General features: G+C 73.4%; 51 protein-coding genes and 1 pseudogene. 23 read left to right on the plus strand and 29 right to left on the minus strand.

Annotated elements, in window-relative coordinates:
* Positions 1-114: 114 nt before the first annotated feature.
* The 9 genes from ACFWP3_RS25630 to ACFWP3_RS25670 all read right to left on the minus strand — a co-directional run bounded on the left by ACFWP3_RS25630 (position 115) and on the right by ACFWP3_RS25670 (position 7,156).
* Positions 115-501: a hypothetical protein gene (locus ACFWP3_RS25630; RefSeq protein ID WP_384225342.1), complete on the minus strand. Its 387-nt coding sequence runs from the start codon at positions 499-501 to the stop codon at positions 115-117.
* Between the two features lie 321 nt (positions 502-822).
* The gene (locus tag ACFWP3_RS25635) at positions 823-1,740 is read right to left on the minus strand and encodes a MurR/RpiR family transcriptional regulator (protein ID WP_384225234.1); all 918 of its coding nucleotides are present in this window, start codon (positions 1,738-1,740) and stop codon (positions 823-825) included.
* Between the two features lie 141 nt (positions 1,741-1,881).
* Positions 1,882-2,223 (minus strand): TcmI family type II polyketide cyclase, encoded by a 342-nt coding sequence (locus ACFWP3_RS25640; RefSeq protein ID WP_384225237.1) that lies wholly within the window; start codon positions 2,221-2,223, stop codon positions 1,882-1,884.
* A 21-nt stretch (positions 2,224-2,244) separates the two neighbouring features.
* Positions 2,245-2,724: an SRPBCC family protein gene (locus ACFWP3_RS25645; protein ID WP_384225239.1), complete on the minus strand. Its 480-nt coding sequence runs from the start codon at positions 2,722-2,724 to the stop codon at positions 2,245-2,247.
* Position 2,725: 1 nt separating this feature from the next.
* The gene (locus ACFWP3_RS25650) at positions 2,726-2,980 is read right to left on the minus strand and encodes a phosphopantetheine-binding protein (protein ID WP_362595779.1); all 255 of its coding nucleotides are present in this window, start codon (positions 2,978-2,980) and stop codon (positions 2,726-2,728) included.
* Positions 2,981-3,056: 76 nt separating this feature from the next.
* Positions 3,057-4,292: a beta-ketoacyl synthase N-terminal-like domain-containing protein gene (locus tag ACFWP3_RS25655; protein WP_384225242.1), complete on the minus strand. Its 1,236-nt coding sequence runs from the start codon at positions 4,290-4,292 to the stop codon at positions 3,057-3,059.
* Entirely contained in the window at positions 4,289-5,560 is a 1,272-nt protein-coding gene (locus tag ACFWP3_RS25660; protein ID WP_384225243.1) for a beta-ketoacyl-[acyl-carrier-protein] synthase family protein, read from the minus strand. The genes ACFWP3_RS25655 and ACFWP3_RS25660 overlap by 4 nt, the downstream gene beginning before the upstream one ends.
* Complete coding sequence (locus ACFWP3_RS25665; RefSeq protein ID WP_069918768.1) at positions 5,557-6,000, minus strand: cupin domain-containing protein; 444 nt, start codon at positions 5,998-6,000, stop codon at positions 5,557-5,559. The genes ACFWP3_RS25660 and ACFWP3_RS25665 overlap by 4 nt, the downstream gene beginning before the upstream one ends.
* 58 nt (positions 6,001-6,058) lie before the next feature.
* Positions 6,059-7,156, minus strand: a complete 1,098-nt coding sequence (locus tag ACFWP3_RS25670) for a SchA/CurD-like domain-containing protein (protein ID WP_384225246.1) — start codon at positions 7,154-7,156, stop codon at positions 6,059-6,061.
* A 275-nt stretch (positions 7,157-7,431) separates the two neighbouring features.
* Between ACFWP3_RS25670 and ACFWP3_RS25675 the strand changes: the two genes are divergently transcribed.
* A complete protein-coding gene (locus ACFWP3_RS25675; protein ID WP_384225248.1) occupies positions 7,432-9,066 on the plus strand; it encodes an FAD-dependent oxidoreductase in 1,635 nt (544 codons plus the stop codon).
* A 50-nt stretch (positions 9,067-9,116) separates the two neighbouring features.
* Here ACFWP3_RS25675 and ACFWP3_RS25680 read toward each other — a convergent pair whose 3' ends face one another.
* Positions 9,117-9,356 carry an acyl-CoA carboxylase epsilon subunit gene (locus tag ACFWP3_RS25680; RefSeq protein ID WP_384225250.1) on the minus strand — a complete coding sequence of 80 codons (240 nt, stop codon included), beginning with the start codon at positions 9,354-9,356 and terminating at the stop codon, positions 9,117-9,119.
* A gap of 305 nt (positions 9,357-9,661) precedes the next feature.
* Between ACFWP3_RS25680 and ACFWP3_RS25685 the strand changes: the two genes are divergently transcribed.
* The 4 genes from ACFWP3_RS25685 (at position 9,662) to ACFWP3_RS25700 (ending at position 14,364) form a co-directional block, all read left to right on the plus strand.
* Entirely contained in the window at positions 9,662-9,895 is a 234-nt protein-coding gene (locus tag ACFWP3_RS25685; RefSeq protein WP_384225253.1) for a hypothetical protein, read from the plus strand.
* A gap of 372 nt (positions 9,896-10,267) precedes the next feature.
* Positions 10,268-11,665 carry a glycoside hydrolase family 16 protein gene (locus ACFWP3_RS25690; RefSeq protein WP_384225255.1) on the plus strand — a complete coding sequence of 466 codons (1,398 nt, stop codon included), beginning with the start codon at positions 10,268-10,270 and terminating at the stop codon, positions 11,663-11,665.
* Positions 11,666-11,689: 24 nt separating this feature from the next.
* Entirely contained in the window at positions 11,690-13,201 is a 1,512-nt protein-coding gene (locus tag ACFWP3_RS25695) for a glycoside hydrolase family 64 protein (protein WP_384225256.1), read from the plus strand.
* A 110-nt stretch (positions 13,202-13,311) separates the two neighbouring features.
* Positions 13,312-14,364, plus strand: a complete 1,053-nt coding sequence (locus tag ACFWP3_RS25700) for a LacI family DNA-binding transcriptional regulator (RefSeq protein ID WP_384225259.1) — start codon at positions 13,312-13,314, stop codon at positions 14,362-14,364.
* A gap of 112 nt (positions 14,365-14,476) precedes the next feature.
* On the opposite strand, the gene ACFWP3_RS25705 is transcribed toward ACFWP3_RS25700, so the two are convergent.
* On the minus strand, positions 14,477-15,145 hold the full coding sequence (locus ACFWP3_RS25705) for a DUF4360 domain-containing protein (protein WP_384225261.1): 669 nt from the start codon (positions 15,143-15,145) through the stop codon (positions 14,477-14,479).
* Between the two features lie 202 nt (positions 15,146-15,347).
* Between ACFWP3_RS25705 and ACFWP3_RS25710 the strand changes: the two genes are divergently transcribed.
* Both ACFWP3_RS25710 and ACFWP3_RS25715 read left to right on the plus strand, forming a co-directional pair.
* Positions 15,348-17,216: a galactose oxidase-like domain-containing protein gene (locus ACFWP3_RS25710; RefSeq protein WP_384225263.1), complete on the plus strand. Its 1,869-nt coding sequence runs from the start codon at positions 15,348-15,350 to the stop codon at positions 17,214-17,216.
* A gap of 177 nt (positions 17,217-17,393) precedes the next feature.
* Positions 17,394-17,911 (plus strand): annotated as a pseudogene (locus tag ACFWP3_RS25715) (DMT family transporter); the annotation flags it as partial.
* On the opposite strand, the gene ACFWP3_RS25720 reads toward ACFWP3_RS25715, so the two are convergent.
* Genes ACFWP3_RS25720 through ACFWP3_RS25730 form a run of 3 tightly spaced genes read right to left on the minus strand, consistent with a single transcriptional unit; the run spans position 17,859 to position 19,304 of the window.
* Positions 17,859-18,467, minus strand: a complete 609-nt coding sequence (locus tag ACFWP3_RS25720) for a HutD family protein (RefSeq protein WP_384225265.1) — start codon at positions 18,465-18,467, stop codon at positions 17,859-17,861. The pseudogene ACFWP3_RS25715 and the gene ACFWP3_RS25720 overlap by 53 nt on opposite strands.
* The gene (locus tag ACFWP3_RS25725) at positions 18,464-18,835 is read right to left on the minus strand and encodes a DUF4180 domain-containing protein (protein ID WP_384225267.1); all 372 of its coding nucleotides are present in this window, start codon (positions 18,833-18,835) and stop codon (positions 18,464-18,466) included. The genes ACFWP3_RS25720 and ACFWP3_RS25725 overlap by 4 nt, the downstream gene beginning before the upstream one ends.
* 16 nt (positions 18,836-18,851) lie before the next feature.
* A complete protein-coding gene (locus ACFWP3_RS25730; protein ID WP_384225270.1) occupies positions 18,852-19,304 on the minus strand; it encodes a MarR family winged helix-turn-helix transcriptional regulator in 453 nt (150 codons plus the stop codon).
* Between the two features lie 145 nt (positions 19,305-19,449).
* Here ACFWP3_RS25730 and ACFWP3_RS25735 point away from each other — a divergent pair, with 145 nt between their 5' ends.
* The 3 genes from ACFWP3_RS25735 to ACFWP3_RS25745 all read left to right on the plus strand — a co-directional run bounded on the left by ACFWP3_RS25735 (position 19,450) and on the right by ACFWP3_RS25745 (position 21,859).
* On the plus strand, positions 19,450-20,973 hold the full coding sequence (locus ACFWP3_RS25735; RefSeq protein ID WP_384225272.1) for an MFS transporter: 1,524 nt from the start codon (positions 19,450-19,452) through the stop codon (positions 20,971-20,973).
* A gap of 51 nt (positions 20,974-21,024) precedes the next feature.
* The gene (locus ACFWP3_RS25740) at positions 21,025-21,534 is read left to right on the plus strand and encodes a DUF664 domain-containing protein (protein ID WP_384225275.1); all 510 of its coding nucleotides are present in this window, start codon (positions 21,025-21,027) and stop codon (positions 21,532-21,534) included.
* 118 nt (positions 21,535-21,652) lie between these two features.
* Positions 21,653-21,859: a cold-shock protein gene (locus ACFWP3_RS25745; RefSeq protein ID WP_384225277.1), complete on the plus strand. Its 207-nt coding sequence runs from the start codon at positions 21,653-21,655 to the stop codon at positions 21,857-21,859.
* Positions 21,860-21,901: 42 nt separating this feature from the next.
* Here the strand turns inward: ACFWP3_RS25745 and ACFWP3_RS25750 are convergent, their stop codons facing one another.
* Positions 21,902-22,912: an NADPH-dependent F420 reductase gene (locus tag ACFWP3_RS25750; protein WP_384225280.1), complete on the minus strand. Its 1,011-nt coding sequence runs from the start codon at positions 22,910-22,912 to the stop codon at positions 21,902-21,904.
* Positions 22,798-24,159, minus strand: coding sequence for an FAD-dependent oxidoreductase (locus ACFWP3_RS25755; protein ID WP_384225282.1), 1,362 nt, complete (start codon positions 24,157-24,159; stop codon positions 22,798-22,800). Before ACFWP3_RS25755 ends, ACFWP3_RS25750 begins: the two co-directional genes overlap by 115 nt.
* A gap of 242 nt (positions 24,160-24,401) precedes the next feature.
* On the opposite strand from ACFWP3_RS25755, the gene ACFWP3_RS25760 reads away from it, so the two are divergent.
* The 3 genes from ACFWP3_RS25760 (at position 24,402) to ACFWP3_RS25770 (ending at position 26,248) form a co-directional block, all read left to right on the plus strand.
* Positions 24,402-24,593 carry a DUF5302 domain-containing protein gene (locus ACFWP3_RS25760; RefSeq protein ID WP_362306128.1) on the plus strand — a complete coding sequence of 64 codons (192 nt, stop codon included), beginning with the start codon at positions 24,402-24,404 and terminating at the stop codon, positions 24,591-24,593.
* Between the two features lie 173 nt (positions 24,594-24,766).
* Entirely contained in the window at positions 24,767-25,180 is a 414-nt protein-coding gene (locus ACFWP3_RS25765) for a rodlin (protein ID WP_384225285.1), read from the plus strand.
* Positions 25,181-25,327: 147 nt separating this feature from the next.
* Positions 25,328-26,248: a glycoside hydrolase family 19 protein gene (locus ACFWP3_RS25770; protein WP_384225287.1), complete on the plus strand. Its 921-nt coding sequence runs from the start codon at positions 25,328-25,330 to the stop codon at positions 26,246-26,248.
* A 61-nt stretch (positions 26,249-26,309) separates the two neighbouring features.
* Here the strand turns inward: ACFWP3_RS25770 and ACFWP3_RS25775 are convergent, their stop codons facing one another.
* The 3 genes from ACFWP3_RS25775 to ACFWP3_RS25785 all read right to left on the minus strand — a co-directional run bounded on the left by ACFWP3_RS25775 (position 26,310) and on the right by ACFWP3_RS25785 (position 32,249).
* Positions 26,310-29,090 (minus strand): AAA family ATPase, encoded by a 2,781-nt coding sequence (locus ACFWP3_RS25775; RefSeq protein ID WP_384225290.1) that lies wholly within the window; start codon positions 29,088-29,090, stop codon positions 26,310-26,312.
* A 225-nt stretch (positions 29,091-29,315) separates the two neighbouring features.
* Entirely contained in the window at positions 29,316-31,070 is a 1,755-nt protein-coding gene (locus ACFWP3_RS25780; protein WP_384225345.1) for a S8 family serine peptidase, read from the minus strand.
* A gap of 396 nt (positions 31,071-31,466) precedes the next feature.
* Positions 31,467-32,249 (minus strand): DUF1838 family protein, encoded by a 783-nt coding sequence (locus tag ACFWP3_RS25785; protein ID WP_384225292.1) that lies wholly within the window; start codon positions 32,247-32,249, stop codon positions 31,467-31,469.
* Positions 32,250-32,376: 127 nt separating this feature from the next.
* On the opposite strand from ACFWP3_RS25785, the gene ACFWP3_RS25790 reads away from it, so the two are divergent.
* From ACFWP3_RS25790 to ACFWP3_RS25820, 7 genes are all read left to right on the plus strand, one after another.
* Positions 32,377-33,375, plus strand: a complete 999-nt coding sequence (locus ACFWP3_RS25790; RefSeq protein WP_384225294.1) for a DUF1996 domain-containing protein — start codon at positions 32,377-32,379, stop codon at positions 33,373-33,375.
* Between the two features lie 107 nt (positions 33,376-33,482).
* Positions 33,483-34,094 carry a sigma-70 family RNA polymerase sigma factor gene (locus ACFWP3_RS25795; protein WP_384225297.1) on the plus strand — a complete coding sequence of 204 codons (612 nt, stop codon included), beginning with the start codon at positions 33,483-33,485 and terminating at the stop codon, positions 34,092-34,094.
* Positions 34,091-34,813 carry an anti-sigma factor family protein gene (locus ACFWP3_RS25800; RefSeq protein WP_384225299.1) on the plus strand — a complete coding sequence of 241 codons (723 nt, stop codon included), beginning with the start codon at positions 34,091-34,093 and terminating at the stop codon, positions 34,811-34,813. The genes ACFWP3_RS25795 and ACFWP3_RS25800 overlap by 4 nt, the downstream gene beginning before the upstream one ends.
* A 236-nt stretch (positions 34,814-35,049) precedes the next feature.
* A complete protein-coding gene (locus ACFWP3_RS25805; RefSeq protein WP_384225301.1) occupies positions 35,050-35,955 on the plus strand; it encodes a RimK family alpha-L-glutamate ligase in 906 nt (301 codons plus the stop codon).
* Positions 35,952-36,779, plus strand: coding sequence for a RimK family alpha-L-glutamate ligase (locus ACFWP3_RS25810; protein WP_384225304.1), 828 nt, complete (start codon positions 35,952-35,954; stop codon positions 36,777-36,779). The genes ACFWP3_RS25805 and ACFWP3_RS25810 overlap by 4 nt, the downstream gene beginning before the upstream one ends.
* Before the next feature lie 27 nt (positions 36,780-36,806).
* Complete coding sequence (locus ACFWP3_RS25815; protein WP_384225306.1) at positions 36,807-37,667, plus strand: DMT family transporter; 861 nt, start codon at positions 36,807-36,809, stop codon at positions 37,665-37,667.
* 30 nt (positions 37,668-37,697) lie between these two features.
* Positions 37,698-38,747, plus strand: a complete 1,050-nt coding sequence (locus ACFWP3_RS25820) for a zinc-dependent alcohol dehydrogenase family protein (RefSeq protein WP_384225308.1) — start codon at positions 37,698-37,700, stop codon at positions 38,745-38,747.
* Here ACFWP3_RS25820 and ACFWP3_RS25825 read toward each other — a convergent pair.
* Positions 38,744-39,427 (minus strand): response regulator, encoded by a 684-nt coding sequence (locus ACFWP3_RS25825; RefSeq protein WP_384225311.1) that lies wholly within the window; start codon positions 39,425-39,427, stop codon positions 38,744-38,746. The genes ACFWP3_RS25820 and ACFWP3_RS25825 overlap by 4 nt on opposite strands.
* On the minus strand, positions 39,424-40,617 hold the full coding sequence (locus ACFWP3_RS25830) for a sensor histidine kinase (RefSeq protein ID WP_384225313.1): 1,194 nt from the start codon (positions 40,615-40,617) through the stop codon (positions 39,424-39,426). Before ACFWP3_RS25830 ends, ACFWP3_RS25825 begins: the two co-directional genes overlap by 4 nt.
* 272 nt (positions 40,618-40,889) lie before the next feature.
* Here ACFWP3_RS25830 and ACFWP3_RS25835 point away from each other — a divergent pair, with 272 nt between their 5' ends.
* Positions 40,890-43,109 carry an MMPL family transporter gene (locus ACFWP3_RS25835; protein WP_384225316.1) on the plus strand — a complete coding sequence of 740 codons (2,220 nt, stop codon included), beginning with the start codon at positions 40,890-40,892 and terminating at the stop codon, positions 43,107-43,109.
* A 42-nt stretch (positions 43,110-43,151) separates the two neighbouring features.
* Here ACFWP3_RS25835 and ACFWP3_RS25840 read toward each other — a convergent pair whose 3' ends face one another.
* The 8 genes from ACFWP3_RS25840 to ACFWP3_RS25875 all read right to left on the minus strand — a co-directional run bounded on the left by ACFWP3_RS25840 (position 43,152) and on the right by ACFWP3_RS25875 (position 52,905).
* Positions 43,152-43,976 carry a PaaX family transcriptional regulator C-terminal domain-containing protein gene (locus ACFWP3_RS25840; protein WP_384225319.1) on the minus strand — a complete coding sequence of 275 codons (825 nt, stop codon included), beginning with the start codon at positions 43,974-43,976 and terminating at the stop codon, positions 43,152-43,154.
* Between the two features lie 59 nt (positions 43,977-44,035).
* The gene (locus tag ACFWP3_RS25845; protein WP_384225347.1) at positions 44,036-44,761 is read right to left on the minus strand and encodes an Asp/Glu racemase; all 726 of its coding nucleotides are present in this window, start codon (positions 44,759-44,761) and stop codon (positions 44,036-44,038) included.
* Positions 44,762-44,842: 81 nt separating this feature from the next.
* Complete coding sequence (locus ACFWP3_RS25850) at positions 44,843-45,751, minus strand: fumarylacetoacetate hydrolase family protein (protein ID WP_384225322.1); 909 nt, start codon at positions 45,749-45,751, stop codon at positions 44,843-44,845.
* A 16-nt stretch (positions 45,752-45,767) separates the two neighbouring features.
* Positions 45,768-46,883, minus strand: a complete 1,116-nt coding sequence (locus tag ACFWP3_RS25855; RefSeq protein ID WP_384225325.1) for a cupin domain-containing protein — start codon at positions 46,881-46,883, stop codon at positions 45,768-45,770.
* Entirely contained in the window at positions 46,880-47,881 is a 1,002-nt protein-coding gene (locus ACFWP3_RS25860) for a carbon-nitrogen hydrolase family protein (RefSeq protein WP_384225327.1), read from the minus strand. The genes ACFWP3_RS25855 and ACFWP3_RS25860 overlap by 4 nt, the downstream gene beginning before the upstream one ends.
* Positions 47,882-47,892: 11 nt before the next feature.
* The gene (locus ACFWP3_RS25865; RefSeq protein ID WP_384225330.1) at positions 47,893-50,196 is read right to left on the minus strand and encodes an FAD-dependent monooxygenase; all 2,304 of its coding nucleotides are present in this window, start codon (positions 50,194-50,196) and stop codon (positions 47,893-47,895) included.
* Positions 50,178-52,349 carry an AMP-binding protein gene (locus ACFWP3_RS25870; RefSeq protein ID WP_384225332.1) on the minus strand — a complete coding sequence of 724 codons (2,172 nt, stop codon included), beginning with the start codon at positions 52,347-52,349 and terminating at the stop codon, positions 50,178-50,180. The genes ACFWP3_RS25865 and ACFWP3_RS25870 overlap by 19 nt, the downstream gene beginning before the upstream one ends.
* A gap of 127 nt (positions 52,350-52,476) precedes the next feature.
* Positions 52,477-52,905, minus strand: a complete 429-nt coding sequence (locus ACFWP3_RS25875) for an ATP-binding protein (protein ID WP_384225335.1) — start codon at positions 52,903-52,905, stop codon at positions 52,477-52,479.
* A 224-nt stretch (positions 52,906-53,129) separates the two neighbouring features.
* Between ACFWP3_RS25875 and ACFWP3_RS25880 the strand changes: the two genes are divergently transcribed.
* A complete protein-coding gene (locus ACFWP3_RS25880; RefSeq protein WP_384225337.1) occupies positions 53,130-54,137 on the plus strand; it encodes an alpha/beta hydrolase fold domain-containing protein in 1,008 nt (335 codons plus the stop codon).
* Complete coding sequence (locus tag ACFWP3_RS25885) at positions 54,127-54,879, plus strand: phosphatase PAP2 family protein (RefSeq protein WP_384225339.1); 753 nt, start codon at positions 54,127-54,129, stop codon at positions 54,877-54,879. The genes ACFWP3_RS25880 and ACFWP3_RS25885 overlap by 11 nt, the downstream gene beginning before the upstream one ends.
* Positions 54,880-55,456 lie beyond the last annotated feature (577 nt).

Below are 55,456 nucleotides of genomic sequence, written 5' to 3' on the forward strand. Positions count from 1 at the left end.
GCGATTGGTGGGGGGGGTGTGTCTTTTTTAAACCCCCCGGGGGGGCCGGCCCCCCCCCCCGGGGCCGGGCCCGGGGGGGCCCCGGCCCCGGGGGCCCCCCCCCGCCCCCGGCACTCAGCGCCTGCGCTGTGCGGGGGTGCCCACCAGGAGCGCGTCGGAGACCAGGCGCGCGCCGCGGGACAGGCGGCCCAGCTGTTCGAGCTCGACGGCGTACATCCTGATCGTGTTCTCGATGACCGCCTCGCCGACGCCCAGCACGGGCAGCTCGGCCCTGCTCGTCTGGAGGGCCACCCGCACCGCGCGCATCTCGTGCTGGAGCTGGAGCTGGACGTGCCGGGCCAGCAGGGCGTGGTGGCGGGTCAGGGTCAGGTAGCTGCCGTAGCGGGCGGGGAGGAGGTCCCGCAGCCAGCGCGTGGCCGAGCGTTCCCAGTCGTGGGTACCGGGTGCCTTGACCTGCAGGGGCCAGTCCGGGCTACGCGTGATGGTGGCCGTCAGGGGCATTCTCGTCACTTCCGAGGGGTGTCGAACTCTGATCGAGACGTTGCTGAGGGGCGGCCTCGGCCCAGGGGTTGACCGAGGCCGCCATGGGCGCTCTGCGGGATCCGAAGGCCTGGACTCGACGCGTGCCACGACGTGAGGAGGTCGTCGTGCCGCGCGTGCGTTCAGGAGGGGGTCCTCCTCCTTGGCATCTGGTGGATCCGGAGCGCCGCCGTCAGTAAACATATATACCGTCGAGTAGGCAAGGGTATGAAAAATTTCATGCATCTCGAGGGTTGAATATCCCCTGGTCAGAATTGGGGTGAAATCAGACCTGACCAGGCCTTACAGGAAGAATCCGTGCTGGTCGGCCACGTGCTCGTAATCCTCCAGGCGCGCCTGGGTGCGCTCGGGATCGGCGTCCGCCATCGCCTGGAGCAGGGCCGCGGAGAGCATCCCGGGGGCCGCGTACGAGTCGAACACCAGCCGCGAGCCGGTTCCGGCCTTCAGCGTCACGTCCGCCTCGTCCACCAGCGGTCCGAGCGTCGGATCGGTGATCAGGACGACGCGCAGCCCGGTGCTGCGTGCGGCCCGGACCGCGGCCAGGGTCTCCCTGGCGTGCCGCGGCATGGCGAAGGCCAGCACCCAGGTCCCGCCGGCCGCCTTGGACTGCAGCAGCGCGTCGTAGGCCACGCTGCCGCCGCGGGTCACCAGCCGCACGTCGGGGTGGATGCGCCGGGCCGCGTAGGCGAAGTACTCGGCGAGGGACACCGAGATCCGCAGTCCGAGCACGGTCAGCGGCACCGAACCGGCCAGGGCGCGGCCGATGTCCAGCACCTGGTTGGTGTCGGCGAGCAGCCGGCGCACGTTCTCGAGGTTCTCGATCTCGGCGTCCACGGCGGCCTGCAGCTCGTTGCGGCGGATCTCCTCGCGGGTGTCGGGCGAACCGGCGACGGCGCTCAGCGCGATGGGCTGGAGCACGTCGCGCAGGGCGGGGTAGCCGCTGAAGCCGAGGGAGGAGGCGAAGCGGGTCACGGAGGGCTGGCTGACGCCGACCCGCTCCGCGAGCTCGGTGATCGACAGGAAGGCGGCCTCGGTGAGGTGGTCGATCAGGTACTGGGCGATCCGGCGCTGGCCCGGGGAGAGGCGCCGGCCGTCGAAGAGCGCGAGCAGCCGGTCGGCCGGGGGGCGGAATTCCTCCGACGACTGCCCGCTCGGCTTGATCGCCGCCGCCTGAGCGCGTGCCTGCTGCCCCGATGACACCGGAAGGGCCTCCTTGACTCTGTCACTCACGCTCAAACATAGCTCACGCCCCGTGGCCGACGAAGATCGGTCCAAGGCGCGGGCACCGCACGCGGCGGGACCCGCACACGCCGTGTGCGGGTCCCGTCCGGGCCGCTCGGGTCACTTCGCGGCGGCCTTCTCCCAGCGGTAGAACTCGTGGGCCATCGCGTCCTTCGGACTGCGCCACGTGGCGGGGTTGTGCGGGCTGATGTAGGCGGTGAGGCTCTCGCTGAGCTGCCGGAACTCCGGGTGCTCGGTGACCTGGGCGATGGCGGGGCCCGGTGGCCGGTCCGCCTCGATCAGGTGCATGTACACATCACCGAACTGGAACAGGCTGCGGCGCGTGACTCCGACCAGGTGCGGCAGTTCACCCGCGTCCGATCCGGCGAACAACTCGGCGATGTCGGGGGCCGATCCGGGCGCCATGCGGGCGACGATGAGTGCGCGGTGCGACTGGTTCATCCGGGGTACTCACCCTTCGTTTCAGAGGCGGCTGACGGCGGGAGCGCGGTTCTCGCGTTCGCGCTGCTCGATCTTGTCCCGGATGAGCGCCATCTGGATCGGGGAGTTGCGGTTGATGTTGTCGGTCATCCACGCGTCGTCGACCGGCGCGTCCGGCTTCATCGCGAAGTCCTGGGTCCACTTCATCCGCGTGCCGCCCGGCACCGCGAAGTACTGCCAGTGGATGTCCATGTGCGCGAAGGGGCCGGTCTCCACGCGCCGGGCCCGGACCGTGAGGCCCTCGCGGTCCACGGTCCGCTCCGAGACCCAGCTCCACACCTTGCCGTTCTCGTCGGGGTGCATGGTCAGGCGGAAGCGGGTGGTGGCCCCCTTCTGCTCCAGGATCTCCAGCGAGGCGTACTCGCTGAAGAGCTGCGGCCAGCTGGGGAGGTCGTTGGTCATCTCCCAGACGACGTCCACGGGCGCGTTGACGGTGATCTCGTTCTCGGTGTGTCCTGGCATGTCAGGCTCCTGTCATCAGGCTGTTGTTGACGAGGTCGAGGAACTCGCCGGGGGTCTTGCAGCGGTCGGCGTCGGTGGGCAGGGCCCGCCCGCGCCGGTTCTCCAGCTCGCCGACGATGCCGAGCAGGCCGAGCGAGTCCAGGCCGTACTCGTCGAAGGCCGAGTCCGGACGGCTCGCCAGCTCGGCGGGGTCGACGGTGATGCCGGCGGTCTTCATCAGGGCCGCCAGCTCCTCCAGGGTCAGTCGGTCGGACATGGGTGGCTTCTCTCTTCCTACGGGGGGCCGCGCGCGGCTCGTGCCGGGCGCGGGCCCTGGGTGGACTGCACGGCCGTTACGGGGCCTTCGCGCCCTTGCGCAGGACGAGCGCGGAGTTCGAGCCCATCCGGCCGCGGCTCAGCACGAGCGCGGTGCGCAGGTCCGCGGAGCGGGCGCTGCCCGTCACCACGTCGAGGTCGTGGCACACGTCGAAGACGTTCGGCGTCGGCGGGACGACTCCGTGCTCCAGGGCCAGGACCGCGGCGGCCGTGTCGAGGGCGGGGGCCGCGCAGTACGCCCGGCCCGTACCGGTCTTCGGCGCCGTGACCGGCACCTGGCGTCCGCGGGCGCCGAGGGCGGCCGCGATCGCGGCCGCCTCGGCCGCGTCGGCCTGCGGCGTCCCGAGGGCGTCGGCGAAGACCACGTCGATCTCCTCCGGGGCGCAGCCCGCTTCCCGGAGCGCGCCCCGGATCGCGTGGGTGAGGCCTTCGCCGGCCTCGTCCGGCCGCCGGGTGCCGCTGAAGGTGGCGGCGTGGCCGGCCAGGACGGCGCGTACCGTGGCGCCCCGGCCGAGGGCCGCGGCCTCGTCCTCGACGAGGAACATGGCGCCGCCCTCCGCGGGAACGTACCCGCAGGCCTTGGCGGTGAAGGGCCGGTAGGCGCGCTCGGGGTCGTCGCGGGTGCTCAGTCCCTCGTACTCCAGCTGGCAGACGATGGAGTACGGCGCGAGCGGTGCCTCCGTCGCCCCGACGAGCATCGCCCGGCTGCCCTGGCGGATGGCCCGTACGGCGTGCGCGAAGGCGTCGAGCCCGCCCGCCTCGTCGCTGGCGACGACCCCGCACGGCCCCTTGAGGCCGCGCCGGATGGAGATCTGGCCGGTGCTCGCGGCGTAGAACCAGGCGATCGACTGGTACGGGCCGACGTAGCGCGGGCCCTGGTCCCAGAGCCGCTGCAGTTCGCGCTGGCCGAACTCGCCGCCGCCGGACCCGGCGGCCGTGACCACCCCGACCGAGAAGGGATCGGCCTCGTAGTCGGCCCGGCCGAGCCGGGCGTCCGCCAGGGCGAGGTCGGCCGCGGCGAGGGCGTGGTGGGTGAACCGGTCGGTCTGGACGAGGAAGCGCTCCTCGACCATCGCGCCCGGGTCGAAGCCCCGTACCTCGCCCGCGACGCGCAGCGGGAGGTGCTCGCAGCCGGCCCGGGTGACGCGGTCCAGCACGCACAGACCGGAGTGGGTGGCCTTCCAGAAGTCGTCGGCGCCGATGCCGTTCGGCGCGACGACCCCGATGCCCGTGATGACCGTACGGCGGGTCACGAGACCTCCTCCTTGGGCCGGGTCATGACCACGGCGGACTGGAATCCGCCGAAACCGCTGCCGACCGAGAGCACGCTGCGCAGCGTGCGGCCGCGGGCGGTGCGGGGTACGTAGTCCAGGTCGCACTCGGGGTCCGGCGTCTCGTAGTTCGCCGTGGGCGGTACCACCTGGTGGGTCATGGCGAGCACGCAGGCCGCCAGTTCGATCGCCCCGATGGCGCCGAGCGAGTGACCGACCATGGACTTGATGGAGGTCATCGGCGTCTTGTAGGCGTGGTCGCCCAGGACCCGCTTGACGGCCGCAGTCTCGTGGCGGTCGTTCTGCTTGGTGCCGGATCCGTGCGCGTTGACGTAGTCGATGTCACGGGCGTCGATCCCGGCCTGGTCCAGGGCGGTCTGGATGGCGCGCGCCATCTCCAGGCCCTCGGCGGTCAGCCCGGTCATGTGGTGGGCGTTGCCGAAGGTGGCGTAGCCGCCGATCTCGCAGTAGACGTGCGCACCGCGGGCGCGGGCGTGTTCCAGCTCTTCCAGTACGAGGACGGCGCCGCCCTCGCCGAGGACGAACCCGTCCCGGTCGGCGTCGAAGGGCCGCGAGGCGTGGGCCGGGTCGTCGTTGTTCGGCGAGGTCGCCTTGATGGCGTCGAAGCAGGCCACCGTGATCGGCGATATGGGCGAGTCCGAGGCCCCGGCGATGCACACGTCCATCCGGCCCTCGGCGATGGAGTGGACGGCGTACCCGATGGCGTCGAGTCCGGAGGTGCAGCCGGTGGACACGGTCTGCACCGGCCCGCGCGCACCCGTCTGCTCCGCGACGGCGGAGGCGAGGGTGGCGGGGGTGAAGGCCCGGTGCAGATGGGGCCCGGCGAACTTGTGGTCCACGTCCCACCAGGCGCCCGACTGGCTCACGGCAACGTAGTCGTGCTCCAGACGGGTGGTCCCGCCGACGGCGGTGCCCAGGGAGACACCGGTGCGCCAGGCCTCGTCCGTGGTGAGGTCGAGGCCCGCGTCGAGCAGGGCCTCGCGGGCGGCGACGAGGGCGAACTGGATGTACCGGTCCGCCCGGGCCGCCTCCCCTTCGGCGAGGCCGTGCGCGGCGGGGTCGAAGTCGACCTCGGCGGCTATCCGGGAGCGGAAGCCGGCCGGGTCGAACAGGGTGATGCCGCGGGTCGCCGTACGGCCGTTGGCGAGCAGGTCCCAGAAGGCCGAGACGCCGATCCCGCCGGGCGCGACGACGCCGACCCCGGTGACCGCCACCCGGCGGCCGGTCACGAGACGGCTCCCGTGCGGTCCGGGGGCTGCTCCCAGGCGGTGCCCTCCGGGTTCGGGGCCGCTTCGGTGTCCACGTGGCCCAGTTCGGGGCGCGGGGCAAGCGGTCCCAGGTGGAAGACCATGCGGGCCTCGGTGTCCCCGACGTTGCGGAACCGGTGGCGCACGTTGAGCGGTACGAGGAGGCCCTGGTCGGTGCGCAGCGGGTGGGCCTCGCCGTCGAGGTCGACCTCCAGCCGGCCGGCGACCACGTACACGAACTCCTCGGAGTACGGGTGGTAGTGCTCGGCGATGGACTCCCCGGGGGCCATGACAGCCAGGCCCATGAAGCCGCTGGTGGACCCCACCGAGGTCGGGGTGAGCACGGCCCTCAGGTCGCCACCGCGCCGGCGGTTGGGCGGCGTCTCGCTGAGGTCGACGATGCGTGGACGCTGTCTGGTCATGGCGGGTTCCTCCTGGCGTGTGGGGAGCCTGGACGGGCTGGGATAGGGGGACGGGGGATCAGGACTCTGCGGGCGCCGAGCGGTCGGTGATCAGGTTCATCGTGGGGTGGGTCGCGCGGGTCCGCTCGGCGGGCGCGGCCGTCAGCCGGTCCAGTACGGCCGCCTTGCGCGGGCCTCGCACGCCGCGGATGCTGTCGGGCTCGGCGTCGAGCGGGCCGCGCACGTCGACGAGGCGGACCACGATGTCGTCGCGCTGGAAGATGCTGCTGCTCCGAACGGGGCTCTCCGGACGGTGCGCTGCCGCCTCGTCCTGGCGGGCGAGGAAGCGGGCCAGGGCCTCGCCGCAGCCGGGCTTGGCCGGGTAGAAGAGCGCGTGGCGCGTGACCTCCCCGGGGTCCGGTTCCCCGGCGGCGACGTGGTGCACGGCGGGGAGCGCGGCCCGCATGAAGAACATGCGCGCGGACTCGGGGTCGTTCAGGTTCCGGTCCTGCTCCAGGTACGGGTTGATGGCCTCTTCGACGGCCCGGACCTCGGGCTGCTCGGAGACGTGCCGCAGGGCTGCCATCAGGTCGCCCTGGACCTCCACGGTCCGCACCACCCGGTTGCCGTGCATGAACAGGGAGGTCCGGCAGAGCCGGGTGTGGTCGTCGACCCGGGCGGCCGGGGAGGCGTAGCTGGAGAGGATCGACGCGACCTCCTTCTCGCTGCCCGGTTTGACGGTGAAGGTCAGGGCGTGGCGGACGATGCCGGCGCCGAGCCGGGGCACGGGCTGCAGCCGGACGCGTGCGGGCCGGGCGGACTGGTCGTAGCTCCGGCCGGTCTCGCGCAGGACGGTGAACTTGAGCGGGCGCATGACCCGGGCGCAGGCGCCGAGCGGCTTGACCTGTTCGGCGTGGTGCTCGCTGTTGACCCATGCGAGGTACTGCGGGGCGCTCTCCCACTCGCTGGTGATGAGCCACTGGGAGGGGTTCTCGAAGGACTGGCACAGCTGGTCACTGATGTGGCCCGGGATCGACGCGATGTCGTGGCGGAGCTGTTCGTACGCCTCGAAGAACCGCTGTTGGGCCCCCTCGTGGAGGTCCATCAGCAGGACGACCCGGAGCATGGAGCCGTCGAAGGCTGACTGCGACACCCGTTCGGACAGGGTGGTTGTCATCTACTCACTCCTTCATGAGGGGGTGGAGATCCATCGCGTACGGACCCCTCGTCCGTCACCGGTGGCGTCCGCCCGGGCCGGCGGCCGCCTCGGTCGGGAACGACGGGCCGGCGCATCTCAGGGGGAGCCGCTGTCGCTCATCGTCATCCGGGTGGGGACGTACCGCTACATGTCCGGATCAAGCGGGTGACAACCGGCGAATCAACCGGGCCTAATCGACGATCGGGGGCATAAAGAGTCCACTCCCCCACACAGAAAACAGGAGCCCGCAGCTGATGGAAGACAACGCCGATGTTCGCGTACCGGTTCTCGTCGTGGGCGGCTCCCTCGTGGGCCTGTCCACCTCGCTTTTCCTGAGCCGCCACGGAGTGAGGCACCTTCTGGTCGAGAAGCACTCCGGCACCTCCCCGCACCCGCGCGGCCGTGGCATCAACGCCCGGACGATGGAGCTCTTCCGCACCGCAGGGGCGGAGCGGGCGATCCGCCGGGCGGCGTCCGCGCTGGAGGGGATCCAGGGCATTCTGCAAGCCCGGTCACTGACCGGAGGCGACCACAACTGGCTGATCAAGTCGGTCGACCCGTCGGGGGCGCTGCGCAAGTTCAGCCCGACCGGCTGGTGTCTGTGCAGCCAGAACAACATCGAGCCGGTGCTGGCCGCGCAGAGCCGTGCACAGGGCGCCGACATCCGGTTCTCGACCGAGCTGATGAACTTCGACCAGGACGAGACCGGGGTGACCGCCCTGGTGAAGAACCGCGAAACGGGTGAGCACACCACCGTGCGGGCCGACTTCGTGATCGCCGCCGACGGCCCCCGCAGCCCCGTACGGGAGCAGCTGGCCATCCCCCAGACGGGTAACGGCGAGCTGTTCCACAACGTCAGCGTCACCTTCCGCTCGGAGCGGCTCATCGAGGTGCTGGGCGACCTGCGCTTCATCGTCTGCTATCTGATGCGGCCGGGAGCCGACGGGGCGCTGCTGCCGGTCGACAACGCGACGCAGTGGGTCTTCCACGCGCCCTGGCACCCGGACCGGGGCGAGACCCTCGAGGACTTCACCGACGAGAGGTGCGTGGAGCAGATCCGCAACGCCATCGGCGTGCCCGACCTGGACGTGGAGATCGGCGGCAAGGCCCCGTGGCACGCGGCCGAACGGGTGGCGACGCGGTACTCCGTCGGCAGGGTGTTCCTGGCCGGCGACGCGGCCCACGAGATGTCGCCGACCGGGGCCTTCGGCTCCAACACCGGCATCCAGGACGCGCACAACCTGGCCTGGAAGATCGCCGCGGTGCTGGACGGCTCGGCGGGCATCGACCTGCTGGAGAGCTACGAGGCCGAGCGGCTTCCGGTGGCCAGGGCCACCAGCGAGCGGGCCTCGGCCCGTTCGGCGGAGCACAGCCACCCGGGGTACGCGCCGCCGCCCACCATGGGCGGCGGGCCCGGCAGCGGGATCCTGCCCACGGCGATGGGCTACTGCTACCCGCAGGGCGCGGTCGTCGGCGGCGATCCGGGCCGGCCGGTCATCCCCGAGGCGTTGCGCCTGATGGGTGACACCGGTACCCGGGCCCCGCACATGTGGCTGCTCAGGGCCGGCGAGCGGATCTCCTCCCTGGACCTGTACGAGCGCTCCTTCGTGCTGCTCAGCGGTGCGGGGACGCCGTGGCGGGAGGCGGCCGAACGGGTGGCGGACGAGCTCTCGGCCGTCCGGCTGGACGCCTACGCCATCGGCTCGGGGCCGGACGCCGACCTGCTCCAGGAGACCGGCGCCGACTGGGCCGAGGTGCACGGGATGAGCCCCGACGGCGCGGTGCTCGTACGCCCGGACGGGTTCGTGGCATGGCGCTCGGAGGGTGCGGTCGCGGATCCCGCCGAGGCGCTGCGCGAGGTCCTCACGACGGTGCTGCGGCGGAGGTGACCACTTCGCTTCCCCGTCCGCCGGCCGTGCGCCCGGCCGGCGGACGGGGTTCAGCGGCAGGCCCAGCAGCCTGCCCAGCAGCCGGCGTCCGAACGGGCGGCGCGCCGCCGCCCGGCTCCGCTGCCGACGCCGCGGCCGGGTTCCGGTCCGGCGCACTTCTCCGCGGCGCGGGCCAGCGCGGTACGGCCCGCGTAGCAGGCGACCACGACGGCGATCGCCGCCAGTTCCTCGGGGCCGGCGTGGCCCCGCTCGACACGCAGCAGGCTCGATATCGGAACGTCGTTCGGCATCGGCACGGCCTCTCGTACGGGTGCTGTGCGCACGCCCCGCGACGGCCTGTCGGACGGACCACCGTCCCGGCACCGGCGCGGGCTGCGCTGGGGCGGCTCGGCGCGCCTCACGGGCGTGATCCGTATGGTCTGCGTACTCCGCGCATTCTGCGTGTCGCGCGGTCGCGCACCGGCCGGCGGAGTCCTGTCGGGTCACCAGGACTCCTGACGCGACCGACGCTACAAGCGCGCGGCGGACCCGGCACGTTGGGCGGCTCGGGCCGCCGGGACGCGCCCGCGGCGGCCTCCGCGCCGGCGGGCCGGCCGTGACCGGCCACGACGCCCTGCTCTGCCGGGGCTGCGCCGGACGGCTGTACGCCGTCTGCACCACCGACGCGGGCGGTGGCCGCAAGAGCCGGGGCACGGCCGTCGGCGAGTGGGAGGTCGACCACGAGATGCCGGTGCTGTGCCCGCTGTCCGGGCTGTTGCCGCTGACTGGGACGGCCGCGGCCGTCCACGACCTGCCCGGTGCGCGCGAGGTCCTCGGCCCGCCCGGCTGAGGCGCGGCGGGTTGGGCCGTACGGGTGGGTGCCCGGCGGCGCGGCCCATCGGCGCGGCCCGCCGGCCGCGCCGGCCGCGCCGGCGCACCGGCCTCCGACCACACCGGCCACCGACCGCACCGGCCGTGGCGACCGCACCGGCCACCGGCCGCGACCGCACCCGTGCGAACGCGTTCAAGGGATGAACTCCGCCGGCCCGCAAGTCCTTTCCCGGTTCGATGTCTTGACGCCCGCAGGGGCGGGGAGCACAGTGTCGATCGGCGTCGCCTTGAGAGCGCTCTCAAACCAGGGCTCCCAGCACGGCGCGCCTCCCCGGCACTTCTTCCGGTTTCCCCCGCAACGCGCCTCCACGGCGTTCCAGAGAGGGCATCCATGCGTCAGACATCCGACAGGAAGCGGCCGGTCGTCCGGCGGGCCGTCTTAGCCGCGCTCGGCACGGCCGCGGTGGTCGCGGCCGCCTCGGTGGCGGTCGTACTGCCCGCCGGCGCCACCGCCCCGCCCACCCCGGCCGGCTGGTCCCAGGTGTTCCTGGACGACTTCGACGGGCCCGCCGGCTCCGGCCTGAACACCGCCGACTGGCAGTACACCACCGGTACGAGCTACCCCGGCGGGCCCGCACAGTTCGGCACCGGCGAGATAGAGACGATGACCGCCGACCCCGCCAACGTCTCCCTCGACGGGGCGGGCAACCTGCGCATCACCCCGCGGCGGGACGCCGCCGGCAACTGGACCTCGGGGCGGGTGGAGACCCGGCGCTCGGACTTCCAGCCCCCGGCGGGCGGCACCCTGCGCGCCGAGGCCCGCATCCAGATGCCGAACGTCACGGGCCCCGCGGCCAAGGGGTACTGGCCGGCGTTCTGGATGCTCGGGGCTCCCTACCGGGGCAACTGGTGGAACTGGCCCGCCGTCGGCGAGATCGACATCCTGGAGAACGTGCAGGGCATCAACCAGGTCTGGGCGACCATGCACTGCGGCACCAGCCCGGGCGGCCCCTGCAACGAGAAGTCCGGCATCGGCGGGCAGCGCGTCTGCCCCGGCACCAGCTGCCAGGCCGGCTTCCACACCTACGCCGCGGAATGGGACCGGTCGACGGCGGTCGAGCAGGTGCGCTTCTACGTCGACGGCATCAACTTCCACACCGTGCGGGCCGATCAGGTGGACGCCGCTACCTGGGCCAACGCCACGAACCACGGCTACTTCATCATCCTGAACGTCGCGATGGGCGGCGAGTTCCCGGCGGCCTTCGGCGGCGGACCCGACGCGGCGACCGAGCCCGGCCACCCCATGGTCGTCGACTACGTGTCCGTCCTCAGCTCGACCGGCGGCACGACACCGCCCACCACCCCGCCGGCCGGCAACCGCGACGCCTACGCCCCGATCCGGGCCGAGTCGTACGACTCCCAGGCGGGCGTGGCGAAGGAGACCACCACGGACACCGGCGGCGGACAGGACATCACCACCCTCGGCAACGGCGACTGGGCCCTCTTCAAGGGCGTCGACTTCGGCCCGGCCGCCGCACGGCAGTTCCGCGGACGCGTCGCCTCCGGCGCGGCGGGCGGGGTCAGCGGGCTCGTCGAGGTACGGCTCGGCAGCCGCACCGCGGCGCCGGTCGGCAGCTTCTCCGTGGCGAACACCGGCGGCTGGCAGAGCTGGCGGACGGTACCGGCGAACATCAGCGCGGTCACGGGCACCCACGACGTGTACCTGACCTTCACCAGCGGCCAGAGCGCCGACTTCGTGAACCTCAACTGGTTCGAATTCGGCCACTGACCGGCCCGGACCGAGGAGAGTCCCGTGAACTTCCCCCTTCCGCGGCGGATCCCGCTGCTCCTGCTCGCCCTCCTGCTCGCCCTGGCGGGATCCCCGGCCCCGGCCCCGGCGGCCGCCGGGGCGGCTCCGGCCGCCGCTGCCGCCGACTACGCGCAGGGCGTCACGCCCCTGGGCTCCGGCGCGGTCCGGATCTGGTTCAGGCCGGCCGTCCCGGCCGCCCTGGTCGACGTCCACTACCTGCCGGGCGGAGGCCTCGGCCAGCAGAACCTCCGGATGACGGACAACGCCGGAACCTGGGAGCGGACCGTCACCGGCCTCACCCCCGGCTCGGCCCTCCCGTACTGGTTCACGTACGAGAAGGGCGGCCCGCTCCACGACACCCCCCGCTTCACCCACACCGTGGGCGGCACCGGAGGCGGCGGGGGCGGAGGAGCCGGCAGCTTCCCCATCACCTTCCAGAACAACACCCGCGGCGCGTACACCGATGCGCAGATCCACGTCACCGTCCTCGGCCAGGTGACCCCGGGCCAGTGGTCGTACATGAAACCCGACGGCACCATGGCCCGTATCAGCCACCTGGACGCCGATGCGCCCGGCCACCTCGTCAAACGCGGGGTGAACTACCCCGACATGTCCTTCACCCTGGCCGAGGTGGGCGGCACCGTCCCCTCCCCGCCCGCGATCCGCGGCGGCCGGATCTACCTCTCGCTGGGCTCCCCGGTGTTCATCCCGGTCTCCCCCGACGACCAGGGCTGGGGCGGCCCCGATCCGCGCAACCCCGACGACCCCAACAGCGACGTGTACTACGACTGGTACGAGTACACCTACGTGCACGGAGAGGTCCCCTTCGGCGGCAACACCACCCAGGTCGACCAGTTCGGCTTCCCGATCACCTCGCGGCTGCGCCAGACCTCCAGCGGCTACGACAACACCCAGGGCATCACCACCGGGCGCGCCGAGCTGATGCAGCGGTACGCGGCCGCCGTCGGCCCCGCGTTCGGGCCGCTGCGGAGCGAGCACCGCATCGTGGCGCCCCGCTCCTCCGGCCTGTTCCAGCCCGGCGGGGCCCGGCAGGACCATCTGACCGCCGCCATCGACCAGGCCTGGGCCCACTACACCGCCCACCCGTTCACCCTCAGCCGCCTCGGCGAGACCTTCTCCGGGCGGGTCACCGGCTCCACCCTCACCTTCAGCAAGAACGGCGCGGGCGGCTTCACCCTGCGCAAGCCGACCTCGCCCGAGGTCATGGCCTGTTCGGGTGCGATGGCCTCGGGCAACGACACCGAGAAGCAGCTCGGCGCGGAGTTCTGCGCCGCGTTCAACCGGGGCGTCGCCCTCGACACCACCGCCTGGTACCGCCCGGAGGCGTACTACTCCGGCGCAGCGAAGAACGACTACGCCGGCTTCTTCCACACCGTCGGCCTGGAACGGCGGGCCTACGGCTTCCCCTACGACGACATCAACGACCAGTCCTCCGTACAGATCCTCGGCAACTCCGGCCCGCCGACCGGGCTGACGCTCGGCATCGGCTGGTAATGATCCATACCGCCGGGCGGGCCGCAGGCCTACCGGCGGTACGGGTTACCCTGCTGCACGGGCGAACCCACCGCCCGATGACACCCGGATGACACCCAGGAGGAGCGCCCGTGCCGGAACAGCGACCCGGGGACCGCCCCACCCTGGAGGCGGTCGCGGCGCGCGCCGGGGTGTCCCGGGCCACCGCGTCCCGCGTCGTCAACGGCGGCGACGGTGTCCGCCCCCACCTGGTGGAGAAGGTCCAAGTGGCCATCCGGGACCTGGGTTACGTACCCAACCCCGCGGCCCGGACCCTGGTCACCCGGCGGACCGGCGCGGTGGCGGTGATCATCCCGGAGCCGGAGATCCGGATCTTCTCCGACCCGTTCTTCTCCCGCCAGGTGCGCGGGATCAGCAAGGAACTGACGGCGCACGACACGCAGTTGGTGCTGCTGCTGGTGGAGGACCGGGGCGACTACGACCGGATCGAGCGCTATCTGGCGGGCGGCCACGTCGACGGAGCGCTCGCCTTCTCACTGCACACCGACGATCCGCTGCCCGCGATCGTGCGGCGCATCCGCATGCCCACGGTCTACGGCGGCCGGCCCGGCTGGACCGCCGAGCCGGGGGAAGCCGGCGGGCGCGACGCCCAGGTGGCGTACGTGGACGCCGACAACCGGGCGGGGGCGCGCGAGGCCGTACGGTACCTGGTGGGCCGGGGCCGGGAGCGGATCGCGCACATCGCCGGCCCGCTCGACCAGACATCGGCGGCCGACCGGCTGAGCGGCTACCGGGACGTGCTGCCGCAGGCCGATCCCGCGCTGGTCGCCGAGGGGGACTTCACGGTGGCGGGCGGGGCCCGCGCGATGGCCGAACTGCTGGACCGCCGGGCCGGGATCGACGCCGTGTTCGCGGGGAACGACCTGATGGCGACGGGTGCGCTGCGGGTGCTGCGGGAGCGCGGCCGCACGGTGCCCGATGATGTGGCGGTGGTCGGCTTCGACGACGCCGAGCTGGTCGCGGAGAACGCGGACCCGCCGCTGACGACCGTACGCCAGGACATCGAGGGGATGGGCCGCATGATGGCGGGCCTGCTCCTGGAGACGCTGGGGGGCCGGGGCGAGCGGCCGCCGCCCGGCCCGGTGATCACGTCCACCGAGCTGGTCCGGCGCGCGTCGGCCTGAGACCGCGCGGGCCGGCCTGAAGCCGCGTGTCCGGGCGAGAGCGTGCCTCCGCCGCGGAACGCCGGAGACCGGGACCGCCGGACGGCGGTCCCGGTCTCCGGCCCGCCGCCCGTCAGCGTCCCGGGCACTGCTTCCACGTGAAGTGGTACACGCTGTTGATGCTGCCGTCCGTCGAGTCGAGGGCCATGAAGCTGGTCCTCGACGGGTCGGAGGTTCCGACCTCGGCGCGCAGTTCGGTGTTGATGTTGAAGTTGCGCTGTTCGCCGCAGGGTGCGAAGACCAGCGCCTCGATGCCCGTGGTGTCGGTGGCCTGCCAGTTGTCCTCGAGCGCGCCGTTGAACTTGTGGGTGCGCTGGGCGGTCTGGCTCATGCCCTGGAAGTAGTAGCTCGCCTTCTGCGTGCCGACGGCCCCCGGCTGGAGGCTGCCGAAGCCCCGGTAGTCCACCTGGGCCACGGCGTAGGTGTAGCCCTGGGGGACGTGGACGACGAGGGACAGGAGGCAGTTCTTGCGGCCCTCGACGGCGGGGGCGCCGCCGCCGGCCTGGGCCAGGTACTCGCTGTAGGTGACGGTGAAGGCCGAGTTGTCCGGCGCCACGGCGACGGCGGCGCTGCCTGGACGGCAGCCCGATCCGTTGACGCTGGCGACGTCCACGGTCACCCGGTCCGAGGGTGCCGAGGGGGAGGCCCCGGCCGAGGGGGAGGCCCCGGCCGAGGGGCTGAGCGTGACGAGAGCTGCGGTCACGGCGGCTGCGGTGAATCCGGTACGAAGCGACTTGATCACGTGGACATGGATAGCCGTCCGGGGCGGTCGCGGAGGGCCGGTGGGTACGGGGTCTCACCTCCATGGCCGCAGCGGTTCACCGGGGAAACGATTCTTCAAGCGGCATCGCTGGGCCGAACGGCTCCGCGCCGCGTCGCATCGCCCTGATTCATCCGGATCCTCCTAATATCTGGCGAATCGACCAGAGATCCCGAGGAGCTCCATGTCCCGCGCGCACCGCTCCGCCGCCGTGTCCGCCTGGGTGATCGCCTCCGCCCTGGCCCTCACCGCGATGTCCCCGGCGCCGCGGCCGGGGCCCGCGGAGCGGCCCGCGGCGACCGGGGCGGCCTCGACGGCTACGGCGGCCTCGGCGGCTACGGCGGCTACGGCGGCCGAGGCGGCCGAGGCCTCCGTGATCGGCGAGGACCACGCCCGGGCGCACGCGCGCCTCCGCGAGGCGGCCAAGGGCAGCCGGGGCTATCCGCAGACGAAGCGCACGGCGAGCCTGACCGCGCTGCGGGACTCCCAGACCCGGACCAACGCGGGCTTCGCGGCAGCCGGGTCGGGCCGGTTCACGGAGTACTTCCCCTCCCCCGACTTCGGCGTGCACGTGGCCCAGCTGCCGACGGGCAAGGTGCTGCTCTTCTCCTTCGAGCGGACCGAGGAGGACCCCACCAAGGAGACCGGGCCCACGAACACGGTCGGCCGGACCAACGCGGGCCGCGCCTACCTCTGGGATCCGGCCGCGGGGACCGGTTCGCGGGCCTTCAAGAAGGTGGCGCCGCCCACCGTCCTGATGCCCGACGGCAGCTACGCCCCGCGTCCGGCGCCCTTCTTCTGCGCCGGGCACGCCTTCCTCCCCAACGGCATGGTCGGCGTCTTCGGCGGCAACGTCGGCGGCAAGGGCGGCAGCGGCGCCAAGCTGTCCTTCGTCTTCGACCCGTGGACCGAGACCTGGTTCCGCAACCGGGACATGTCCGCGGGCCGCTGGTACCCCTCGGTCGTCACCGGGGCGGACGGCCGCCAGATCATCATGTCCGGCCAGTCCGAGCGCGGTACGGGCACCCCCACCCCGGTGGTCGAGCGCTTCCCCGCGCTGCGCCACCCCGTGCCCTGGCGGCCCTTCGACATCCCGGTGGACTTCGCCTCGCAGCGGCTGCGTTCGGACGCGCCGTTCCGCAACGACTACCCGCACCTCTTCTCGCTGCGGGACGGGATGATCTACGGGCTGGGCCGGGACGCCGACCAGCAGTGGCTGTTCGACCCAGTCAAGGAGGTGCGCACCGACCTGCCCCGGCGGCCCGCCGACTTCCGCGGGTACGGCTCCGCCGTGCCGCTCCCGGCGGGTTTCCGGGGGCCGGACTCGGTCCTGGTGCTCGGCGGCGATCCGCGCGACCCGCACACCTACCGGCTGTCCGACGGCCGGTGGACCGTCGAGGAGCCGCGCGCCTTCGGGCGCACCCAGGACGACACCCTGATCCTGCCGGACGGCTCGCTGCTGACGGTCAACGGGGCGCTCGACACCCGGGATTACGGCCACGGCCCGTTCAACCCGAAGGCCGACCTGAAGTACCGCCAGATCGAACTGCGCGACGCGCGCGGCCGCTGGCGGCTCGGCCCGGCCCAGCGGCTGCCCCGCGGCTACCACTCCAACGCCCTGATCCTGCCCGACGGTCGGATGATGGTGACCGGGGACGAGCTCCAGCAGATCGCCAACGACCCCGACATGAGGGACGGGATGGACGGCAGCATCGAGCTCTACGAGCCCGCGTACCTGCACCGGGGCCCCCGGCCGGCGCTCGACCGGGTACCGGCGGGCGAGCTCGGCCACGACGCGGCCTTCGAGGTCTCGACCTCGACGCCGAAGGACGTGGCGCGGGCGGTGCTGCTGGCGCCGACGACCGTCACCCACTCGGTGAACACCAGCCAGCGCCACCTGGAGCTCCGGCTCACCGGCGTGCGGGGCCGCACGGTCGGGCTCCGGACTCCGCCGACGGCCGCCGACGCCCCGCCCGGGTACTACATGCTGTTCCTGCTCAACGCGAAGGGCGTCCCCAGCACGGCGAAGTGGGTGAAGCTGGGGCGGCGTTGAGCGTCAGGCGCCCGGTGGCGGCTCGATCTTCGCCAGCCAGGCCGTCAGGAGCCCCTCCAACCGCACGGCCTCGTCGCCGGTCAGGCCCTCCAGGACGCTCCGCTCGTTGCGCATGTCACTGAGCCCATACCGGGCGTAGACGAGGCAGAGCCGCCCGGTCAGGAGCAGGCCGAGGCGGTGTGCCTCATGCTGCTCACCGCGACCGCCTCGCCCGACGCCCTCGGGGTGCTCGCGTCAGGCGCCGCCATGGCCATGTCCCCGCTGGGCTACGTCCTCGCGAAGCGGTGGAGCGCCGGCGCCTCGCCTCCACCTCGTGGCAGCTGCTGGGCGGCGGACTCGCGCTGCTGCCGCTCGCGGCGGCGGTGGAGGGGGCTCCGCCCGCCCTCGACGGCCCGGCCCTGCTGGGCTTCGGGTACGTCACGGTGGTGGCGACCGCCCTCGCCTTCGCGGCCTGGTTCGCGGGCCTGCGGCACCTGCCCGCCGGCACGGTCGGCCTGCTGGGCCTGCTCAATCCGGTGACGGGCGTCCTGCTGGGCACGGCGCTCGCGGGCGAGACCCTCACCGCGCAGCAGTTGTGCGGCCTGGCCCTGATGCTGACGGGCGTGCTCTTGGGCCGCCCGGCGGGCCGCAACCGGCCGGCCGCTAGCGGAAGCGCACCAGGGCTGCGCGCCCGGAGGTCCATACGAGGGCGGTGAAGGGGCCCTCGGCCAGGACCGCGTCGTACGGGTCCAGGGTGACGGGCGGGCCTTCGGCCGGTTCGAGCCGCGCCGGGCCCTCCAGGGCGACGATCAGCAGGGTCTCCCCGGGCGGGGCGTCGAGGGTGAGCCGGCCGCGTACGACGGCGGTCTCCGCCGGCGCCGCGCCCCTGCGGTACATCACGTTGAAGTTGACCACCGGGCCGTCGAGGAGCCGGCAGTCCGTCGGCTCGTCCCCGGCGAAGTCCTGCGGCGCGAACCGCTCGTCCACGAGGCGGTGCGCGCCCGCCACGGTGAGGTCCATGCCCGCGCCCTCGGCGAGGGTGAGGGTGCGGTCGACCCCGGGGAAGGCGGAGAACGGCCCGTCGGCGGCGACCTCGGCGAGGCTCACCCGCCAGGCGAAGTCCCCGGTACCGGCGCCCTCCGGGCGTGCGGCGATCTCGCGGGTGACTCCGCCGCCGTTCTTCCAGGCGGTGGCCGTACGGCCGGCCGCCCGCAGGACGCGGAACCCGCCGGCCCCGCCCACTTCGCCCGCTCCGCCCGGGGCCCCGCTCACGCGGCCGGCCCGGCCAGTCGCTCGTGGAGCTCCGCGGTGTCGGCGAGGAACCACGTCTGCGTCCCGCGGTTGCACTCGCGGACGAAGTCGCGCAGCGCCGGACTGGCCTCCGTGTGGCGGGAGATGTCGCCGAGGACGACGATGCCGACCCGGTACTGGACGAACTTCTGGATGATCGCGCCGGCCACGCGGGTGCTCAGCTTGAAGAACGCGTCGTCGAACCGCTCGGCGGGGATGACCGCCCACCGGGCACCCTGGTATCCGGCGTCGCCGATGAAGTCGAGGGCTTCGCGTTCACCGGCGATGACCTCGCCCTCGGCCTCGCATATCAGCACGGGCACGTCGTTGATCGTCTGCAGGGTGCTCATGGAGGTCGAGGCTACTTCAGGCGTCCTTCTCCATGGTGGGGCGCAGTCGCTCCAACAGGGCGTAGAGCGTGGCGCTCTCGGCTTCGTCGAGGGTGTCGAGCGCGCCGTGGGTGGCCTGCATCTCCTCCCGGACGCGGCGGATGACCTCGCGTCCCGCCTCCGTGGCCACCACGTTCTTGACGCGGCGGTCGGCGGGGTCCGGTTCGCGGCGCACCAGCTCGCGGGCCTCCAGCCGGTCGACGATGCCGGTCACGTTCGACGCGTCACAGACCAGCAGCCGGGCGAGGCCGCGCATCGGCACCGGGCCGTCGAGCTGCGCGAGGACCCTGGCCTGCGTGGACGTGAGCCCGTACCGGGAGGCGGCCGTCGCGAAGTCGCGCCACTGGGCCGTACCGATGGCGGCGAGCAGCTCCAGCAGCTGGAGCTTGGCGGGGGCTGCGTGCGGAGCGGTGCCGCTCTTACCAGACATGACTCGAGCCTACCCAGAATGGTTGACATTATCAATTGTTTACTTGACCACCTTAACTATCCCCGTCTACCGTCGACCGAGTTACTTGATGACATCAAACATCTGTGTCCTAAAGCTCTGAAGTCCGAAGAAGGTCCTGTCAGCCATGAGCACCCCCTCCCCCGCCGCCACGACGGCCACCGGGCGACGGAACGAGACGGTCATCGTCTTCGCCCTGAGCCTCGCCGCCATGGTCGTGTCGATGATGCAGACCCTGCCGGTTCCGATCCTCGGCCTGATCCGCACCGACCTCGGCACCTCCACCGCCAACGTCAGCTGGGTGACCACCGCCACCCTGCTGTCGGCGGCCGTCTTCACCCCGCTGCTGGGCCGCTTCGGCGACCAGCACGGCAAGAAGCCGACGCTGGTGGCCGTGCTCGGCGTCATGGTCGCCGGCTCCGTCATCGCGGCGCTGGCGAGCTCGCTGCCGCTGCTGATCCTGGGCCGGGTGCTCCAGGGCGCCGCGACCGCGATCTTCCCCCTCGCCCTCTCCGTGCTGCGCGAGGAGGTCCGGCCGCAGAAGCTGCCCGGCTCGATGGCCCTGGTCAGCGGCACGCTCGCGTTCGGCAGCGGCCTGGCGCTCGTCGCCACCGGGCTGCTGACATCCGGCTCCGACGCCGACTACCGCAACGCCTTCTGGATGGCGACCGGCTTCGCGGTCATCGCCCTGCTCGCCGTGGTCCTCCTGGTCCCCGCGACCCGCCACAAGACCGGCGGCCGCACCGACTTCCTGGGCGCCCTGACCCTCGGCATCGCCCTGCTGCTGCTCCTGCTCCCGATCTCCCAGGGCCACGAGTGGGGCTGGGCCTCCGCCCGCACGCTGGGCAGTTTCGCGGGCGCGGCCGTCATGACCGCCGTGTGGGTCCTGGTCGAGCGCAAGGTCGACGAGCCGCTCGTCGACATGAAGATGTTCGTCCACCGCCCGGTGCTCATGGCCAACCTGGCCGGCATCCTCGTCGGCTTCGGCATGTTCGCGAACTTCCTCGGCGTCTCCTACCTCGTCCAGATGCCCGAGGCGCTCGCCGGCTACGGCTTCGACGCGTCGATCCTGCGGGCCTCCGTGCAGTTCCTGCTGCCCGGTGCCATCGTCTCGCTGCTCGCCTCGCCCATCGGCGGCCGGCTCGTCCGCCACCGCGGCCCGCGCGTGGCCCTGGGCCTGGCCGCCGTGCTCGGCGCCGTCGGCTTCGGCTGGCTCGCCCTGGACCACCAGCACGCCGCCTCCGTGATCGGCGCCGGCCTGGTCGTCGGTGCGGCCGTCAGCTTCGGCTACGCCGCCATGCCGGCCGTCATCATGGCCAGCGTCCCGCACCACCAGAGCGGCATCGCCAACGGCATCAACTCGATCTCCCGCTCCACGGGCAGCGCGATCGGCAGCGCCATCGTGACCACGATCCTGGCGTCCCGGACCATCGAGCACCTGCCGCCGGGCGTTCCCGCGCTGCCCGCCGAGTCCGGCTTCACCCTCACCTTCGGCATCGGCGCGGCCGCCTTCGCGCTGGTCGCCGTGATCAGCCGGTTCGGCCTGCGCGGCGGGCGCGCGACCGTGACCGGGGCCGCCGCGGGCCGGCCGGTGACCGCGGCGCCCGCGGACCAGGCGGTGCGCACCGAGAAGGCCGACGCCGCTGTCTGAGGCGCGTGTCGCCGGCCCCGGGCGGCCCCGAACGCCTTGCATGGTGGCTACATGAAGGCTACGGACGTCATCGCCGACGGCTTCGGACGCATCCGGGAGATCGTGCACGAGGTCGTCGAGGGCCTCCCGGCGGAGCAGCTCAACGCCCGCGTCGACCCGGCGGCGAACTCGATCACCTGGCTGGTCTGGCACCTCGCCCGGGTCCAGGACGACCACGTGGCGGAGGCCGCGGGTCTGGAGCAGGTCTGGGAGGCGGGGGGCTGGGTGGCCCGGTTCGCCCTGTCCCTGCCCACCGGGTCGACCGGGTACGGGCACACCGTCCGGCAGGCGGGAGCGGTCCGGGCCGATTCCGCCGGACTGCTGCTGGGGTACTTCGACGCGGTCCACGAGCAGAGCGTGCGCTTCGTCCGGGGCCTCGCCGCCACGGACCTCGACCGGGTGGTCGACGAACGCTGGGACCCGCCGGTCACCCTGGGCGTGCGCCTGGTCAGCGTACTGGCCGACGATCTCCAGCACGCCGGCCAGGCCGCCTTCGTACGGGGGCTGCTGGAGCGGCGCTGAGGGGTGCTGCCGACCGGGCCGGGGCTCGCGCACCGGCCCGGAGGGCTCACCCGATCGGAATCGCCCGGAAGGCGGAGCCCCGGCCGGTGCGGCAGCCTCGTGGCACGGGAGGTGCACGATGGAACCGCGCGTCAAAGGGTTCGTCCAGTCGTACAACCGCGACCGGGGCTACGGCTTCATCCTCCCCCTCGGCGAGACGGAGCCCGTCTTCGTCGAGCGGGAGGACATAGAGCACGATCCGCAGGTCCTCTCCGAAGAGCAGCAGGTCACCTTCACGATCGAGCTGGGGCAGGGACGCATGTCGGCCCGGCACGTCCAGCCCTGACGCCCCTCCCGACGGGACCGTCAGGCCGTCTCCCCTCCTTCATCACCCGCGGAAGCCCGCCGGGCGCTCCGGGGAGGCCGCGGCGAGGGCCTTGGTGACCCCCTCGACGCCCTCGCGGAGCCCGTAGACGGGGGTGTCGGGCTGCTGGCGCCAGGAGTCGTCGAGGCCGCCCGCGTCGACGGTGTCGAAGCCGAGTTGGTCGATGAGGGCGCGGACGGTCTTCTTGGCCGTCTCGTCGTCGCCCGCGACGGGCAGGGCCATCCGCTCCGGGTCGCCCGCCGGGCGGTGCCGGTCGAGGATGTCCTGCGCGTAGGTGCCGTTGAAGGCCTTGATCACGGGGTGGCCGAGCTGCCGCTCGGTCCAGCGGCTCTCGGTGAGGCCCTCGTCCTCGACTCCGGCGATCCGGCCGTCGCGCTGCTGGGGGTAGTAGTTGTTGGTGTCGATGAGCGCGAAGCCCTCGGCCGCCGCGTCGAAGAGGCCGGCGGGCAGGTTCGGCACCTTCCCGAAGGGGATGGTGACCACGACGACCTCGGCGCCGCGGGCCGCTTCCGCGACGGTGACGGGGGTGGCGCCGGTCTCCTCGGCGAGGGCCGTCAGGGTTTCGGGCCCCCGCGAGTTCGCCACGGACACGTCGTGCCCGAGAGCCGTGAGGCGGCGGGTGAGGTTGCCGCCGATGTTTCCCGCGCCGATGATGCCGATCTTCATGAGCTCTCCAGTGCATGTGGGATCAGGTCTCGCGCTGGTACGAACTCCCCCCGGCCGCACGGCATTCCGTCCCCGATCCGACTTCCTCCGGACGAGTGAGGACAAGGTCGTGTTCCGGCCATTTCCCACGGCCGCGCACGCGAAGAGGGCCGGAACCCGTTCGGGTCCCGGCCCTCCGCCGTCGCTGCGGTGCCGCGGCCGGAAGAATCCGCCGGCCGCGGCGCCCGAAGCGGCTAGGCTCCGCTGGCCTCGAGCATCTCGTCGCGCTCGACGATCTTCACGCGCTCGCGGCCCTGGGGCTCGCCCAGCGCCTTCTCGGCGGCGTCCAGCCGGTGCCAGCCCTCCCACGTGGTGTAGCGGACCGCGCGCTCGGCGAGGAAGGCCTCGACGGCCTCCGGGGCGGGCGCGGCCGGGGTCAGCAGGCGGCCTTCGGCGTGGTCGGCCAGCAGGTTCGCGACGGTCTCGTTGGCGTCGCCCTTGGTGTGGCCGATCAGGCCGACCGGACCGCGCCGGATCCACCCGGTGACGTACGTGGACTGCAGGTGGCCGCCGGCCTCGATGACGCGGCCGCCCTCGTCCGGGACCGTGCCCGACTCGACGTCCCAGGGGAGCTTGGGCAGCTCGTCGGAGAGGTAGCCGACGGCGCGGTAGACGGACTGGACGTCCCAGTCCGTGAACCGGCCGGTGCCCTTGACGTTGCCGGTGCCGTCCAGCTCGGTGCGCTCGGTGCGCAGCCCGACGACCTTGCCGTCCTCGCCGAGCACCTCGGCGGGCGACTCGAAGAAGTGCAGGAACAGCTTGTGGGGGCGCTCGCCGATGTCGCGGATCGCCCAGTTCTCCAGCGTCTTGGCGACCATGTCGGTCTGCTTGTTCTTGCGGCGCTCGGCGATCGAGCCCTCGTCGTAGTCGATGTCCTCGGGGTTGACGATGACCTCGATGTTCGGCGAGTGGTCCAGCTCGCGCAGCTCCATCGGGCTGAACTTGGCCTGGGCCGGCCCGCGGCGGCCGAAGACGTGCACTTCGAGGGCCTTGTTGGCCTTGAGGCCCTCGTAGACGTTCGCGGGGATCTCGGTCGGCAGCAGCTCGTCGGCCGTCTTGGCGAGGATCCGCGCGACGTCGAGGGCCACGTTGCCGACACCGAGCACGGCGACCTTCTCGGCCTCCAGCGGCCAGGTGCGCGGGACGTCGGGGTGGCCGTCGTACCAGGAGACGAAGTCGGCGGCGCCGTAGGAACCGTCCAGGTCGACGCCCGGGATGGTGAGGGCGCGGTCCGCCGTGGCGCCGGTGGAGAAGATCACGGCGTCGTAGAAGGAGTGCAGCTCGTCCAGGCTGATGTCGTTCGGGTAGTCGACGTTCCCGAAGAGGCGGACCTGCGGCTTGTCGAGCACCTGGTGCAGGGCGGTGATGATGCCCTTGATCCGCGGGTGGTCGGGGGCGACGCCGTAGCGGATCAGGCCGAAGGGCGCGGGCATGCGCTCGAACAGGTCTATGGACACACCGGGCTCGGCCGCAGCCTCGGACTTCAGCAGCGCATCGGCGGCGTAGATCCCGGCGGGGCCGGCACCGACGATTGCTACCCGCAGAGGTCGAGGCATGACAGAGGTTCCCTTCGAACGACGGCACGGTGGATCACACGTGATCAAAGAGAACCCTAAACTAAGGCAATCCTAACCCAGCACCCGGTATCGCCTTATGACCCCATCAGCTGAGCTTATGGCCTCCCCAAGCGATCCTTGGGGTGGGCGGCGCACCCTTGACCCGCGCTCCGACGGAACTCGCTGGTCAGCAGCCGGGCCAGCTGACAGACTGAAACGGCTTGATCACCCCAGGAGGACATATGGCAGACGAAACAGAGACCCCGCAGGACGAATCTCCGGCCGAGGAGGCCAAGCGCAAGTTCCGGGAGGCGCTGGAGCGCAACGCCGCGAATGCCCAGTCCCAGCAGTCGCACCAGTCCCGCGCGAAGGTCCAGGGTGCCAGCAGCGGACCCGGCGGCAAGAACAAGAAGGTCCGCCGCAAGACCGGCTGACCCTCGGATACGAGGAGCTCAGTCTCGCCGTCACGGCGGCGGGACCGGGCCGCCGCTCCGCCATTGAGCCACCCGGGTGAGTGGGGATAACCACCGGCGCCGAGAGCAGTTGATCAGCCTGTCCCGCCGAGGGCAGCTATCTCATGCGACAGTGCGACAGAAGGATCCCCCACATGTTCAAGAAGTTCATGGCCACCGCCGCGGTCACCGCCTCCGTGCTGGGTGCGGGCGCTGCCGTAGCCACCCCGGCGATGGCGATCGGCAACGACAACGGCGTCAGCACCGTCAACGGCAACGGCGCCGCGCAGATCTACGGCAACCAGGAGACCCGGGGCGCGATGAGCCCGCAGGCGAACCTGGTCCAGGGCACCGCCAACAAGCTCTGCATCGGCCTGCCGGCCAAGGTCAACGCCCAGTCGCTGTTCGCCGTCCTGGCCAACGTCGGCGTCCAGGACATCAACGTCCTGCACAACCCGATGAACCAGCAGTGCACCGAGAACTCCACCCAGGCCAAGGGTGACGAGCCGCTCTCGCACATCCTCAGCAACATCCCGGTCCTTTCCGGCAACCTCTCCGCCGGAAGCTGACCCTCCGATCCTTCGGCGACGCGCCGGCGTGGCATGCCACGCCGGCGCGTTTCGTTTGGTCTAGACCTTGACAGGTTCAGACCATTTCGCTTCAGTGGGCACTGCTGCCGCCCCCACGGCAACTCCCCCCACTGAAGGAGCAGTTACGTGATACGTGCGCTTCGCCGCCGTGCCCTGACGCTGGCCGCCGCCGCGACCGCCACCGCCGGCCTCGCCCTCACCCTCGTCCTCCCCTCCTCCCCCGCCGCCGCCGCGGCCCCCTGCGCCGGCGCCTGGACCTCCTCCGCCGTCTACACGGGCGGCATGAGCGCCTCGTACAACGGGCGCAACTGGCAGGCGAAATGGTGGACCCAGGGCGAGACGCCCGGGACCACCGGCCAGTGGGGCGTGTGGTCCGACCAGGGCGCCTGCGGCGGCGGAGGCCAGGACCCGGATCCCGGCAACCCTTCCGGATTCGTGGTCTCCGAGGCCCAGTTCAACCAGATGTTCCCGAACCGGAACCCCTTCTACACCTACAACGGCCTGGTCGCGGCCCTGTCCGCCTACCCCGGCTTCGCCAACACCGGCGACGACACGGTGAAGCGGCGCGAGGCGGCCGCCTTCCTCGCGAACGTCTCGCACGAGACCGGCGGCCTCGTCCACATCGTCGAGCAGAACACGGCCAACTACCCCCACTACTGCGACGCGAGCCAGCCCTACGGCTGTCCGGCCGGGCAGGCCGCCTACTACGGGCGCGGCCCCATCCAGCTGAGCTGGAACTTCAACTACAAGGCGGCGGGCGACGCGCTCGGCATCAACCTCCTCGGCAACCCGTACCTCGTCGAGCAGGACCCGGCGATCGCCATGAAGACCGCGCTCTGGTACTGGAACACCCAGAACGGCCCGGGCACGATGACCGCCCACGCGGCCATGGTGAACGGCGCGGGCTTCGGCGAGACCATCCGCTCCATCAACGGCGCCCTGGAGTGCAACGGCGGCAACCCGGCACAGGTCCAGAGCCGGATCTCGAAGTACCAGAGCTTCACCCAGCTGCTCGGCGTCACACCCGGCGGCAACCTGAGCTGCTGACCGGCTCCCGCCCCGGCCGGCTCACCGCGCCTCCCGGCCGGCTCACCGCGCGCCCCGCGGTTCAGCGCGTGGCGCGCGGTGCGTTGGCCAGGGCGGCGGCGAGCTGGGCCCTCGAGCGGACGTCGAGCTTCTGGTAGATGCGGGTCAGCCGGGCCTCCACCGTCTTGACGCTGAGGAACAGCTTCGCCGCGGCCTCCTGGTTGCTGGCCCCCTCGCTGACCAGCAGCGCGAGCCGGGTCTCGGCCTCGGTCAGGGCCGCGGCCGCCGACTCCGCACGGCCCCCCTCCCCCGCCGCGGGCTCCCGCGCGAGCTCGGACCACGGAGTGGCTCCGGCCCGCTCGAACACCTCGGCCGCGGCCAGCAGCGCGACGCGGGCGGGCGCGCGCCGCCGCCGGCGGCGCTCCACCCGGGCGAGCGCGAGCAGCGTGCGGCCCCGCTCCAGCGGCAGCCGCAGCGTGTCGAACCGCTGCGCCGTGGCCTCCAGCAGCTGTACGGCGGCGTCCGCCTCGCCCTGCGCGGACAGGCACAGGCCGCGGGCCCGGTCCAGCGCGGCGACGACCCCGGTGCGGCCGAGGCCGCGGGCGACGGGGCGTACGGAGTCGAGCAGCCGGGCGGCCTCGTCGGTCGCGTCGGCCGCGACCAGCGCCTCGGCCAGCTCCCCGTGCCAGCGCAGGATCGAGGGGTCCACCACCTTCTGGGCGGCTTCCAGCTCGGCGACCCGGCGCAGGGTGGCCACCGCCTTCGCCGCCTCCCCGGTGGCCAGTTCGACCAGGCCGAGCGCGTGCAGGCTGCGGGAGAGGAAGACCTGGTCGTGCTCCTCCTGCGAGGCCTGGATGCCGCGCCGGGCGTATCCGGCGGCGCGGGCGAAGCTGCCTCCGGTGGCCTCGGCCATCGCGGCGACGTACCAGGCGGGTCCGGGTGAGAGACCCGCCTCGATCGTCAGCTCCAGGGCCTGGCGGGCGCGGGCGGAGGCGGCCGTGCACCGGCCGCTGCGCAGTTCGACCTCCGTGATGCTGCGCAGGACCTCGAAGACGTCCTCGGCGGATCCGGTGCGCTGGACGGCGGGCAGCAGGACCATCAGCTGCTTGCGGGCGTCGTCCAGCCGGTCGTCGAACAGGGCGTGCCGTACGGCGAGGTACTGGGGCGCGTTGCGCATGCCGAGCGGTACTTCGGGGGCGGGCAGGGCGAGGGCCTCGGCGAGGATCGCCTCGGCGCCGGGGTCCCCGAGGATGCGGCCCATGCGGGCCCGTACGGTCAGGGCCATGGCCTCGGCGACCTGGTCGCCGCCGAGTGCGGCGAGGGCTCCGGCCCGGGCCGCGGCGTCGCGGGAGCGGACCGGGTCGCCGTCGCTGAGGTTGTGCTTCCAGGCGATGCGCAGCTGGACGGCGGCTTCGAGGGAGGGGTCCCCGGCGGCGTCGGCCATGGCGTACGCGAAGGTCTCGTCGAGGGCGCCCAGCGCCTGCCCGGCGGCGTCGATGACCGCCAGGCGGGCCCGGACCCGGCTGGCGGGCGAGGCGTCGCGGGCCAGGACGGCCCGGGTGGCGCGGCGCGCGAGGTCGGCGCGGCCGGCCCAGCCGGCGTCCTCGGCGGCGTTGACGAGGCGGGCGAGTTCCTCACCGGCCAGGTGCGAGGGGGTGCGCTCGGCGGCAAGCAGGCCGAGTTCGGCGGCGAGGGCCCGCTGGCCGCGGCGGCGGCAGACCGCGGCGGCCTCGGTGATCTCCGCGGCGAGCCACTTGTCGGGGGTGTCCACGGCCAGCGCACGGTGGCGTACGGCCTGCACGGGGTCGTCGACGGCCTCGGCGAGCGCGGCGTGGCCGGCGGAGCGCTCGGGCCAGCCCGCGTCGGCGGCGAGCGCGGTGGGCAGGGCGCCGGCGGTGAACTCCACGCTGCCGTCCTCCCCCACCCTGACCAGGGCGGCCCGTTCCGCTTCGGCCAACTCCGCCTCGGCGTCGGGGCGTCCGGCCCGGCGCAGCAGGGCGGTGGTGGGGCGGGCGGCCAGTGCGGCGAGGAGCAGGGTGCGGCGGGCCTGGGCGGGGGCTTCGGCGAGCAGTCTGCGGGCCACTTCGCGGGCCTGCCCGGAGACGGGCAGGGTGTCGGCGTGGTGGGCGCTGCCGTCGCGGGCCACGGCGGCTTCGGCGAGGGAGTGGCCGAGGGCGAGGGCGAGGCGCGGGTTGCCGCCGCTGGCCTGGTGGATCCGGCCGGCGAGGCGGGCGGGCAGGCCGTGGCGGACGAGGAGTTCGGCGATCTCGTCGGCGCCGAGCGGGGGGACCCGGATCGCGGGGGCGCCGGTGCCGCAGAGGGACTCGCCGACCGGTGCGCCGCCCTGGACGCATTCGGCGACCAGGACGCGGACCCGGGGCGGGGTCAGGCGCAGTGCGAAGCGGAGCAGGTCGGTGCTCTCGGCGTCGAGCCACTGGGCGTTGTCGAGGACGAGCAGGACGGGGTGGCGGGCGGCGAGCGTCCGCAGGACCTCGACGACGGCGAGGCGCAGGGCGACGTGGTCGCGGCCGGCGCGGGGGGCGTCGGTCTCGCGGCACAGGAGGGCGATGGCGGTGCGCTGCGGGCCGGAGAGCCGTTCGAGGGCGGCGCCCGGAACGGTGGCCAGCAGGGCCGCGGCCGAGGCCTCGGGTATCCATTGGTCGGCGGCCTCGGGCGCGAGGCGCAGCACGGTCTCGCGGCGCGACTCGGCGGCCGCCGCGACGGCGCGGACCACCTCGGTCTTGCCCGCGCCCGCGGGTCCGGTGAGCAGGGCCCGGCCGTGCGAGGTCAGCGCACGGCCGACCGCTTCGACCAGTTCGTCCTGTCCGACACTTGTGTCAGCGTTCCCCGTCGCCGCCACCACGCACAGCCACCAGCCTCTCGGTCCCCAGCTCCTGTGCCATTCCTGTGAGACGCGACAATACGAGGTCGGATGCCGGGTGAACACGGATTGTGACGCAGAAATCAGCCAGGTGACGGGAAAAGCCGTCGGGCCCGCCGGTACATGTGCACCGGCGGGCCCGCGGAGTGGGTTCTGGTCCGTACTATCGGCCCGTCAGGCCGAATTGGCGGTCGAACCGGAAGCTGATCAGAAGGTCAGGCTCCAGAAGTCGATCTTGCCGGTGTCGCCGCCGGCGTTGTCGTTCACCCGGAGCTTCCAGGTGCCGTTCGCGACCTCCGAGGAGGCGTTGACGGTGTACGTCTGGTTGATGTTGTCGGTGCCCGAGCCGGTCCGGTTGTGCAGGTTGTACGCGGTGCCGTCGGGGGCGATCAGGTCGACCTTCAGGTCGCCGATGTAGGTGTGCGCGATGTTCACGCCGACCTTGAGGGCGGCCGGGGCGTTGCCGGTCTTCCCGGTGACGGTGATCGGGCTCTCCACGGTGGTGTTGTCACCGATGGTGTAGTCCGTGCCGTTCTCCAGGCCGGGGGGCGTGGTGGAGGTGACGGCGTTGATGGTCGCGGCCGCGTCGGCGAGACCGGTGCCGCAGCCGCCGGTGCAGACGCCGGCCAGCGGGCGGGTGTTGTTCTTGATCGCCGCCTCGATCTGGGCCGGGGTCAGCGAGGGCTTGGCGGCGACGGCGAGGGCGGCGAGGCCCGCGACGTGCGGGGCGGCCATGCTGGTGCCCTGGTACGGCTTGTAGTTCTCGGCACCGGGGGTGGTGGTGCCCGCGTTCAGCGTCGAGAGGATGCCGTTCTCGGGGGTGGTGACGGTGCCGGGCGTGTCGGTGCCGCGGCGGGTCTCACCGCCCGGGGCGGCGACGTCGATGCTCGCGCCGTAGTTGGAGTAGAAGGAGCGGTCGCCGGTGCGGTTGCTGGCGGCCACGTTGATCACGTTGTTGCAGCTGGCGGGCGTGAAGCCGGCCGCGTCGGAGTTGCTGTTGCCGGCGGCCACGACGACGGTCGTGCCGCGGCCGACGGCGGCGTTGATGGCGTTCTGGTAGGTGGCGCTGCAGGCGCCCGAGCCGCCGAGGCTCATGTTGATGACCTTGGCGGGGGTGGCGTTCGCCGGGATGCCCGCGACGGTGCCGCCGGAGGCCCAGGTAATGGCGTCGGCGATGTCCGAGGTGGTGCCGCCGCACTTGCCGAGGACGCGCACGGGCTGGATCTTCGCGTTGTACGCGATGCCCGCGATGCCCTTGGTGTTGTTCGTGGCCGCGGCGATGGTGCCCGCCACGTGGGTGCCGTGCCAGGAGGAGCCGCTGGCCCTGGAGCCCAGGCCGCACTCGTTGTCCGTCGCGTTCCAGTCGCCCTCGTCGGCGGGGTTGGCATCGCGGCCGCCGCCGTCGCGGGCGTAGGTGGCGTTGCTGATGAAGTCGTAGCCGGCGACGACGTTCGGGGCGAGGTCCGAGTGGGCGACGTAGCCGGTGTCGATCACGGCGACGGTGACGCCGGAGCCGGTGGTCTTGTCCCAGGCGGCAGGAACGTTCATGCCGGCGGTGGGCTCGAAGAGGTCCCACTGCTTGGAGTACTCGGTGTCGTTCGGCGTGGCCATCGCGTAGGCGCGGGCGTCGACCTCGACGTAGGCGACGTCCGGGTCGGCGCGGAACTGGGCCATGACCTTGGCGGCGTCGGCGGGGGCCGTGGCCGAGCCGAGGTTGACCAGGGCCGCTCCGGTGCCGAGGCGGCGGTCGAACTTCGCCTTCTTGCCGGCCTTCTTGCCCTTGGCCGTGGCGTCGTCGGCGGCGGCGGTGTTGGAACTGGCCTCGGAGGCGGAGGTCTTGTATCCGACGATGAGGTTCTCGACCGGGGCGGTGGCGGCGACGGCGGCGGCCGACGAACCCGGAACGTCGGCGGCGACGGCCACGGAGGCGGTGGCGGAGCCGGCGAGCAGGGTGACGGACATCGCCACCACGGATATGAGCCTGCGTCTCGATGCGTGCACGAAGGTCCCTTTCGTGGGCCGATTCCGGGCAGGCCGGAGCGGCCGGTCGGTGCAGTGTGGGAGGTGACCGGCGGCCGCGGGGCCGGGAGCGAGCTGGTCGAACTCGTCCCGGCCGCCGCCGCACGCCACGTTGCCCCCGCCTCGACGGTGGGGCAGGGCAACGTCGGTACCGAAGATTCCCCCTGATGGGACGGCATCATGCCATGTGGGGTTGGCGTGTCGGCCGTCGGGTCAGGGGAAGATCGCCGATGGGCAGACAGTAGGCAACGCGGGGATGAACGCGATACGGGGAAAACCCTTGTCCGCCCCCTGCCGGTCCCCCGTACGACGGGAGGGGGACCGGCGGCGGGCGGGTCCTCAGGAGGCGGATGCGGGGGTGCCGTCCGCGCCGCCGCTCGGCGGGAAGAGCTTGCGGTAGTACGTCCAGCTCGTCTCGTTCGGCGCGGTCCATTTGTCCGGAGACCGGGCGAATTCGGGGTGTTGGGCGGAAATGTAGGCGCGGGTGCGCTCGGGGACCTCCGCGTAGGAGCCGAGTTTGCGGCCGCGGCAGTGGAAGGCGAGGCCGCCGGGCCGCTGCCCCTGTTCCATCCAGGGCAGCCACGGCGACATCCGGGTCCAGGACATCGTGGCGGGGACGCTGGGGGCGTCGGTGGTCAGCGCCTCGGCGGGCGCGAAGAACTGGAAGAGCTCCAGCGCCCGGTAGGTGTCGTCGGCCGACTGGGCCGGGTACTGCGCGACCGGCAGCGGCGAGGGGTAGGCCAGCGGGATCTCCAGGCTGAAGCAGACCTGGCCGCCCAGCTCGGTCACCGGGACCGGGTAGGGCCGCAGCCTCTGGTTGGCCGGGTCGTTCCAGACGTGCACGACCTGCCGGCCCTCCCAGGTGTCCAGGATCTCCCGGGTCAGCGGGTCGAGGTAGAAGGCGGCCTCCCGCGACAGCAGCCGGTAGCCGCCGGTCTCCTCGTCGCCGACGAGCCGGGCGACGTTGAGGCCTTCGAAGCCGAAGAGGCGCTGGTGGGGCTCGCCGGGCCCCCAGGTGTAGACGTCGCCCGACCACCAGTAGGTCACCTCGGCGCCGTCCAGCGAGGCACGGGTGCGGGCGAGGGCGTTCAGCAGCTCGGCGGGCGTCATCTCGCGTGTCATACGCCGTACTCTGCGCGGTCGGTGCCCGGAGCGGCAAGCGGGCCCGGTGCGCGGCCCCGGCGGCGGCGCGGCCCGCCCTGCGGATGCCAGGTTGACTCGGGTGGCGCCACCGGCGACGGTGACCGCCATGGGGAAAGAACGCCGACTGCTCGCTGTCGTCATCTGCCTGGTCCTGGGCGGCGGGCTGCTCGCCGCCGTCCTCGGGGCCTCGCGAGCGGCCGGTCCGCACCACGGGGCGGCGGGCTCCCGTCCGGCACCCTCCGACTACGTGGACATAGCCGACGTTCCGCGCAAAACCGAGCCCATTCCCGCCCCGGGAGCCGACAGTTCGGCCGGCTCGGTGGTCGTGGAATGCGGGCGCAACGAGGAGGGCCACTACAACGAGGACAACCTGGTGGTCTCGCCCGGCCTGCCGGCGGGCGCCCACCACACGCACGCGTACGTCGGGAACCTGTCCACGGACGCCATGTCCACCGACGCCTCCCTCGACGCGGCCGCCACCAGCTGCCGCGGCGGCGACCGGTCGACCTACTACTGGCCGGTCCTGCGCCGCCCGGACCTGCCGGGCACCCGCCCGCACGAGAGCTCGGCGAGGCACGGCAACGCCGGGCGGATCCTGCCGGAGTCCTCGGTGCGGGTCGAGTTCCGCGGCAGCCCGGTGAGCAAGGTGGTGGCGATGCCCCGCTTCCTGCGCGGGATGACCGGCGACGCCGTCGCCCACACCGCGGCCGGCGACGCCGACGTACGGGCCCGCTGGGGCTGTTCGAGCACCCCGGACCGGCCCACCACCCGCTACCCGCGCTGCCCGCAGGGCGACCTCGTCACGCGCACCCTGGTCTTCCCGAGCTGCTGGAACGGCCTGGACACCATCGGCGAGGGCCACCGTTCGCACCTGAAGTTCCCGGCCGGCAACGGCGTCTGCCCGCGGGGCACCTTCCCCGTGCCCGAGCTGCGCGTCTCCCTCTCCTACGAGGTCCCCGCGGGCGCACCCCTCGCGCTGGACTCCTTCCCCGAGCAGCGGCACAGCCCGAAGACGGACCACGGCATGTTCGTGAACGCGATGACCGACCGGCAGATGGCCGAGGTCGTGGCGTGCCTCAACGAGGGCCGCGACTGCCGGATGTGAGGCACGCGCACCGGATCCGGAAGTGACGCACGTCACGTGAACCGGGTTCGCGCGGGCGGCGTGTGTCCGACCGCACCACGCAAAGCGAGGAAGACGGAGAGGGTGAGATGGCCGGACCACTGTGGCCCCGCACTCGGCGGGGCTCGACCGATGAGGCACTGATCAGGTCGGTCTACGAGGAGCACGGCCACGCCCTGCTCGCGTACGCCACCCGGCTGACCGGAGACCGGGCCGCCGCCGAGGACATCGTCCAGGAGACGCTGATCCGGGCCTGGAGGCATTCCGAGGTCCTGGTGAACGGGAAGGGCTCGGTGCGCGGCTGGCTGCTCACGGTGGCCCGCAACATCATCACGGACCGGTACCGGGCCAAGGCCGCACGGCCGCCGGAGGTGTCCGGAGCCGCGGCCACTCCCCCGGTGGAGGGGGACCACGCCGATTCCGTCGTGGACACGATGACGGTGCTGGGCGCACTCGACCAGTTGTCCCCGGAACACCGGGACGTGCTGCGGGAGCTGTACTACCGGCAGCTGAGCGTCGCGGAGGCGGCCGACAGCCTCGGCATCCCCGCCGGCACGGTCAAATCGCGTTCGCACTACGCGCTCAAGGCCCTGCGCGACGTCTTCCGGGACAACGGCGCCGGGGACGGCGCTTCCAGACAAGGCAAACGATCGGGCAGGCCGCCCCAGCAGCCCGCCGGACTGCGTGAGGTGGTGGCATGAACCGGCAGCGGCACGAGGAGGAAGAACAGCTCGGCCCGTACGTGCTCGGCGTCCTGGACGAAACGGAGGTCCGCCGGGTCGAGGAACACGTGAGCGGGTGCGTGCAGTGCCGGGAGGAGGTGGCCGCGTTGCGCGAGATGGAGGCGGCACTGGGCGAGGTGCCCGAGGAGGCGTTCCTCGACGGGCCGCCGCAGGGCGGGGACCTGCTGCTCCGGCGCACCCTGCGGCAGATGCGCGGCGAACGGGCCGGTGAGCGGCGCCGGCGGGCGGGGCTCGCGGGACTGGCCGCGGCGGCGTCCCTGGCCGCCGTGTTCTGGGCCGGTGCCCAGCTGGGCTCCGGCGATCCGGGGGCGGTCGCCCTGCCCCAGCCCTCGCCGACGGTGTCGACGGCTCCCTCGCCGCCCGCGCCCGGGACCAAGGTGGCCTCCGCCACCGATCCGCGCACCGGTGCGCGGATGACCGTGCAGATGACTCCCGCCACCCAGTGGGTCCGGGTGCAGGCCGCGGTCACGGGCGTGCCGCCGGGCGAGCGGTGCCGGCTGGTCGTCGTCGCGAAGGACGGTACGCGCACCACCGCGGGCGGCTGGGTGGTCGGCCAGGAGAACGGCGGCGGCAAGGGCGCGTCGCTGGACGGCTCGGCGGCCGTGGATCCGGCGAACGTGAAGGCGGTCCTGGTCGAGAACGAGGCGGGCAGGACGTTCGTGTCCGTACCGGTGTGACCCGGCGCCCCGGCCATCGGGGCGCGCAGGTGACAGAGCCCGGGAGCACCTCGTGCTCCCGGGCTCCCGCATGTCCTCGACCGGTGCTCCCCGCCCCCGTTCGCGGGCGGACCCGCGCGGAGCGCGGCAGTTCCCGCACACCTGGACCGATCATCACATTGCGGTCCATGACATCCTGTGACGTCACAACTCGCCGGACGGGATCGGCGGACGTCCGGGGAATATGGGGAAGGTCCATGAGGCTCTGCTTCCTGGTGGAGGAGCACTACCGCCACGACGGCATGCCGAACGAGGTGATCCGCCAGTTGACCGCGTGGGGGCACCGGGTCGACGTGGTACGGCCGGGAGGCTCGCTGCTGCGCATGACCGAGGCGGTGGACGCCGGTTCGCACGACGCCTGGGTGCTCAAGACGGTCTCCGGCGGACCGGGGCTGACCCTGCTCGAGGTCGCGGCCTCGGCGGGCCTGACCACGGTCAACGACGCCCGCTCGATCCGCGGTGTGCGGGACAAGGCGCTGGCCGCCGCCATCGGCCGCGCCCGGGGGCTGCCGCTGCCGCCGACCTACGCGGCGGCCCGTCCCGAGCTGCTGCGGGAGATACCGGCGGCCGAGTACCCCCTCGTCGTGAAACCGGCCGACGGGAGTTCCGGCCGGGCCGTGCACCTGGTGTCCTCGCCGGAACGGCTCGAGGAGATGCTGCCCGCCCTGGCGGGCGAGGGCCTGCTCATCGCCCAGCCGTACGTGCCCAACTCGGGCACCGACATCAAGGTGTACGCGGTCGGCGGGGAGCTGTTCGCGACCGAGCGGTGCTCCCCGCTGCACCCCGACCCCGCGGTGCGGGAGCGCCGGGTGCCGCTGTCGGCCGAGGTCGCGGCGATCGCCGCGCAGGTGGGGGCGGTGTACGGACTCGACCTGTACGGGGTGGACGTACTGCTCGGCCCGGAGGGGCCGGTGGTCGTGGACGTGAACGACTTCCCGAGCTTCCGTCAGGTGCCGGACGCGGCCGCGCGGGTGGCCCGGGCGGTCCTGGACCTGGCGCGCACGGGCAGCTCCCCCTTCCCGGCGGCGGTGCCGGCGCGCTCGTACGCGCTGCCGCTGTCGATCCCGGCGCAGGTGCCCGCGGGGGCGGTGGACGGCGCGTGAGGATCGGTCTGATCACTCCGGAGCCCGGTCATCCGCTGCTGGCGGCCGCCACCGCCCTGCTGGCTCCCGAGCACGTCGTCGAGGCCCTCGATCCGGCCACGGCGGACGGGGTCCCCGGCCCGGTGGCCGACGTGTACCTGCTGAAGTCGCGGACCGAGCGGGCCCTGGAGCTCGCGCGGCGGCTGGAGGGGCGCGGCGCCCCGGTCGTCAACACCGCGGCGGCGACGGCCCTGTGCCAGGACCGTACTGCGATGGCCGAGCTGGCGCTGCGGGCCGGGCTGCCGTTCGCCGCGACCCGGACCGTCGGCACCCTCGCCGCATGGGCGGCGACCGGCCTGCCGCTGTCCTCCCCCGTGGTGGTCAAGAGCCGGCGCAGCCGCCGCGGCGACCTGGTGGCCCGGGTGGACGATGCCGCCGGGCTGCGGGAGTTGGCGGCGCGGTGGCCGGGAGAACCGGTCGTGGTGCAGGACTTCGCGCCCAACAGCGGCTGGGACCACAAGCTGTGGGCGGTCGGGGACCGGGTCTTCGCGGCCGTGCGCCGCTCCGAGCTGTCGCCGGGCGGGCGCGGGCCCAACCTGCCGCTGGACCCGTCCGAACTGCCCGCCGGGTGGCCCGCTCTGGTACGGGCCGCGGGCGAGGCCTTCGCGCTGGACGTCTACGGCGTGGACATCATCGACGCCGGCGGCGGGCGGCCGCTGATCGTCGACGTGAACGCCTTCCCCGGATTCCGCGGCCAGCCGGGCGCCCCCGAGGCCCTGGCGGCGCTGGCCCTGCGCCGGGCCGGCAGCGGACGCGTCGGCTCCGGGAGTGTCGCGGCGCCCTGACGGCCGGGATCGGTGAGGATCGGGGGCATGGGCTTCGTCCTGCCGGTCCTCTTCGCGCTGTTCGCGGCGTTCAGCAACGCACTGGCGACCGTGCTCCAGCGGCGGGCCGCGCTCACCGTGCCGCAGAGCAAGGGCTTCCGGTTCGGCCTCGTCCTCGACCTGCTGCGGCGGCCGCTGTGGCTCGCCGGGATCCTGGCGGTGATCGCCGCCGGGGTCGGGCAGGCCGTCGCGCTGGCCACGGGCGCGCTGGCCCTCGTACAGCCGCTGTTCGTCCTGGAGCTGCCGCTCGCGCTGCTGATCGCCTCGCTGGTGACGCGGACCCGGCTGCCGGGGGCGCTGTGGCTCGCCGTGACGGGGGTGGTGGCCGGGCTCGGGATCGTGCTGGTGGCCGCCTCGCCGCGGGGGAACCGTACGGACGTACCGCCGGACCGCTGGATGCTGGCCCTGGCCGCGTGCGGGGTGGCGGTGGCCCTGCTGGCCGTGGCCGGGCTGCGCCGACCGCCCGGGCGGATGCGGGCCGGCTGCCTGGGCGCGGCCACCGCCGTCTGCTACGCCCTCACCGCCGCCCTGATGAAGTCCGCGATGCACGTCCTCGACGGGCGCGGCATCGGCGCGTTCCTGACCACCTGGGAGACGTACGCCTTCGCCGCGAGCGGCGTCTGCGCGCTGCTGCTGCTCGAACACGCCATGCAGGGCGGCCCGCTGGTCGCCTCGCAGCCCGCGCTGACCCTCGGGGACGCGAGCGTCAGCGTGGCGCTGGGCGTGCTGCTGTACGAGGAGCACCTGCGGGCCCACTGGTGGCTGCTGCCGCAACTGCTCGGCCTGGCCCTGATCTGCGCCGGAGTGCTCGCGCTGGCCCGGGCCTCCCTCCCGGACGAGGCCGGGTAGCCTGCGGGCAGTCGAGCGGAGGGTGGTTCCATGCGCGCGGTGGTGTTCGACCGGTACGGCGAGCCGGCCGAGGTCAGGGAGGTCGCGGACCCGCGTCCGCCCACGGCCGGGGTGGTGGTGCGGGTGGAGGCCACCGGTCTGTGCCGCAGCGACTGGCACGGCTGGATGGGGCACGACCCGGGCATCGTGCTCCCCCACGTGCCGGGCCACGAACTGGCGGGCGTGGTGGAGGCGGTGGGGCCGGGCGTCGCCAACTGGCGGATCGGCGACCGGGTCACCGCGCCGTTCGTGTGCGCCTGCGGAAGCTGCGCCGACTGCGCGGCGGGCGACCACCAGGTGTGCGCGCGCCAGACGCAGCCCGGGTTCACGCACTGGGGATCCTTCGCCGAGTACGTGGCCCTCGACCATGCCGACGTGAACCTGGTGGCCGTGCCCGGGGAGTTGTCGTACGCGACCGCGGCGGGGCTCGGCTGCCGCTTCGCGACGGCCTTCCGCGCGGTCGTCGCGCAGGGGCGGGTCGCGGCGGGCGAGTGGGTCGCCGTGCACGGCTGCGGCGGCGTCGGCCTCTCCGCCGTGATGATCGCGGCTGCGGCCGGGGCACGGGTGGTCGCCGTGGACAGGGCGCCCGGGGCGCTGGAGCTGGCGCGCCGGTTCGGGGCCGCGCACTGCGTGGACGCGGCGCGGACGGCCGACACCGCGGCCGCCGTGCGGGAGGTGACCGGCGGGGGCGCGCACCTGTCGCTGGACGCCCTGGGGTCGCCGGCCACGGCCGCGGCCTCGCTGGACGGGCTGCGCCGCCGGGGGCGGCACGTGCAGGTCGGGCTGCTGCCGGTGGCGGCCGGCGGGACGGTGCTGCCGATGGAGCGTGTGATCGGCTGGGAGCTGGAGATCATCGGGAGCCACGGGATGGCGGCGCACGCCTACCCGCCGATGATGGAACTCGTCCGCTCCGGGAGCCTGCGCCCGGACCTGCTCGTCACCTCGGCGATCCCGCTCGACGCGGCCCCGGCAGCGCTCGCCGCGATGGGCACGGCCCCGGGCCGCGGGGTCACCATCATCCTGCCGCACGAGACGCCTTAGCCCGGGCCGCCCGCTTGGACCAGCCCGGTCTCGTACGCGGCGATCACCGCCTGGGCGCGGTCGCGGACCGGGAGCTTCCCGAAGAGGCTGGTGATGTGGTTCTTCACGGTGGACACGCTGATGTCCATGGCCCGGGCGATCTCCGCGTTGTCGAGCCCGGTGGCCATCAGCCGCCACACCTCCTGCTCGCGCGGGGTGAGGTCGCCCAGGGCCGCCGCGGGCGGCCGCGGCCGGCTCGGGGCCAGGACGTAGGCGGAGATCAGCCGGGTCAGCAGCCGGGGTGCGACGGCTGCCTCCCCGGTGTGCACCACCCGTACCGCCGCGACCAGTTCCTCCGGTGAGATGTCCTTGGGCAGGAAGCCGTAGGCGCCGGCGCGCAGTGCGGCGACCACGTACTCGTCCATGTCGAAGGTGCTCAGTGCCAGCACCCGGCACTCGGGCAGCGTCCGCGCGAGCCGTTCGGTCGCGCCGACCCCGTCGAGCACCGGCATCCGGATGTCCATGACGACGACGTCGGGCCGCAGCCGGTGCGCGAGGGCCACCGCCTCCTCGCCGTCGGCGGCCTCGCCCACCACCTCGAACGCCGGGTCGGGGGCGAGGATCAGAGCCAGCCCGCGCCGCACCAGCGGCTGGTCGTCCGCAATCAGCACCCGGATCGCCGCCGTGCTCCCGCCGCTCATGCCCGTACCCCTTCCTCGGCCGTCAGCGGCAGCCGGGCCGCCACCCGGAACCCGCCCCCGGCCAGCGGTCCGGCCTCCAGCGTGCCGCCGTGCAGGGCGACCCGCTCCCGCATGCCCAGCAGACCGTAGCCGGACCCGGCGGGCGCGGCCGCGGCTCCCGCCCCGTCGTCCGACACCTCCACGGACAGCCCGTGCGCCCCGTACGTCAGCCGTACGGAAGCCCGCGCCCGGCCCGCGTACTTGCGCGCGTTCGTCAGCGCCTCCTGCACGATGCGGAACACGGTCAGGCCCACGCTCGGCGGCAACGGGCGCTCCTCACCGCGCACGTCCAGTTCGACGGGCAGCCCGGCCCGGCAGGTCTCGGCGACGATCCCGGGCAGGTCCCCGACCCCGGGCTGCGGGGCCGTGGGCGCCTCCTCCGCCTCGTCGCCCGCCCGCAGCACGTCCAGCAGCTGTCGCATCTCGCGCAGCGCCATCCGTCCGGACCCCTCCAGGGTGACCAGCGCCTCCCGGGCCGTCTCCGGGTCGTGTCGCAGGTTGGCCCGGGCGCCCCCGGCCATCAGCTGCATGGTGGTGATGTGGTGGGCCACGATGTCGTGCAGCTCCCGGGCGATGCGGCGGCGTTCGTCGGCCACCGCACGGTCGGCGAGGAGGCGGCGGTTGGCCTCGTTCTCACGGTGCCAGCGGTTCATCGCGGCCGCGGTGACGAGCACGAGCAGTACGTTGGCCAGGCTGCCGACCACGTCCACGGTCCCCGGCAGCGACGAGCGGCCCACCAGCGGCATCACCGCGCAGACGAACGCGGCCGCCGCCACCACGGCCGCGCGCCGGGACCGGGCGACCGTGTACAGGGCGACCACGGTCGTCGCCGTGAAGTGCTGCCCCACCGGCACGCTCAGGTTCAGGGCCAGGTCGGTCAGCAGGACGGCCGCGAGGGTGGCCAGCGGGGCGCGGCGCCGGGCCAGCAGCGGCAGGGCGGCCACCACCAGCAGCACGCACCCGGCCGGCGGGACGTACCCGCGGTCGAGCTGGCTGCCGAAGGAGAAGCTGAGCAGGTCCACGACGGCCGCCCCAACGGTGACCAGCGCGTCGTTGCGGGTCCAGGGCAGGGCGTCGCGGTCGGGCCGGGCTCCGTCCGGCCGGGCTCCGCCGGGCCGGGAACCCTCCCGGGCGGCTGGTCTCTTCGGCATGCTGTGTCCTCCCCCGCGGGCGCCCCCGCCGACCGCCGGTGCGCACGACCGGCCGTCGTCTCGTGATCCATTCTGGCACCGGCCTCCGGCCCGGCCCCGGGCCCCGGGGCGGATCCCGGACCAGGACCAGGGTCCTGGTCGGTGCTCCGGCCCGGCCCCCGCTCCCGGGCGCCGTCTCCTCCCGCGCTCGGACGATTCGCCCGCTCCCCGCTGATGAGCTGGACATCGGCCGGGAGACCCCGGCGAACCACCCACCTCCGAAGGACAACAACGTGATCCGCGCCCTGACCGGGTTCTCCACCCGCAGCCCGTGGAAGGTCATCGCCGTCTGGGCGGTGCTGGGCATCTTCCTGTCCGTGCTCAGCCAGCCCCTGGTCTACCGGGTGACCGAGACCCAGAGCGGCGCGTTCCTGCCCGCGCGGTACGACTCGGCCGCCGCACTGCGGGTCGCCGAGGAGGAGTTCGGGGTGAAACCGGACGGCAACGCGGTGACCCTGCTCGTGGCCCGCGCCGACGGCGCGCCCCTCACCGAGGCCGACGAGCGGAGCATCGCCGCCGTCGCCGGACAGCTGGCCGGCCGGCGCGTCGAGATGCCCGCGCCGAAGGAGGACGAGCCGCCCGCCTTCCTGAACGAGGACCACTCCCAGACCCCCGCGGTCAGTCCCGCGATGACCGCACCCGACCGCGCCTTCGGGCTGCTCACCGTCGAGCTGACCGGCAACTCCCTGGACCCCGGCCTCCAGCGCGTCTACCGCGTCTTCCACGACCGGGCCGAGGAGGCGTTCGAGCAGGCCGGGATGCGCACCGGCTTCACCGGCGGCCTGGCCGACCTCACCGACACGGCCGACGCCGAGAAGACCACCCAGACCGTCGTCGGCATCGCCATGGTCGGCCTGATCGTGCTCATCAACATCCTGGTGTTCCGCAGCGTCCTGGCCGCCCTGGTGCCGCTGCTCGCGGTGGTCGTCGTCGGCGGGGCCGCGGCGGGCACGGTGATCGGCGCCGCGATGCTCACGGGCATCAAGCTGGACCCCTCCACCCCCAGCATGATCAGCGTCGTGCTCATCGGCATCGGCGTCGACTACTTCCTCTTCCTGCTCTTCCGCTTCCGCGAACAGCTGCGCTCCCGCCCCGACCAGCCCGCCCGGGAGGCGGCCGCGCAAGTCAGCGCCCGGGTCGGCACGGCCGTCACATCGGCCGCCCTGACGATCGTGGCCGCCTTCGCCACCCTCGCCGTCGCGACCTTCGGACAGTTCCGCGTCCTCGGCCCCGCCATCGCCGTATCGGTCCTGGTCATGCTGCTGGCCAGCCTGACCCTGATGCCCGCGCTGCTCGCGGCCACCGGACGCCGGATGTTCTGGCCCTCGCGCGCCCTGAAGCGGCAGCCGGCGGAGGGTACGGCCGCCCGCTTCGGCGCCCTGGTCGCCCGCCGTCCGCTGCGCCTGGTCCTCGCCTCCGTCGCCCTGCTGGGCGCCCTCTCGGCCGGACTGGCCGGCATCCGGATGGACTTCGGCCAGGGCGGCGGCAACCACGAGACCCCGGCCGCGGCCACCGCCGCCGAGATCTCCCGCGCCCTGCCCGCGGGGGTGTCCGACCCGGCCACGGTCTACGTCACCGCGAAGGACGGCCGCGCCCTCGACCCCGAGCGGATCGAGGCCCTGCCCCGGGCCCTCGGCGCGGTCGACGGCGTCGGCAGGATCGGCCCGACCACCCTCAACGAGGAGCGCACGGCGGCCCGTTTCGACCTCTACCTCACCCCGGGGCCGCAGACCCAACAGGCCCGCGACCTCGTCTCGGGGCCCGTCCGCGCCGCGGTCGCCGGCGCCGTCCCCGCGGGGACCGAGGCCCATGTCGGCGGCACGGCCGCGGTCTTCGCCGACATCTCCACCGCCGTCGACCACGACCTCCGGATCGTCTTCCCGGTCGCCGCGGTACTGATCGCCCTCATCCTGCTCGTCCTGCTGCGCAGCCTGCTCGCCCCCGCGATCCTCATGACCGCCGTCGGCCTCGGGTTCGCCGCCACCCTCGGCGCCTCCGCGCTCTTCTTCCAGCACCTGCTCGACGAGCCCGGCGTCAACTTCGTGCTCCCGCTGGTGCTGTTCCTCTTCGTGGTCGCCCTCGGCACCGACTACAACATCCTGATCAGCGACCGCATACGCGAGGAGATGGAACGCCCCGGACCGGCCCGCGAGGCTGTCGCCCGGGCCGTACGGCACACCGCGCCCGCGATCGCCACGGCCGGCGTCGTCCTGGCGGCCTCCTTCGGCAGCCTCGCCGTCAACGTGAACCCGTCCACCCGGCAGATCGGCTTCGCGACGGCGCTCGGCATCATGCTGTCGGCGTTCGTCCTGTCCATCGTGCTGGTGCCCGCGCTCGCCGCGCTCCTCGGCCGCAGGACCTGGTGGCCGCTCCGCCCGGGCGCCGCCCGGGGCCGCCGCGAGGCCGCCCCGCGCGCATCCCGCCCGGACCCCGACCGCGTGTCCGTCGGCTAGGCGCCGCCGGTGCTGTCGGCCCGGCCCGCGCCGGCAAGGCCGTCAGCCCGGCAGGCCCGTCACGTCCTGGACGTGGCGCAGGCTCGGTTCCAGCAGCACCGTGTGGAGCTGCTGGAACAGCTGGCGTGCCGCGACCGCGTTCCAGTCCGCCGGGAGCAGTTCGGTCGGCAGGCCCGGGTCGAGGTAGGGCAGGCGGCGCCACTGGGTGAGCAGCGGCACGTAGTGGCGGAACGCCTGCGCGGGGTCCGGGTCCGGCCCGGCGGCGAGCGCGGCCGCGACCGGCGCGTAGGTGTCGGTGAAGGCCGCGTACTGGGTCTGGATCGCCGGGAAGTCCCACCACGAGCTGACCGTGTCGGGCAGGTCGCTGAAGGCGGCGTACTCGGCGGCGAACAGGTGGACGTAGTCGCTGAGGCCGAGCCGCTCCAGCATGCCGCGCGCGTCGTCGAGCAGCCGGCCGGGGGCCAGCCAGACCCCGGGGGCGATGTTGCCGAAGCCGAGCCAGGTCAGCCGGGTGCGCAGCTGGTAGCGGTGCGAGCGCTCGGACTCGGGGACGGAGAAGACCGCCATGGCCCAGCCGTCGGCGAGGTCGGCGGGTTCGAGGCTGGCGAAGATCCGGCGGTCCCCCTCGTCGAAGACGGGGTGGACGGCCGGGCTGAGCCGGTATCCGGTGGCGCCGCGGCGCTCCGGTTCGAGGACTCCGCGCTTCTTCAGGCGGGAGATCGCCGAGCGTACGGCCGGTCCGTCGACGTCGAGTTCGGCCATCAGCGTGATCAGGTCCGCGATGGAGATCCAGCCGCCGAGGCGACGCAGGAACGCCCCGTAGACCGTGTTGATCAACGAGCTGGGCCGAAGGGGGCTGTCCGACATGATCGCCTTCCGTTGTACGCGGTCGCGATCATATCGAGCCCTCCTCCGGCCCCCTCGGGCTACCTGGGCAGCGGGGCCCGCGCGTAGGCGCCGGAGAGCAGGTGCCCGGCTCCCGGGGCCACGGCCTCGAGGTCCAGGGCGCGCAGCATCTGGTGGGCGGTGCAGACGGCCGCGGACACGACCGGCTTGCCGAGCAGCTGTTCGGCCTCCTCGATGGCGGTCAGCGAGGGCATCTGCACGCAGGCCGACAGGACGACCGCGTCGGCCTCGGCGTACTCCAGCGCCCGGGCCAGGCCGGGCAGCCGGGCCGGGTCGTGGGCGGCGACGTCGAGGTTGTCCGGGATCTCCAGGGCCCGGTGGTCGAGCACCTCGATGCCTTCGTGGCCGAGGTAGTCGACGACGGTCCGGGTCAGCGGGCGCATGTACGGGGCGAGCAGCACGATCTTCTTGGCGCCGAGCGTGTGCAGCCCGTGCACCAGGGCCCCGGCGCTGGTGACCACGGGCGCCGGGCCGCCGTTCTCCGCGGTGCGCAGGTGCAGGCGTTCCTGGGCGGTGCGGTGGTAGCCGAGGCCCATGCTCATGATGGCGACGAGGCAGGCGTAGCCGAGGACGTCGACGCGGGCGTCGGACAGTTCCACGGCGCAGCGGTCGGAGTCGGCGTCCATGGCCTTGAGCTGCTCGGGCGTCACATGGGTCATGCGCATCCGGCTGGAGTGGAAGGTGAAGCGCTCGTCGGGGAAGAGGCTCTGGCGGGCCCGCAGGATCGCCGGGATCTCGGTCTCCATGGTGACGTTGGAGCTCGGCACGATCTGGCCGATACGGAAGGTGCGTTCGGTGCGGTCGGTGCGGTCGGGCACGGGTGCTCCTCAGCGGGCGTCGACGACGGGGTTGGTCAGGGTGCCGATCAGCTCGACGGTGGCTTCCACGGTGTCCCCGGGGACGAGGAACTCCGGCGGGACCATGCCGGCGCCGACGCCGGAGGGCGATCCCGTCGCGATGACGTCGCCCGGCTCCAGGGTCATGCCGGAGCTGATGTCGGCGATCAGGCGGGCGATGGGGAAGAGCATGTGGCGGGTGTTCGACTTCTGCTTGGTGACGCCGTTGACGCGCAGCGAGAGGTCGAGGGCCATCGGGTCGGGGATCGCGTCCGCCGTGACGACGACCGGGCCGAAGGGGGCGTAGGAGTCCTGGCCCTTGGAGAAGAACCACTGGCCGGAGCGGCGCTGGTCGCGGGCGCTGATGTCGTTGACGATGCCGTAGCCGAAGACGTGGTCGTACGCCTCCTCCTCGCTGACCCGGAACGCGGTGCGGCCGATGACGACGGCCAGTTCGCACTCCCAGTCGAGCTGCGTGGTGAGGTCGGCGTTGTGCAGGATGGGCTGACCCGGCCCGGTGACGGCGGTGGCCGGCTTGGAGAACAGGACCGGGCGCGGCGGGCGCTCCTTGTCGGTGTCCAGGCTGCGGCTGGACTCCTCCACGTGCTCCACGTAGTTGAGGCCCACCCCGATGATCTTGCCGGGGCGGTGCGGGGCGCGCAGGGTGACCTCGTCCAGCCGGTGCACGGATCCGGCGGGCCGGTCCGCCGGATCCGCGGCGAGCAGCCGCCCGGCGGTCTCCAGGGCGGCGGGGCCGGCCTGGATGAAGGAGAGCAGGTCGTGCGGGAGGCGGACTCCGGCCCGGTCGGCGAGGGCGGCCAGGTCGACGACGAGGCCGTCGGCCTCGGCGCCCAGGCGTGCCGCGGAGTCGGCGGTGGTGGTGAAGGTCAGCAGTCGCATGGGGGTTCCTCGGGGGTCAGGCGGTGACGGGCTGGTGGCCGCCGTGGTCGGCGTACGCCTCTTCCCGGTGGAAACCGAGCGAGCGCATGACGGGGAAGTCGTTGAAGGAGAACAGGCAGGCGTCCTCGGACGGATCCAGGTTGTGGTGCTCGTGCCAGGCCCAGGACGGGACGCAGAAGATGTCGCCCTCGGTCCACTCGTACCGCCGTCCGGCGATCACCGAGAACCCGCGGCCCTTCGCGGCCGTGTAGATCACCGATCCGGTGTGGCGGTGTGCGCGGGTGGCCTGGCCGGGGCGCAGCAGCTGCATGTGGGCGCCCATGGTGGGCATGACCGAGCCGCCGGTGAGCGGGTTGGTGTACTCGGCGATGACCCCGTCGTACGGGGAGCCCTCTTCGGCCTCGGCCAGGCCCAGCAGGGCCGCGTACGTCTGCTCCCAGGGGAAGGCGAGCAGCGGCGAGTAGGGCCGGGTCCACTTCTCCGAGCCGTACGGCAGCAGGTGCGCCGCGTACGTCAGGACGGAGGAGTTGATGACCTTTCCGGGCTTCTGGTACAGCTCGGGGTGCACCTCGTAGAACCCGGCGTCCAGGGCGTTGACCAGCGGGATGTCGAGTCCGTCCTGCCAGATGACGGGCTCGTCGGCCGATTCGTTGCCGTGTTCGTGCCAGGTGCCGTTGGGGGTGATGGCGAAGTCGCGCGGCCCGACCTTCAGCTTCTGGCCGTCGACGATCGTCCAGGCCCCGGTGCCCTCGTGGACGAAGCGCAGGGCGGCCGCCTGGTGGCGGTGTGCGGTCATCGCCTCGCCGGGCCCCATGATCTGCAGGCCGGTGTAGAGGAGTCCGGCGGCGGCGCTGACGTCCCGGCGGCCGGGGTTGACGAGCATGACCACGCGGCGGCCGGCGTCGTCGGCCCGGACCAGGCCGAGGGCCTTGTGCACGAGGGGGCGCAGATCGGCGTAACGCCACAGCACGGGAACGGACTTGGGCTGCGGGTACCAGGGCTCGATGTCGTTGGCGACGGTCCACAGCGCGCCCGCGTCCAGGGCGCCGAGTTCCTCGTAGTAGGCGGTGAGTTCGGGGGTGTCGGTCACCCGGGCGCGGCCGAGGGCGGTGTCGTCCTGCTCGGTGGTCATGCGTCCTCCTCGGAGGGGGTGGTCGGGGGGCACGGGGGCACGGTGAACGTGACGGGCAGGCGGGGGCGGTTGTCGACTTCGAGGCGGAAGACGTCGAAGCGGTTGTAGTGGCCGACGATGTCGTGCATCTGCTTGGGCTGGACGCAGCGCGCCAGGTCGATCTCGCCGTAGACGATGCCCTCGTCGTCGACGAGGGGCTCGCTGACCGGGCGGCCGTCGGGGCCGAAGATCCCGGACAGGGCGCTGCGCGGCCGGGTGAACTGCTTGCGCAGTTCCTCGTCGTCCCCGGCGAGGAGGTCGACGATCTCCGGGGATACGGTGGAGCAGGCGACGACGGAGAAGACCTTGCCCTCGAAGCTGTGGGCGGCGGTGCGGACCGCGATCGCGTCGGCCATGTCGTAGTCGGCCGGGGCCACGGGCAGGGCGATGTAGCAGGAGGCGTGCACGAGTTCCCCCTGGGCGAGGAGCGCGAACCGGGCCAGGGTGTTGGTGTTCTCCCCGCAGGCCAGTACGCCGAGCGGCCCGACGGGGGTGTCGTGGACCCGCAGCGAACTGCCGTCGCCTCCGGTCCAGGTGAGCTTCTCCGCCCAGGTGGGCACCAGCTTGCGGTGCACGCCGAGGAGTTCGCCCTCCGGGCCGATGGTGAGCAGGGTGTTGTGCAGCACGCCGAGGCTGTACGGGACCCGCTCGTTGACGCCGATGACCAGCGTGATGCCGTGCCGGCGGGCGGCGGCGCACAGGGCGCCGACGTGCGGGCCGGGGATGTCGACCGAGGCGGCCCGGAGCCGCTCGAACCAGGATGAGCCCTGGACCGGGTTCACGGTCCAGTTCCAGTACGGGTAGCCGGGGACGAACACCTCGGGGAACACGACGAGTTCGGCGCCGTTGCCGGCGGCCTCGGCGATCAGGGCAACGGCCTTGTCGACGGTGGCCGCGGGATCGAGGTAGACGGGTGCGGCCTGGACGGCCGCGGCCGTGAAGCGGCGCAGGTTGTCCATGGGGACCTCCGCTATCGGGGGGCGGGCGCCGCGGCGACGCGCGGCAGCCAGCGCCGGTGGACGGGTTCGGCTGCCGGGCGCAGCAGTTCGAGGCGGGGCGGCACCCGGTCGGTGCGGGCGGCGGGCGGCCTTCGGCGGCCCGCCGCCCAGGACGGCGCCCAAGGCGCCGCGGGCCCCTGATAGCCCTGGGCGGCCGCGGCGTGCAGGGTCCACAGGGGGTCGTGGAGCTGGGCGCGGCCGACACCGCAGAGGTCGGCGCGGCCGGCCAGGATGATCGAGTTCACGTCGTCGTAGGTGGAGATCGCGCCGACGGCGATGGTGGGGACGCCGGTGGCGTTGCGGATCAGGTCGGCGTACGGGGTCTGGTAGCTGCGGCCGTACCGGGGCCGTTCGTGGGCGACGACCTCTCCCGTGGAGACGTCGATGGCGTCGGCGCCCGCCTCGTCGAGGGCGCGGGCGATGGCCACGGCATCGGCCTCGGTCAGGCCGCCCTCGGCCCAGTCGGCGGCCGAGATCCGTACGAGCAGGGCCTTGCCGAAGGGCCACACCGCCCGTACGGCGCGCAGCACTTCGAGCGGCAGGCGCAGCCGTCCGGCGAGGTCTCCGCCGTAGGCGTCGGTGCGCCGGTTGGTCAGCGGCGAGAGGAAGCCGGAGAGCAGGTGGCCATGCCCGTACTGGAGTTCCAGCGCGTCGAAGCCGGCCCGGTCGGCGCGCCGGGCCGCGGACACGAAGTCCCGTACGATCGCGTCCATGTCGGCCCGGTCGGCCTCGCGCGGCAGACGGCTGAGCTCGTCCCAGGCCAGGCCCGAGGCGGCTACGGGCGGCCCGTCGCCGGTGGCCGCGCGGCGTCCGGCGTGGGTGAGCTGGATGCCGATGAGGGTGTCGCACTGGCCGTGGACGAAGCCGGTGATGCGCTCCCAGGCCGCTTCCTGCTCGTCGCTCCACAGGCCGGGGCAGCCGGGAGTGGCCCGGCCGTCGGCGCTGACGGCGGTCATCCCGGCGAGGACGAGGCCGGAGCCGCCGAGGGCCTGGGTGCTGAGGTGGACGAGGTCGAAGTCGCCCGGCACCCCGCCGCGGGCGGTGTCCAGTGCGGTGGGCGGTACGACGACCCGGTTGCGCAGCAGCAGGCCGCCGAGCCGGAACGGCCGGAACATGGGCGGCACGGGCGAGGAGCCGTTGACGGCGCTGGTGAAGCCCTCGTCGCGCACGCGCAGGTTGTCGTAGGTGACGCGGCGGCTGCGGGTGAGCAGGTTGAAGGCGAACTGGTGGGGGTCCTGGCCGGTGTACCGGTCGATGTGCTCGAACCATTCCAGGCTGGCCTGGGCCGCCCGCTGGGTCGACTCCACGACGGGCTTGCGCTCCTCCTCGTACGCGGCGAGCGCCCTCGGCACGTCGGGGTGTTCGTGCAGGCAGGCGGCCAGGGCGAGGGAGTCCTCCATGGCGAGCTTGGTGCCGGAGCCGATGGAGAAGTGCGCGGTGTGGGCGGCGTCGCCGAGCAGCACGATGTTGCCGCGGCGCCAGGTGCGGTTGCGGACGGTGCTGAACCGCAGCCACTTGGAGTTGTTGGGCAGGAGCCGGTGGCCGTCGAGATGGTCCGCGAGGAGCTCCTCGCAGCGCCGGATGCTCTCGGTGTCGCTCGCGCCGGGCGGCAGGACGCGGTCCTCGGACTCCGCGAAGCCCGCGCGGCGCCAGGAGTCCTCGGACATCTCCACGATGAAGGTGGAGCGGGTGTCGTCGTACGGGTAGGCGTGCACTTGGAGCGTGCCGAAGTCCCGCTCTTCGACGATGAAGGTGAAGGCCTCGAAGACCTTGTCCGTGCCGAGCCACATGTAGCGGCCGGCGCGTTCGTCGAGGTCGGGGCCGAAGGTGTCGGCGAAGGCCGTGCGGGTGGCCGACCGTACGCCGTCGCAGGCCACCACCAGGTCGTGCGTGGCGGCGAGTTCGGCGGCGGGCGGGGCCTCGGTGCGGTAGCGGACGTCGACCGCCAGGGCGGAGCAGCGCTCCTGGAGGATCCGCAGCAGGTGCCGGCGGCCGAGGGCGGCGAAGCCGTGGCCGCCCGAGGTGAGGGTGCGGCCCCGGTAGCGGATGTCGATGTCGGTCCAGCGGGCGAACCGCGCGGACATGGCCTCGAACGTCTCGCGGTCGGCCTGGGCTATGCCGTCGAGGGTCTCGTCGGAGAACACGACGCCGAAACCGAAGGTGTCGTCGGGGGCGTTGCGCTCCCAGACGGTGATCTCCCAGTGCGGGGAGAGCTGCTTGGCCAGGGCCGCGAAGTACAGCCCGCCGGGTCCTCCTCCTATGACTGCCACGCGCACGGCGTGCCTCCCAGTGGTTCCGAAGCGATGAGGAGCTCGGCCCGTTGCGGGCCCGCGGTGGTGAGTACGGCCCGTACGTCCTCGGGCCAGGGGGTGGACCCGGTGGCGCGGGCGGCCGAGTGGGCGATGACCATCCGTCCGGTGGCCGCCTCGTCCCCCTGCTCGCCGTGGACCGTGAAGGCGTAGTGGAGGGAGCTGGCGCCGACCTTGGTGACCCTGAGCTCGGTGCGCACGGCGTCCCCGAACCAGAGCCGCGCCCGGTAGTCGGCCTCGAAGTGGACCCGGGGCGTGCTGCCGAACAGGTGGGCCAGGCCCAGGCGGCGCAGCAGCACGGCCTCGGCCGCCTCGACCCAGCGCACGACGGTGGAGTGGTGGTAGTGGCCGGCGGCATCGGTGTCGGGCCATTCGACGCGGCGCTCGACGACGACGCTCGGCAGCCGCGCGGGCTCCGGGTGATCCGGCGGGCCGGGCGGCGCGGCGGGTTCCGGGGGATCCGGCGGGGCGGCCGTCGCGGCGGGTTCCGGCGGCGGGGCGGCCGTCCGGGCCGCCAGGGTGCGCAGTTCGGCGCGCCGGAGCTTCCCGGAGCCGGTGCGCGGGAGCTCCGTCACGAACTCCACGGCGCGCGGGTACTTGTAGGGGGCGATGGTCTGCTTGACGTGGTTCTGCAGTGCGCGGACCGTGTCCTGGTCCGCCGGCACGCCCGCGCCCAGCACCACGTACGCCTTGACGACCATGCCGCGCCGTTCGTCGGGGGCGCCGACGACACCGCACTCCTCGACGTACGGGTGCGCGGCGAGGGCCTTCTCGACCTCGGGGCCCGCGATGTTGTAGCCGGAGGAGACGATCATGTCGTCGCTGCGGGCGACGTACCAGAAGTAGCCCTCGGCATCGCGGACATAGGTGTCCCCGGTGATGTTCCAGCCGTTCCTGACGTACGAGGCCTGGCGCGGGTCCGCGAGGTAGCGGCAGCCGGTGGGTCCGGTGACGGCGAGCAGGCCGGGCTGCCCGTCGGGCACGGGATCGCCCTGTTCGTCGACGACGGCGGCGCGGTAGCCGGGCACCGGACGGCCGGTGGAGCCGGGCCGGATGTCCTCGTCGGAAGCCGAGATGAACACGTGCAGCATCTCGGTGGCACCGATGCCGTCGATGATCCGCAGCCCGGTAGCCTCGTGGAACGCGTGCCACACCGAGGCGGGCAGCGGCTCTCCCGCGGAGACGCAGCGGCGCAGCCCGGCCAGCCGGTCCGCCGCCCCGGCCGCCATGATCGCGCGGTAGGCCGTGGGGGCGGTGAACAGGACGGTCACGCCGTGGGCCTCGACGAGCTCGGCCAGCTGCTGCGGGGCCGCCTGCTCGATCAGCAGGGTCGCGGCGCCGACGTACAGCGGGAAGACCACGAGCCCGCCGAGCCCGAAGGTGAAGGCGAGCGGCGGCGTGCCCGTGAACACGTCGTCCGGGCGGGGCTTGAGGACGTGCCGCGAGAAGGTGTCGGCATTGGCGAGCACGTCGCGGTGGAAGTGCAGGGTCGCCTTGGGGCGGCCGGTCGTACCGGAGGTGAAGGCGATCAGCGCCACGTCGTCGGCGGCCGTGGCGACGGTGGTGAAGCGGCCGTCCTTGGCCGCACACCGCGCGGTCAGGTCCTCGGGGCCGGGCCCGCCGTACAGGATGACGGGCAGGCCGGGCAGGTCCGCCGCGTCGAGCTCGCCGGTGTGGCGGTGGTCGCAGATCGCGGCCGACGGCCGGCTGATGTCGTGGAGTTCGGCGAGTTCGGCGGCGCGCAGCAGCGGCATGGTGGTGACGGCCACGCAGCCGGCCTTCAGGACGCCGAACCAGGCGGCCACGAGCCAGGGGTTGTTCGGGCCGCGCAGCAGAACGCGATTGCCGGGGCGCAGGCCGAGGTCCTCGGTGAGCACCTGGGCGACCTGGTTGGCCCGGTGCCGCAGCTCGCCGTAGGTCCAGCGGTCGGTCGGGGTGAGCAGGGCGGGGCGGTCGGGGCCCAGCTTCTCGACGGCGTCGTCGAGCAGTCGCCGGGCGCAGTTGAGCCGGTCCGGGTAGTCCAACTCCGGTAGGTCGAAGTGGAGTTCGGGCCAGAGGGGGTCGGGCGGCAGCCGGTCACGACAGAAGGAGTCGGCGTACGCGGAAGGGGAGAGCTCCATGGGGCGGCACCTCAATCAGGGAGCAGCGGGGGAGACGGGAGCAAGGTATGTCGAATATTTGGCGTCCGTCAACATTGCGCGATATCGCTGCGCCACGGCCACCCCCCCGCACGGCTCGGCCGCCGGCTCAGACCGCCGGGATGCGCACATGGACGGACTTGCCGAACTCATCGGCCACCACGGCGAGTTCACCGCCCAGACCGGCCACCATCAGCTGCACCATCAGCAGTCCGCGCCCGTTTTCGGCGTCGGCGTCGAACGCGGCGCGGGGTGAGGGCAGCCGGGGCAGCGAGGCGCCCTGGTCGGCGACCTCCAGCCGGAGCCATCCGCCGCCGGAGGCCACCGCCACCCGCATCCGCCCGGCGCCCACGTGCCGGACGACGTTGCCGACGAGCTCGCTGACGGCCAGCAGCAGGGCGTCCGACTCGTCGAGGGGGATCCGCCACCCGTCGAGCACGGCCCGGACCCGGGCCCTGACCTGCGGAACGGCCGCCGGGAGGGGGTCGGTGACCCAGTGCGTGACACTGCGGACCGAGCTGCCGGTGGTGGTGAGCATGACGTGCTCCCGGAGGGGGAAGGCGACGCATCCGCTGGAGTGGCTCGTGTAACTCATCCTGAACCGGGACAGCCCCTGGGCTTGTGGTCAGCGGAAACGCATCGCTAGAGTCGTGATTACACGTGTAACATGCTACGTCTCCCCCGGTGGCCTGCGCAAGCATTTCGGACAAACGTCGCGAAGCCTGCGCCCCGCCCCGGCCGCCCCGCCTTGGAAGGGCCGCAATGACGCAATCTCCCCCGGAATCTCCCCCGTCCGGATTCGACGCCGCCGACATGACCTGGCCGCCCCCGCCGTACCGGCTCCCCGTGCCGGCCGTGACCGGCCCGGACGGCGTCCGCCGCTTCGACGGGATCACGTACGCGACCACGCCCGGCTACCGTCCGCGGCTGCTCGACGTGCAGGTGCCCGCCGGCGACGGCCCCTTCCCGGCCGTCGTCTGGATCCACGGCGGCGGCTGGCTGGACGGCGACCGCCGCTACCCGCCGCCGACCGTGCCCGCCGCGCTGCTCCACGGCGCGGTGCTCGCGGCCGGGCTCGCGCTGGTCTCGGTCGACTACCGGCACAGCCTCGAAGCGCCCTTCCCGGCGCAGCTGCACGATGTGAAGGCCGCGGTCCGCTACGTCCGCGCCCACGCGGACGCCCTCGGCATCGACCCCGGCCGCATCGGCGTCTGGGGCGAGTCGGCCGGCGGCCACCTGGCCGCGCTCGCCGGTCTCGTCGGCCCGGGCTCGGCGGGCGGCGCCGCGCTCGAGGGCACGGAGGGGGTCGGCTCCGGGGACACCGGGGTGCTCGCCGTCGTCGACTGGTACGGCTGCTCCGACCTGGTCGCCCTGGCCGCGCACCCCATGCCGCCGATGCCGTCCGAGGTCGCGTTCCCCGACCCGTACGAGGCCCTGCTCGGCGCCCCCGTCGCCGCGGACCCGGAGCCGGCGCGGGTGGCGAGCCCGGTGACGTACGCCGGCGGCCCGCACCTGCCGCCGTTCCTGCTGGTGCACGGGACCCACGACGGGCTGGTCCCCTACAGCCAGAGCGAGGCCCTGGCCGAGGCGCTGGAGGCGGCCGGGGGCGAGGTCACGCTGCGGCCCGTCGAGGGCGCGGACCACATCTTCCTCGGCTCCCCGGAGATCGCCGGGATCGTCGCCGAGAGCGTTGCCTTCCTGGCCGGGCACCTGGGGGCCGGGGCTGCTGCTACCGCTCCCGCTACCGAGAGAGCCGGCCGTGACCGGTAGACCCGCCACGGCCGACGCCGCCGCCGCTGCCCCGTCCGACACCGACGCCGTCCGCCCCGCCGGCCACGCGGTCGGGGCGGTGCGCGGCCGGGTCCGCCTCGTCCTCGGGCTGCTGCTCCTGGGGGGCGCCGCGGTGGCGGGCCTCGTGGTCCGCTCCGACGTCGCCGATCCGCCGTTCCAGGCGCTGGACGAGCGCTGGCTGACCTTGATGGGCGGCCCGCACGAGGGACCGTACGCGGCCGTCGCCTCGGCCCTGAACTGGTTCGGCGGCCCGTTCGGCGCGGTCGTCCCGCTCGGCCTGCTGGCCCTGCTGCTCGTGCGGGGACGCCGGGTGTCGGCCGGGTTCCTGCTGCTCGCCTTCCTCGGCGGCAACATGCTCGTCGTACAGGGGCTCAAGCACCTCGTGGACAGGCCGCGCCCGGCGAACCCGCTGGTCCGCGTCGACCACGGCTCCTTCCCGTCCGGGCACGCCGCCACGGCCGCGCTCCTGGTCGTCGTGGTCGGGGCGCTGCTGGTCCCGGCCGCGCGGCGGCGGCTGTGGTGGACGGCCGGGGCGGTCTTCACCCTGGCCATGATGTGGAGCCGAACCTGGCTGCACGCGCACTGGCTCAGCGACACCGTGGCCGGGGCCGCGGCGGGTGCCGGGGCGGGCCTGGTGGTGTGGTGGCTCCTGACACCGGCCCTGGCCCGGGAACACACCCGCCGCCCTCTCCGCCGGGATCCCCCGACTCCGCCGGGCTGACCCCCGCCTGGCCGGGCCGGGACGGGCCAGGGGCTGGCCAGGCCGGGGGCAGGCCAGGCCGGGGGCAGGCCAGGCCCGGGACGGGCGTGGGGCGGGGTCCCTCCGGAGTGTCTCCTCGGCTCGCGCACTGAGCCCCGGCTACGAAAGCCGAACCAGGGTTGCGCGCTCGTCCTGCGGGGACCCTCCTACACGCCCCCACCCCACGCCCTCAGGCTCCGCAAGCGAGCGGCACGGGGCCCCACAGGACACCCCACCCCAGGCTTCGCAAACCGACGGGCGCATGGCCATACCGGACGACAACCCCACCCAAGGCTTCGCGAGACCAGGGGTACGGGGCCGTACCGGACGACTGCCCCGCCCCAGGCTTCGCGAGACCAGGGGTATGGGGCCGTACCCGACGACCGCCCCGCCGCCGGGGTTCGGGAGCCGAGGGGTGTGGGGCCGTGTAGGGGGGTCCCCGCAGGACGAGCGCGCAACCATGGCCGACACCTTCACAGCCGTGGCTTCGTGCGCGAGCCGAGGAGACACCCCGGAGGGGCCCCGCGCCCCTCGGCTCCCGAAGCCCGGCACCCCACCA

Source organism: Streptomyces sp. NPDC058525 (genome assembly GCF_042719495.1).
Lineage (GTDB): Bacteria > Actinomycetota > Actinomycetes > Streptomycetales > Streptomycetaceae > Streptomyces.

Coding starts and splice junctions, on each gene's coding strand:
- ACFWP3_RS25630 (WP_384225342.1), bottom strand. CDS start 501: ATGCCCCTGACGGCCACCATCACGCGTAGCCCGGACTGGCCCCTGCAG.
- ACFWP3_RS25640 (WP_384225237.1), bottom strand. CDS start 2,223: ATGAACCAGTCGCACCGCGCACTCATCGTCGCCCGCATGGCGCCCGGA.
- ACFWP3_RS25645 (WP_384225239.1), bottom strand. CDS start 2,724: ATGCCAGGACACACCGAGAACGAGATCACCGTCAACGCGCCCGTGGAC.
- ACFWP3_RS25650 (WP_362595779.1), bottom strand. CDS start 2,980: ATGTCCGACCGACTGACCCTGGAGGAGCTGGCGGCCCTGATGAAGACC.
- ACFWP3_RS25665 (WP_069918768.1), bottom strand. CDS start 6,000: ATGACCAGACAGCGTCCACGCATCGTCGACCTCAGCGAGACGCCGCCC.
- ACFWP3_RS25670 (WP_384225246.1), bottom strand. CDS start 7,156: ATGACAACCACCCTGTCCGAACGGGTGTCGCAGTCAGCCTTCGACGGC.
- ACFWP3_RS25675 (WP_384225248.1), top strand. CDS start 7,432: ATGGAAGACAACGCCGATGTTCGCGTACCGGTTCTCGTCGTGGGCGGC.
- ACFWP3_RS25680 (WP_384225250.1), bottom strand. CDS start 9,356: ATGCCGAACGACGTTCCGATATCGAGCCTGCTGCGTGTCGAGCGGGGC.
- ACFWP3_RS25690 (WP_384225255.1), top strand. CDS start 10,268: ATGCGTCAGACATCCGACAGGAAGCGGCCGGTCGTCCGGCGGGCCGTC.
- ACFWP3_RS25710 (WP_384225263.1), top strand. CDS start 15,348: ATGTCCCGCGCGCACCGCTCCGCCGCCGTGTCCGCCTGGGTGATCGCC.
- ACFWP3_RS25725 (WP_384225267.1), bottom strand. CDS start 18,835: ATGAGCACCCTGCAGACGATCAACGACGTGCCCGTGCTGATATGCGAG.
- ACFWP3_RS25730 (WP_384225270.1), bottom strand. CDS start 19,304: ATGTCTGGTAAGAGCGGCACCGCTCCGCACGCAGCCCCCGCCAAGCTC.
- ACFWP3_RS25735 (WP_384225272.1), top strand. CDS start 19,450: ATGAGCACCCCCTCCCCCGCCGCCACGACGGCCACCGGGCGACGGAAC.
- ACFWP3_RS25740 (WP_384225275.1), top strand. CDS start 21,025: ATGAAGGCTACGGACGTCATCGCCGACGGCTTCGGACGCATCCGGGAG.
- ACFWP3_RS25745 (WP_384225277.1), top strand. CDS start 21,653: ATGGAACCGCGCGTCAAAGGGTTCGTCCAGTCGTACAACCGCGACCGG.
- ACFWP3_RS25755 (WP_384225282.1), bottom strand. CDS start 24,159: ATGCCTCGACCTCTGCGGGTAGCAATCGTCGGTGCCGGCCCCGCCGGG.
- ACFWP3_RS25760 (WP_362306128.1), top strand. CDS start 24,402: ATGGCAGACGAAACAGAGACCCCGCAGGACGAATCTCCGGCCGAGGAG.
- ACFWP3_RS25765 (WP_384225285.1), top strand. CDS start 24,767: ATGTTCAAGAAGTTCATGGCCACCGCCGCGGTCACCGCCTCCGTGCTG.
- ACFWP3_RS25780 (WP_384225345.1), bottom strand. CDS start 31,070: ATGTCCGTCACCCTGCTCGCCGGCTCCGCCACCGCCTCCGTGGCCGTC.
- ACFWP3_RS25785 (WP_384225292.1), bottom strand. CDS start 32,249: ATGACACGCGAGATGACGCCCGCCGAGCTGCTGAACGCCCTCGCCCGC.
- ACFWP3_RS25790 (WP_384225294.1), top strand. CDS start 32,377: ATGGGGAAAGAACGCCGACTGCTCGCTGTCGTCATCTGCCTGGTCCTG.
- ACFWP3_RS25795 (WP_384225297.1), top strand. CDS start 33,483: ATGGCCGGACCACTGTGGCCCCGCACTCGGCGGGGCTCGACCGATGAG.
- ACFWP3_RS25800 (WP_384225299.1), top strand. CDS start 34,091: ATGAACCGGCAGCGGCACGAGGAGGAAGAACAGCTCGGCCCGTACGTG.
- ACFWP3_RS25805 (WP_384225301.1), top strand. CDS start 35,050: ATGAGGCTCTGCTTCCTGGTGGAGGAGCACTACCGCCACGACGGCATG.
- ACFWP3_RS25815 (WP_384225306.1), top strand. CDS start 36,807: ATGGGCTTCGTCCTGCCGGTCCTCTTCGCGCTGTTCGCGGCGTTCAGC.
- ACFWP3_RS25820 (WP_384225308.1), top strand. CDS start 37,698: ATGCGCGCGGTGGTGTTCGACCGGTACGGCGAGCCGGCCGAGGTCAGG.
- ACFWP3_RS25825 (WP_384225311.1), bottom strand. CDS start 39,427: ATGAGCGGCGGGAGCACGGCGGCGATCCGGGTGCTGATTGCGGACGAC.
- ACFWP3_RS25830 (WP_384225313.1), bottom strand. CDS start 40,617: ATGCCGAAGAGACCAGCCGCCCGGGAGGGTTCCCGGCCCGGCGGAGCC.
- ACFWP3_RS25840 (WP_384225319.1), bottom strand. CDS start 43,976: ATGTCGGACAGCCCCCTTCGGCCCAGCTCGTTGATCAACACGGTCTAC.
- ACFWP3_RS25845 (WP_384225347.1), bottom strand. CDS start 44,761: ATGGAGACCGAGATCCCGGCGATCCTGCGGGCCCGCCAGAGCCTCTTC.
- ACFWP3_RS25850 (WP_384225322.1), bottom strand. CDS start 45,751: ATGCGACTGCTGACCTTCACCACCACCGCCGACTCCGCGGCACGCCTG.
- ACFWP3_RS25855 (WP_384225325.1), bottom strand. CDS start 46,883: ATGACCACCGAGCAGGACGACACCGCCCTCGGCCGCGCCCGGGTGACC.
- ACFWP3_RS25860 (WP_384225327.1), bottom strand. CDS start 47,881: ATGGACAACCTGCGCCGCTTCACGGCCGCGGCCGTCCAGGCCGCACCC.
- ACFWP3_RS25870 (WP_384225332.1), bottom strand. CDS start 52,349: ATGGAGCTCTCCCCTTCCGCGTACGCCGACTCCTTCTGTCGTGACCGG.
- ACFWP3_RS25875 (WP_384225335.1), bottom strand. CDS start 52,905: ATGCTCACCACCACCGGCAGCTCGGTCCGCAGTGTCACGCACTGGGTC.
- ACFWP3_RS25880 (WP_384225337.1), top strand. CDS start 53,130: ATGACGCAATCTCCCCCGGAATCTCCCCCGTCCGGATTCGACGCCGCC.